Consider the following 55,706-nt stretch of genomic DNA (forward strand, 5'->3'; position numbering starts at 1 on the left):
CACCTCGAAGCGGGAGGCCATGACGAACGCCTGAGCGCCTGGCGGAGCGGGGTTCGGGGTGACCCAAGGGAGTGTGGGCATCGCACTTCTCGCCTTCATGGATAGGCAGTGACACTATCCATATTAGAGAGTGACACTCTCCAATAGCCAGACGAGAGTGAGAACAGGTGCGAATTTCCGAGCTGAGCCGCCGCAGCGGGGTGCCGATCACGACGATCAAGCACTACCTCCGGGAGGGACTGCTGCCTCCCGGACGGGCGACAGCCGCGACCCAGGCCGAGTACGAGGAGTCGCACATACGCCGCCTCCGGCTGATCCGCGCCCTCATCGGAGTACGAGGGCTGTCGGTCAACGCCACCAGGGAGCTGCTGACTGCCGTGTCCGAGCACGAAGCCGACACCCACCAGGTGCTCGGCCTCGTCCTCGGCGCCAGGCCGGTCACCGGGACGGAGCCCGGGACCGGCAAGGAGGACGACCGGCCCGGCAGCGCCGACGCGGATGCGCTGCTGACGGAAATGGGCTGGCAGGTCTCGGAACACGCCCCGGCCAAGGGCGTCATCACCGACACCCTGGAGACCTTGCGATCACTCGGCGTCGACTACGACTGGCGGTCCCTTGTGCCCTACGCGACTCTCGCCGAGCACACCGCCGCCCACGATCTCGATCAACTGGACGACACCACCGACCCCCTGGAACGGGCCGAACGAGCCCTGCTGCTGACCGTGTTGCTGGAGCCCGCCCTCCTGGCACTGCGACGCCTCGCACAGGAGGACGAGTCGGCCAAGAGATACGGCGGCTGACAACGGGCCGAGCGGGTGCCCCCGGCTCCCGAGGAGCCCGCCACCTCACGTTCGATCCAGCGGCGGATCCCCACCACATAGGCGCGCTCCGCGCGGCTCAGATCCCGCGCCTTGGGAACGCCGGGTCAGATCCCGCTGCGGAGACGTCAATGGCACCGCTCATGCCAGAAGCCCCTCGGGATGATCCCGAGGGGCTTCTGAACTGTGTGCACTCGGCAGGATTCGAACCTGCAACCTTCTGATCCGTAGGCGGGTGCACCGTGCCTCGATCTGCCCTCCACACGAACGCACGACATGGCGGACATGCTCGGGACATGGAGTTGAGTGCGCCGTCGTACGCAGACGTACGTCCCTGTTGATGTCAGCGACTGATGTCAGGGGAGCGGTCCGCCGACGGATCGAAGGAGGGCCTGGGGGCAGAGCGCGACACATGGGCCGGCAGCCACCGGCCGGCGCCGACCGCACCCGGAGCGCAGCTTCAACCACCCGTACGAACACGTAGACAGCTCCGCAGCCACGTGACACCCTCTTAGGCGAACGCTTGTTCGATTACGCGGATCTTGGAATCTTTTCTGGAATATTTGACGGGCCTTCTGCAACCTGCCATGCTTCTCGCGTGGCAAACGCATCGCCCATGGATAGGGCTTCGTGTGTGCGGCTGCTCCAGCCTTTTCAGAACAAGTTCGACCAGTGCTTTCGCGACGCGTGGGACCGCTGGCAGGACTGGCTGAAGAAGCTGGAGGGCTCACCTGCTGACGTGTCGTCTCGCTCGCGAGCGAATATGCTCTACGACTTCATCACCGCTGAGGCCGTTAAGCAGTTCATCGGGGTCGAGCATGTGCGGGTTCGGAAAGAGCGCGGATTCCTGGTGATTTACATCCAGAATCGTGTCGTAGTCCGCTTCAAGAAGTTCCGAGGCCGCAAACTCAGGACCAGTGGAATACCCACTGGTCAGGCACTGGCTTTCCAGGGGCAGACTCTGGAATTTTCCAGTGAGGTTGAACCGATGACGCACTTAGTCGCCGGCTACCTCTTGGACAACTTCGAGCTTGACCTGGCGAAGCTCGCGATTACCTGCTCGCTTGACGGCGAGCACCTGTGGGCGCCGATCGAAATCATCCCGGATGCGGGCCAGGGCGGAATCACGATTCCCATGCCTGCGGCTCCCGGAGACGGGCCAAGGCCAGTCATTCGCAGCACGCGGAAGACGCCGGCGGAGGAGACAAGCGAGACGAAATGACCATCAATCCGCGCATGCTTATTCTGGCGCGGGAGGCGCAGGGTCTTACACAACAAGATCTTGCTAAGGCTACTGGGTTGGCGCAGTCTACTCTCAGCAAGGCTGAGAATGGGCTGCGCCCCTTGCCTGAGGCCGACGTGCCTCAAGTCGCAAAGGTGTTGAAAGTGACACCGGAGCTGCTGACTTGGCAAGAGGAAATTTACGGTTTCGGAAGTGCCAGCTTCTTTCACCGTAAGCAGCAGAGTCTTTCACAACGGACTCTGCGTAAGATCCAAGCCCATGTGAACCTACTTCGCATGAGGCTAGTACGTCTGAGTGACGGAATTGCAGTAGATACCTCACTCACCATCCCGCGAATTGATATTGACGACGTTGGCACGGCGACCGAAGCGGCTCGCCGTGTTCGTGCTGCCTGGCGCCTGCCCATGGGGCCCGTTCCCAACCTGGTCAACATCGTGGAAGCGGCCGGCGGAACTGTACTGCTACGCGACTTCGAGACGCATCGAATTAACGCAATCAGCGTATGGCACCCCGGAGCTGGACCACTATTCGTGCTCAATAGTGAGCTAAGTCCAGAGAGGCAACGCTTTGTACTCGCACACGAAATCGGGCATATGGTTATGCACGAGGGTGAGCCACCACGCGAAACCGCAGAGAAGGAAGCGGATTCATTCGCTGAAGAGTTGTTGATGCCAGCCGCCGAGATCACAAAAGATCTGGGCGGCATTGATGTTCGTAAGGCAGCAGCGCTAAAGCCTTATTGGCGCGTGCCTATGCAGTCCCTCATCATCAGGGCCGAACATCTAGACATCATCTCGCAAGCTCGCTCACGTAGCCTTCATGCTTACATGAACAAGGCTGGATACCTAGCAAGCGAGCCTGCCCCCCTTCAGCGTGAACAGCCTCAGATTTATCGGGAGATGCTCCGAATTCATATCGAAGAGCACGACTATTCGATTCAAGAGCTATCCCAAGTCATGGGAATGACAGACGAAGACCTGGAAATGGAAATTATGGGACCTGGCCGTCGCAGCCTGCGTCTCGTTCGATAGATACCCTAGTGAGGGCCAGCAGCAATAAGGCCCTGACAGAACTAGGCCCTAGGCGAGCCCGCCTCATGCCCTGCGGCCGACATACATAAGCCCGGCCCCGGCTCCGCGTTCGGAGTCGGGGCTTTATGTTATGCGGTAGGTATTGGGGCAGGCGTTTCGTCTTTGAAACCATGATTGGCTGGACGGGCAGCGCGCTGGGCAAGCCAACCTGAAACCCGAGGCCCACCATTCACCGCGACACCTTCGAGGACAGTCCGAACGTACTCAAACCCTTGGCGCAGGTAATACGCCTGCAGCTCTTGGTTGGTCGTCCATGCGTCCAGGCGGAGCCACTTGGCTTCTGACCTGTAGGCGCGGTCTCCAGCCCAATCGAGCAGGCGCCCGCCGAGGCTCTGGCCAGCGTGACTGCGCGCCACCGTGAGCTTGTTGATGAACAGGGAAGGTTCCCCGAGTTCCTGGCCCGTCCAGAGCCCTGCCTCTGCTTCGGGAGTCAGGGTGATGGTCGCCGCCGTCGCACCGCCGTCCAAGACCATGAAGACTGTTCCCGCCTCGATGGCCTCCAGCAGCTTCTCGGCAGGGTAGGGGCGCTGCCACTGGTCAGTACCGAGCCGGGCCAGCCAAGCTGCGGCCTCCTCGCGGAAGGTCAGCAGCTTGTCCACGTCGTCCGAACAGGCAACGATTATTCTCACTGAGGCTCGTTCTCGCTCCGGGCGGACAGGTCGCCGATCTCGTAGTTCATCCGGTTCAGATCGCCCCGGAACGTCGTGACGGTGCAGCGAATGGGCCGCTCTGACGAGTAACCCGTCCGCATCCACAGGAGCACCGGCACCCCCGCACCGATCTCCAACAAGCGCGCTTCATCTGGGGTGGGCATGCGGGTTGAGATCTCATCGAAGTAGCCGATCTGCTCGGTCCCGCGGGCAGCCAGGTAGCGCGTCGTACCCTCATCGATGTCGCCGGGCTCGGCCAGGCGGGGGGCTTCATCGGCGAGCCACGCCGGGTAGTACGTGGCCTGCGTCGACCACGGCATGTCATCCACGTAGCGATGGCAGAAGCGCAGGACGGTACGAGACCCACGGTCCACCTTCAGCCGTTCCGCCACGTCGTCCAGCGCTGGCAGGATCTCAACTCTGAACGTCTGGTGAGGCCGACGACCAGCGGCAGTGACATCCGTGCTGTAGGCGTCGCCGTTCTGCGGAAAGCTCAGATTCTCGAAGCGAGAGGCGTTCAGCTCGAAGACCTCGTGTTTGGCCACCTCGTATCCGAGACCTTGACTGGACGTCACCAGTCCCTGTGTGACCAGCAAGCCAAGCCCGGATCGCACGGTGTTCCGCGACGCGTCAAAGCGCGCTGACAGTTCGCTCTCCGACGGAAGCCGGGACCCCGGCGGGTAGGTCCCGTTGTCGATCTCGCGGCGCAGCGCATCCGCGACCTGCCGGTATTTCGGCTGCTTGCTCATGGTCCCATCATGACGCACTCGCGCAACTTGTTGGTACATGCCGGCTCCAAAGCCTTGACGACTCACTGTCCGTGGGTGCAGCATCACTGCATCAGCTTGTACCAACAAGTTGAGCAGGTGGTGCAGCACCATTAAGCATTCCTGCATGCACGGATATTCCCGCTTCGGGACTGCTGGCATCAGCGGTTCTGGAGTGCACGGCCAGGAGCCCCGCAGCGGTCGGGGGGAGGGTCCCGGGTCCCTTGTCAGTCCCGGAGGGCTTAAGACCGAAAGGTCACGTCCCCATACGCCTTCGCCAGGCATGGCCGCTCTACCTCGCACGGGAGCGGCAGACCTGAAGGGGACATTCGCGCTGCTCAACCCACCGCAGCGTTCGTTGCTGCGGCCGGTTGCCTCCCCTGCCCGTCCGGCGCGTTTGCGCTGTACGGGCGGGGCTGAGGGGAGCCGGATGGCTTGCTTGTCCCTCTCAACCTGGGAGTTTTCGCATGGACGCTGCTCTCTTCGCTGCGGTCTTCATCGCGTTATGGGTCGGGCATTCGGTGGGCGACCACTGGGTGCAGACCTCGCACCAGTCGTGCACGAAGGGTCTGCCGGGATGGCCTGGCAGCCTCGCCGCCGCACGGCACGTCGCCACCCTCACCATCACGAAAGCCCTGCTGCTGGTCCCGGCAGCGTGGCTGCTCGGGCTGGAACTGTCGATGGCCGGGCTAGTCGCCGGCCTCACTGTGGACGCGCTGTCGCACGGCTGGGCCGATCGCCGCAGCACGCTCGCCCGCCTCGCTCAGGCGACCGGTAAGAGCGAGTTCTACCGGCTGGGCACGCCGCGTGCCGGCCGGGACGACAACCCGCACATCGGCACCGGCGCTTATGCGCTGGACCTTCTCTGCACTAACTCGGGCGGCGCGACCGCATGATTCCGTCAGCTATCGACTGTGCCATGTGGTATTGCCACGAGGCCCAATTCCTTGCGGGTCGCAACGAGGAATGCCTTCTGGGCCGACCACAGCCTCTCGAAAGCCTCGGGGGGAAGAGTCGCCTCGGAGCATGTCGCTCGTGCGGCGGCGATCTGCCGAACGCTCCTGACGACCTCCCCGGCGGCGTTCAGCGCGTCGGGGGATTCCGACACGAGACGAACAGCCGTGGAGGCTCCCTCAAGCCCTTCCTTGTAGGGGCGCCCTTCCTGGTCGAAGTAGGGCATCAGTTCGCCCGGAATCCGCGGATGCGGGACAGCAGTGATGTTGGCGGTCGGCTCAAGTGCGAACGCCACGTACTGACGGTAGGCGGCCACGAAGTCTTTGTACGCAGCCAGACGAATGTCCCTCCACTGACGTGCGTGATCGCGCTGCCACAAACGGTCCTGGTTGCGTATGGACAACCACCCGCCCAGAACCGCACCAAGCAGCGCAACTACCCCCGTGATCGCAGTACTCGCAACGTTCACCTGTTCCCCCTCCCGGCCTCGGTGGAGCCTGCCCAGTTTCCAGCAGGGGGTGTTCACGAGCGAGGGTGCGGATCCATCGGGAGTCCGACACATCGCCGCCAAGTCGAGCCGATCACCGAGTCGGTGCAGTCAACTAACCAGTCCTTCCACCACCTGTGGCTGCTGATCGCCGCTCTGATCATCGCCACCGTCTGAGCCTTCTTTCGCCCCCACGGCGCGCGCCCCCGGAGTTGCTGCTCCGGGGGCGCTGTCGAGCCGTAGAACCTGCTAGGGAGACCACGACTCATGAAACACATCGCTGCTGTTCAGGCGGTTGTTACCACCCACGGATTCGACCGCGAGCCCACGGCCGCGGAGCTGAACGCAATCGAGCACGAGATGCCGCTCATCACAGCGGAAGTCGAACTGCTGGACGCGCAGATCATGACCATCGACCGGCCAGCCGACGAGCTGGACCTGCGGCGTATCCGGCGGGCCCGCCGCCGGGTGCTGGCCGTACGGCGGGAGCTGGCCAACCGGGGCGCGGGTTCGCCGGAGGTGGCCTGATGGGGGGCACGTTCACGGCGCAGCTCGCGAACCGCGGAGGGCGGTGGTGCCTCTTCGTGGTGCTGCTCGGGGTGCCTGCGTCGCAGTGGCCCGAGCGCGACTTCGGCAGTGCTGTGGTGCCGACCGTTCAGGAGCGTTCGCGGGTGCTGAACGCGCTCGGCTACGTGTTCACGGACGGCGCGGACTGGGAGTGGATCGAGGACAGCGAAACGTTTGACGACCCGTCTTCACCGGTGCTGCTGATCGCCTCTGCCACGGTGCGGGAGGCGACGTGATGAACAGTGATCAGATCCGTTCAGCCGAGCGTGCCCTATCGGTCGGGACGTGGCTGATCGTGGCGGGGGCGATGCTCTTCTCGATCCTCACCGTGACCCCGCTGATGGCCGCGCACACGGCCGATGACTGGGACTGGACGGCGCCGATCCTTCCGTTGGTGGTGGATGCCGCGGTCGTCATCGTGGTCCGCCTCGACTCCGTGCTGGCCCGCCTCGGTGGGCATGGCGGCCGGTGGCCGATCGCGCTGCGGTGGATGACCGGCTGCATGACCCTGGCCCTGAACGTCGCCGACTCCGCGCTGAAGAAAGACCTGGTGGGCGTGGCCGTGCACGCAGTCGCCCCCATGCTGCTGATCGTCACGGCGGAAACCGGGCTCGCCTACCGGCGGGCCATCGCCGCCGCCGTCGCCGCCCTGGAGGCCCAGCAGCGGGCCGAGCGGGCCGAGCGGGAGAAGGCCGCCACTCAGCGGGCTGAGGCGGCCGAGCGACGTGCCCGCGAAGAGCGCGAGCACACGGCGACGTTGGCGCGTGAACAGCGTGATCACGAAGCCCGGTTGGCGCAGCAGCAGGCCGAGCGGGAAGCGGCCGTACGGCGGGAGGAACGCGAGCAGACCGAGGTCCGGGATCGGGCCGAGCGGGAGGCTCGTGAACGCCGTGAACGCGAGCGTGAACAGCAGCAGCGTGAGCGTGAACGCCGTGAACGCGAGGCGGCCGAACGCCGCGAGCGGGAGTCCCGGGACAGGAAAGACGCCGCGCGTCGTGAACGTGCCGCACTCCTCGCTGCCGAGCCCGCCACGGAGAAGCTGCCCGAGGACCACGCTCGCAAGGTCGTGCACGCCGCCTTCGGCGAGGGTCTGCCCGTGCGGGCTGCTGCTGATCTGTGCGGCTGGTCGGTCGGCTGGGTCTCCAGCCGCTACCAGGAACTGAGGGAGCCCGCGCAGCGTGCTGAGGCAGTGGCCTGATGGCCACCACCCGCAGTGCCTGTTTCGACCCCACCGGCCAGGTTCACGGGATACCGACCTATCCATGGCGGCTTGCCCCGGACGGGTACGCCACGCGTCGGCAACTGCGGGCCCTCGGTCTGAGCCCGGGCGGGCAGCCGATCGCGGCTCAGGTGCTGCGGCCGCGTAGGCGGCGCGAGCCGCTGGTGGCCTTCCTCTACCGGCTCGACCGTGCCCGGCCGGTGCGGCCGATGACGACGGCTATGTGGGCCGCGCACGCCAAGGCGATGGCGGCCCGCCGTATCTGTCCCAAGTGCCGTACCGATGCGGGCTACTGCATCCCCACATCGCTGGGGATGTGCGTGTCCTGCGCCTATCCCGCCGCTCAGCAAGCCGCCTGAACTCGACTCGTCGTCAAGGAGATCCGCTGTGAGTACGGCCGCCACGACCACGACCTTCCACTACGTCATGACCGTCCATGCGAGTGGCGATGCACGGCGCTTCGCCACCTTCAGCGGCACGGCCGACCTGCCCACCGGACCGCAGGGCAGCACTCGGGCCAAGGCGTTTGAGCAGATCCGCGCCGTAGTCGCGCGGGAGATGGGCCTGAGCATCGACCAGCTCGCGGTGCAGTTCTTCGAGATCGCACCCAACCAGCTCTGACCTCACATGACTCCCGAAGACCAGCGCGCCGCTTGACCCGTCCCGATAACCGAGGCCCGGCCGCTTCCTTCGACAGTCCCGGCCGGGCCTCTTCTCCCAAAGGAGTGCTCTCAGCATGACTGATGTCAGTACGGAGCCGGTAGCGGTCGAACCGGCCGCCACCGCACCCCCGCCCGAACGCCAACCCGACACACCCTCACCGGCTGCCGCGGAGTTGGACCACACGCCGGGCGGCTGGCCCGTCGTCCCGCTGGCAACGACCGGAGCCAACAGCACCATCGGAATGGTCGCCACAGCAGCCCTGGCCGGTGGGCCGGTCGCCGCGGCGATCGCCATGACCGGTGCAGTCGTCCTCGGCACGGCAGCCGCCGCCCGCACGAAGCGTCGCGACAAACCGCGTGCAGCACGCAAGACGGCGGCCCGAACAGGGGCGCGCTCTGCGTCGACCGCGAACGGAGCGCGTTCGCAGCGCCGTGGCGGGGTGCCGTCGCAGTCCCGTAGCGGGAACGCCGGCACCACTAGGGGCCGCGGCCGGAGCAAGCCCCGCACCGGCACGGGCGCGCCTGCCGGTGCCTCTACCAGCGGCGGTAGGCACCGGCAGGCCGCACAAGCCGCCCGCACCGCCAAGCACCACGGGACCGCCCGCCCCGGCAGCACGGGCCGGGTGGGTCAGGTGCGGGCGCTGCGCGCCGACCAGCGCCAGGCCGCGTCGATGCGGGCTGCACACCGGGCGCAGACCACCGAGGCCCGCCGCGGTGTCGCCGATGCCCGCCGGGCAGCGAAAGCCGCCGCCCGCAACACCCACGCACCCACAAAGGGCCGCGTGGGCCGTGCCCTTGCCAAAGGTGCGGGCAAGGTGGCGTCGGGCCGCAACGCGCTGGTCGCCAAGGCGCGCAGGGCGCGTGATGAGCGCACCGGGCAGGACGTCGCCGCCAAGCGGTCGACGGTGCGCAAGGCACCCGCCCGTAAGCGGGCCCGGCGGGCGCTGTGGCGCTCGGCAGCCCGGATGCAGGGCCGACGCCTGGTGGCCGCGCTGCTGGGCGGGGCACTGGGCATCGTCGGCCTGTTCACCACACCTGTGGGTCGCAAGCTCGGCATTCGCTGGCTCCAGTACCCAGGCCGTCGCCTCTACCGGCGCCTTCTCGGTCAGGCCCGGCTGGAGCGAGCCGAGCGCGACGCGGCGATCCGGCAGACCCGGGACGCCGAAGAGGCCGCCGCGGACGCGGCAGCCGAGAGCGACCCGGACGAGATCAAGGACCAGGTGGAGCGGCCCGCGCACCTGCTCCCCGCTACTCCCGCTTCACCCACGTTCGCTGAGGAGGCGACGCACGTGTCTGGGTTCAACTTCGAAGAGACCGCAGCGGAGATGGAGTCCGCGGCCCACTCCTACGAGCCGGACGGCTGCATGGAGATCCTGGCCATGGTCGAGGGCCTGCCCGCCGCCCTGCTGAGCGTCGCCCGCACGATGCAGATCCTCGCGGAGCGCTCCGACTCCGAGTTCCCGATGGAGAAGGAAGTCGCGGGCGGTCTGACCGACATCTACAACGCCCTGATGTACGCCGTGTCCGCCGCCGAAGACCTGGGCCCGCTGTTTAGGCAGGTGCACGAGCAGGACATCGCACGGCACGAAGACCCCCGCAACGGTCCCGAGGCAGAGAAGGGCTGGAACGTCTGAGATGAGCGCCAACACCAAGGCCGCCACCAGCGGCCCGGTGTGGGACTGGAGCGCCGGTCACGGACCCGTGACCGGCGCCCTGTCCGCCACCACCGGAGCATTCGCCCTGGCCACCACCGGAGCAGCCACCTCCATGCCCCCCGGCTGGGCACTCGCCGCAGGAACCGCCGGCGCCGTGGGCCACGCGATCGCCGGACTGCGCAACCGCAACGCCGGCCGCACCATCGCCACCCGCGCCGCCTCCTGGCTCGTGGGCTCGGGCTGGACCACCTGGGCCATGAGCACCGGCCCGCTGACCTGGGCCGCCCTCGGCTCACTCGCCACCATCGGCATCGGCATCGGCGCCGCCGCACACTCCATGAGCCTGTATGAGGAGGCGCGAGAAGAGGAGGCCATCGCCGCAGCCGAACGCCACGTCGCCGCCGAACTCTCCGCGGAGCGACGGGCGATCGCCGCGGAGTGGGTCGACCGCATCCAGCGGGTGTGCGGCATCACGCTGCGCGTGCTCGCAGTCGAGATGTGGCCCACCGGCACCGGCTTCACCATCGACGCCGAACTCCCGCCCGGCGGAGCCACCTACGACAGGATCGCGAAAGAGTCCGGACGGCTCTCGGCCGATGCGCGCCTTCCACACGGCTGCACCGCCGCCGCCGGCCCCGGCATCCACCAGGGCCGGGTACTGATCGACGTGACCACCGCCAACGTCCTGGTCACCGAGACGCCCTACCCGAGCGACTACGGGCCACTGTCCATCCACACCGGCCTGCCGTGGGGCTACCGCACCAACGCGGAAGAGATCCTGACCTACCTGCGCGAACAGTGCGCGCTGGTCGTCGGCCCGACCGGCTCGGGCAAAACCAACATGGTCCACGTCATCCTCGCCGGATTCGCCCGCGCCGAGGACGTCCTCACGTGGGTGATCGACCTCAACGCCGGATCGGCCGGCCTCCCCTGGGTCCTGCCCGCCCTCAACCAACAGCGTGTAGAAGGACAGGCCCCGTTGCGTCCAGGGGTGGACTGGCTGGCCGCCTCCTACGAGGAGGCACTCCTGATGCTCGACACGGCAGTCAGGGTCGCGAAGCACCGAAAGATGGCCTACCAGGATCTCATGTCCCGCGCGAACACCGACCTGCTGCCGATCAGCGCGAAGATTCCGCAGATCATGCTCGTCATCGACGAAGGCGCGGAGATCCTCACCAGCAACGACAAGAACATGCGGGAGCTGGCCAGGAAGATCCTGGAAGTCATCCGCATCGCCCGCGCCATGGGCGTACGCACCGTCCTCACCGCGCTCGGAGCAACCGGCTCCGTGCTCGGGAACCTGATGATCCGCCGCGAAGCCAAAGTGCGCGTCGCGCTCACCGGCGGGGAGACCGAGGGCATGGACCTGGGCAAGATGTTCACCGGCAGCCGCGGACTCAAGACCGACCAAGCCCCCTACAAAGGCGCCGGGTTCATGGGCACCCCGGAATCCCCGGTGGCGCTGTTCAAGAACTGGCGAATCCTGCCCAACCAGATCCGCGACATCGTCGCAGCCACCTCCGACCGCCACCCCGCACTCGACCAGCCCTCCGCAACCGCCGCCGGACCGGCCTACGCACGCCGCTGGTACAGCGACCGCATCGCCTGGATGCAAGACACCCCCAGCAGCGACGACGCCGGAACCGAGTCCACGCCACCGGCCAAGGCCGGCGGGGGGCTGAACCTGTCGGCCCTCCGCAGCGAGAGCGCCGAGCCGGACGAGGACGCTCTGGCAGCACAGTTCATGGCAGAGATCGACGAACAATTCGGCACCATCGCTGAGCCCACCGCGGCGACCGAGGAGAAGCCGCCCGCGGCACCCGCGCAGGGGCTGAACCTGTCCGCGCTGCGCGGGGACAAGGACAGCGACGCAGGCCCGGCATGGCTGGCGGAAGCGATCGACGCCATCGAGTCCGCGGGCCCCACGGGCATGAAGCCCTCCGCCGTCGCGGAGCTCGTGGGCCGTGATCGCAAGACCGTCCGCGACGCGCTCAAGGCGGCTGCGGACCGCGGTGAGTTGATCTACCGGGACAACGGACCGCACTCCGTCTACGTCCATCCCGGCCACTTCTGAGGGCTCACGCACAGCTACTGGCTAGTGGGTACTGGGGTCCACCCCACTACCCACTAGAACACCCCAGTAGGCCCCACTAGTCGCCACAACATTGGCTTTCTACTGGGGTCCCCACTAGCCACTACCCACTAGACCCACCCCACTACGGTCACACCACGTGACCTTCGGGCCGGTTTCCACACCCTGTGGAGACCGGCCCGCCCCGTTCCCGCACCACACACCGCGAGATGAACGGAGGCACCACCATGGCCCACCACACGCTCGGACCCGAGCCGGGAAGCATCGCCCCGCACCTCCCCGCCCACCTCTACCGGCAGGCCGAACGAGAGGGACGGCCGATCATCGTCGTCCTCCAGGCCGCCCCAACCGCGCGGCCCGCGCGCACCTACCTGGTGCCGCTCGGCATCGGACTCGCCACCGCAATCGGAGTAGCGGGCACGGTCGCCGCGATCCTCGCGCTCTTCGAGTTCGCCATCCACACCGCAACCCTCATCGCCGGGGCCGCCGGACCCATCGGAGTCGGCGGTCTCACGTTCAAGCTCACCCGCCCTAAGCAATGACGCCCAGGGCGGCCCCCACTCACGCCAATGACTTGGGGCCGCCCCGGCAATCCAGCACATCCGTAGAGAACTGGAGACATCCAGCATGACCCATGACGCCCGAACCGCGCTGCTCCGTGCAGCACTGGACGCCGCCGAACGCGGCCGGCACGTCTTCCCGCTCCGTCCCGGCACCAAGCGCCCCGCCCTGCACGGGGAAGCGTCCTGCCCTCACACCGGAACGTGCGAGGCAAGCCACCGAAAGTGGGAGCAGCGAGCCACGACCGACCCGGACCGCATCCGCGCCACCTGGTCGCGCGGCCCGTTCAACGTCGGCATTGCCACCGGCCCGTCCGGGCTGCTTGTCGTCGACCTCGACGTGCCCAAGCCTGACAGCAGTGCGGACACGCCTTGCGGCGTGGCGACCTTCACGGCGCTCTGCGAGCGCACCGGCAATGCCGCCCCCGACACATGCCGGACGCGGACTGCGAGCGGTGGATGGCACCTGTACTTCACGGTGCCGGCGGGCGTGCGGCTGGCCAACACGGCGGGCACGATCGCCTCGTTGGTGGACACTCGTGCGTGGGGCGGCTACGTCGTCGCGGCGGGCAGTGTCATCACCGCCGGGCGCTACGAGGCGGTGGGCGGCTCTGTCGCGGCTCCGCTGCCCGCGTGGCTGCTGCAGCTGCTCCAACCAGCCCTGCCACGGCCTGCCGGACCGCTCAGGCTCCCGGCGGTCAGCGGCGACCGTGCGGCGCTGACCGCGCTGGAGCGGGAATGCGCCGTGGTTTCTGCGGCGCCGGACAAGCAGGGCAACATCACGCTCAACCGGTGCGCCTTCAAGGTGGGGCGCTTCGTCGCATGGGGCGACATCCCCCGGCACGTGGTGGAGAAGGCCTTCCAAGCGGCTGGGGAGGCGCGGGGACTCACCGCTGCGGAGTGCCGCGCCACGATCCGCAGCGCCCTGAACGGCTCCATCCGCAAAGCCCGGCCCCGGGATGCGGCATGACCACCCCACTGCATCCCCCCTTGGAAGGCCACGCCCGTGCGAACGGGCTGCACACCGCCCAACAGGCTCGCACTGAGGCGGCGTTAGGCGTCCCGGAGGTCGTCGCCGAAGGCGTCCGCAGTGTTGTTCGCCCTGACCCGCAGATTCGCACCCACCAGGAAGGGAGGGCCGCAGCATGACCGCAGAGACCCGCGCCCCGGCCGCCATCGACGGGGCCGCCCTGCTCGACGAGGTGGAAGCCTTCCACCGCCGCTTCAACGTCTTCCCCACCGAGGCCGCCTACGCCGCCGTCGCGCTGTGGGACGCGCACGCCCACCTGCTCGACTGCTTCGACTCCACCCCCCGTATCGCGTTCCTGTCCCCGGAACCGGGGTCGGGGAAGTCCCGGGCCCTGGAAGTCGTCGAAACCCTCGTACCGCGCCCCATGCTCGCGGTGAACGCCCGGGCAGCAGCCCTGTTCCGGTCAGTATCCGACCCTGCCGGACGGCCCACGATCCTCTTCGACGAGATCGACACCGTGTTCGGCCCCAAGGCCGGAGACAACGAGGAACTGCGCGGCTTCCTCAACGCGGGCCACCGCCGCTCCGGGGTCACCTACCGGTGCATCGGAGACGGCGGCAACCAGACCGTGCAGGAATTCCCCTCCTACACCGCCGTGGCGGTCGCTGGACTCGGCTCCCTGCCGGACACGATCCTGACCCGCTCCGTCATCGTCCGCATGCGCCGGCGGGCCAGGAACGAGAAGGTCGAGCCTTTCCGCGCCCGTCTGCACGAGCAGCAGGGCAACGCCCTGCGCGATCGGCTCGCGGCATGGGCCGAACAGGTCCGAGAGCGGGTCATGGGGGCGTGGCCGGAGATGCCTGAGGGCGTCACCGACCGGCCCGCCGACGTCTGGGAGCCGCTCCTCGCCGTCGCCGACGCGGTCGGCGGGGAGTGGCCCCGCCGGGCACGTGAAGCCTGCGTGATCCTGGTGAAAGCGGCTCAGGCCAACGACAAGGGCAGCTTGGGCGTGCGCCTGCTGACCGACCTGCGCGACCACGTCATGGTCGGCATCGACCGTCTCCCCACAGTCGCCGTCCTGGACCGGCTCAACGCCCTCGACGACGCCCCATGGGCGGACCTGCACGGCAAACCGGTCGACTCCCGCCGCCTCTCCCGGATGCTCGGGGAGTACGTGACGGCCGAGGGGGAGCCCATCGCCTCCCGCAACATCCGCACGGCCGGTGGAGTCCTCAAGGGCTACTACAGCACCGACCTCTACGACGCCTGGCAGCGCTACTGCGCACCCCCTCCGGAGGGTTCGCCCGTAGGTCCGCTACATGCGCTCCAGCCGCTACTGCCCAGCTCAGAGGGCACGGCCGCGTAGCGGAAGCCACCGATGTAGCGGCTACACACACGCCCGACCCGGGGCCGGGCAGCCTCGCGCGAGCCGGACCCGGAACGCGACGTAGCCGCTACACCCAACCATCCCGCTACACAAAACCCGCCGCCGACCTGCGACGTAGCGGCGAAGCGCATGTAGCGGACCTGCCAGGAAGGGGCCCGGTGGCCCCTGCCGTCCCATGCCGAGGAGGCATGTCCCTATGAGCATCACGCTGCCCAGCGCGTACGAGGCGCTGACAGTTCCTGAGGTCATGAGGGCGCTGCGATACAGCCGCAGCAAGGTTTACGACCTGCTCCGCTCGGGCGCCCTGCCGAGCTTCACCGAGGGGCGTTCCCGCCGCATCCCCTCCGACTCACTCCGCGCGTACATGCAGAACAAGCTTGAGGAGGCTGCCTGATGGCCAAGAGGCGCGCCAACGGAGAAGGCACCATCACGAAGCGCAAGGACGGTCGCTACCACGCAGCTGCATATGTCTACCGGCCCGACGGGACGCGGGTGCGTAAGTTCGTCTACGGCAAGACCCGCGACGAGGTGAGCAACAAGCTCATCGAGTTGCAGGAGAAGACTCGGCAGGGCATCCCTGCCGCCACCTCCGCCATGCCGTTCGCGGACTACCTCACCTACTGGCTGGCGGCCATCGCGCCGACTCGTCTCAAGCCCGCGACGCTCAACAGCTACGAAGGACTGTCCCGGCTCTACATCCGCCCCGCCCTCGGTAAGAAGAAGCTCAACCGGCTGTCCCCTGCGGACATCAGGCTGTTCCTCGCAGAGTTCAAGACGGGGTGCCTGTGCTGCCTGCGAGGTGTCGACGCGGCCCGTGACGAGGACGACCGGAACTGCTGCGCGGTACGTAGGTGCTGCAAGCGCCGGCCGTCGGCCCGCACCGTGCAGTACGTCCACGCCGTACTCCGCTCCGCTCTCCAGCAGGCCGTCCGCGAAGAGCTCATCGCCCGCAACGTCGCCCGGATCGTCGAGACACCCACCGTCGAACGTCAGGAGGTACACCCCTTGGACGCCGGAGAGGCAAAACTCCTCCTCAAGGCATCCCGCGCACACCGCCTCTACGCCCTGTGGCTTCTGCTGATCTCGACCGGCCTGCGCCGGGGCGAGGTGCTCGGCCTCACCTGGGCGGATGTTGACCTTGCCGCAGGACAGCTCAGGGTCCGGCGCAATCTCCAGCGCATCAAGCGTGAGCTGATCTTCGGCACCCCCAAGACGGCTCGCTCGATCCGCACGGTCTCGCTCCCCCAGCGGTGCGTGGCTGCGCTCATCGTCCACCATGCGGCGCAGGCCGAGGAGCGGAAGGTGGCTGGAGACAAGTGGAAGCCTCTGGCCCATCAGCCCCATGGTCTGGTCTTCACCACGGCGACCGGTCGAGCCACCGACCCACGGAGCCTGAACAGGATGCTCACCATCCTGTGCCGCAAGGCCAAGGTGCGCCGGGTTCGTGTGCACGACCTCCGGCACACATGCGCGTCGCTGCTACTCGCTCAGGGTGTGGACGCCCGCACGATCATGGAAACACTCGGGCACAGCACGATCACCATGACCCTGGACACCTACGCCCACGTGATGCAGACGACGCTCAGGGCAGCCGCCGACCGTATGGACGACGCGCTCGGACTGGACGACCCGAAAGAAGACGACGGAGACGATCCAAAGCCTCGGATAGTCGCCTGAGCGGCAACACGACACGTTGATGTCACCCGCTGATGTCAAAGGCCCCTTGGGATGATCCCAAGGGGCCTTTGAGCTGTGTGCACTCGGCAGGATTCGAACCTGCAACCTTCTGATCCGTAGTCAGATGCTCTATCCGTTAAGCTACGAGTGCTCGGCGTCCCGGGCTTTTCTGCCTGGTCGGCGTTGCGGGAACAACATTACATGACCCGCGCCGTCAGGTGAAATCCGTTAACCGCACCTACGCTGACCTGCGAAAACACCGCAGAAACGGCTACGGAACAACTGCTGGAACGACCGAAGCCCCGACCATAGGACGGGGCTTCGGTGATCAACTGCGGAGGCGGAGGGATTTGAACCCTCGATGGGCTTTAAGACCCAAACCGCATTAGCAGTGCGGCGCCATAGACCGGACTAGGCGACGCCTCCAGCACACCCGCGCGGGCGCGAGTGGTGCGTGCAGATGATGACACAGCCCGGTGGGGTGTCACCAATCGCTGCCCACGGTACTAGGGACGCGGCCCACAGGGCAAAGTCCGGCCGGCCCGGCAGCTCGGCGGGTCCGGCGGTGCGGCCGGTGCGGCGGTGCGGCGGTGCGGCGGTGCGGCCGGTCCGGCCGGTCCGGGAGACGTCGCCCGAACAGCGCAGTCCGGTTGCGCAACGCCCGGACGCAGCGAGCGTTAGAGAGTGCGGGGCCTCTCGGCCCCGGCCGGAACCGTGACTCTCCAGCTCCAGGAGCTCCCATGCTGCGCCACCTCGTCCTCACCGCAACCGCGTCACTCGCCGTGCTTGGCGCCGCCATCCCCGCCGCCGGCGCGGCGCCCCTTCCGCTGCTGACGGCTCCGGACAAGCTCACCGTGATCGTCTCCGAGACCGGGAACACGCGGACCGACGGACGGTACGAGCTGGAGTGCGGGCCCGCCGGCGGGACACACCCCTCGGCTCAGGCCGCCTGCGACCGGCTGGACCAGCTGGGGCGGAAGGGGCAGGATCCCTTCGCGCCGGTGCCCGCGGACCAGATGTGCACCGAGCAGATGGGCGGGCCGGCCACGGCACGCATTACCGGAACCTGGCAGGGGCGGTCCGTCGACGCCACCTTCAGCCGGGCCAACGGCTGCGAAATCTCGCGGTGGCAGACGATGGAACCAGTACTGCCGAACACCAGGTCATAGACCCGAGGCGTGCGCCCTGTGCACATAACCTTGGTGAGAGCTCCCCCTCATCCGCCGTCGCGCCCGCATCCTCTGCCTTTAGACTCCCTCCAGTGACAGGCTGAAGTCCGAGGAGCAAGATGGGACAGGCCCGTCCGCAATATGCAGTAAGTCAGGGAGGAAGCGTCGTCGTGAGCAGCAGGCCATCCCGAGGCGCTGCTCGCCTCGCAGCCATACTCGACGCCCTTCCTGATGGGCTCGTGCTCGTCAACTGCAATGGCACCGTCGTCAATGCCAACACCATCGCCCTCGAACTCTTCGAGACCCCCGGCACCGCCCTCGTCGGACGCGGCCTGCTCGATCTGCTGCCCTCCTTCGACTCCCGGCTGATTCCCGGCTCCATGCGCCGGCCCGAGGCCGCGGACGAGCGGGGCCGCACCAAGCCGGCCCGGATGGTCGCGCGGCGCACGGACGGCAGTGAGTTCCCGGTCGAGGTGACCAGCGCGAGCCTTGAGGACGGGCAGGACGCCTATGCCTCGTCCGCCGGATACACCGGCGACGAGCTGCTGATGCTCGTCGTGCGGGATCTGTCGGGCACCGTGGACACCGAAGCGGAGCTGGCGCGTTCGCAGCGCCAGACCGAGATGATCCTGCGGGCGGCGTCCGAGGGCGTCGTCGGTACGGACACCGACGGGCGGGTCGTCCTGGTCAATCCGGCCGCCGCGCAGATCCTCGGCTTCCGGGCGAGCGACCTGGGCGGCCAGGAGCTTCACCCGCTGATCCTGCACTCGCGCGCGGACGGCGAGCCGTTCGCCTACGAGGAATCGCCGCTCGCGGACACGCTCAAGTCCGGCCGCAAACATCGCGTGCGCGGGCAGGTCCTGTGGGCGAAGAACGGCTCGAAGGTGGCTGTCGATCTGACGACCGCGCCGGTACGGGACGGGGACCAGCTCGTCGGCGCGGTGATGACGTTCACCGACCGGCGTCCGTACGAGGAGCTGGAACAGCAGCACGCGGCGGAACTCGCGGAGACCACCGAACGGTTCACGGACGAGATCGCGGAGACGACCGAGCGGCTCACGGCCGAGCTGGCGGACAAGTCGGAGCGCTACTCCGCCGAGATCGAGGGGCGCGCCGAGCGGTACGAGGAGCTGGCCGCCCGGCATGCCCAGCTGACCGCCGTGCTCGGCGAGTCGCTGCGCGGGCCGCTGGAGGAACTGCGCGCCGAACTGGGCACGCTGGCCGCCGACCCGGCCGGGCAGCTGTGGCCCGAGGCGAACCAGATCCTGCACCATCTTGCTGCCGGTTATGCCCGGATGACGACGCTTGTCGACAATGTGCTCGGCTATCAGCGGCTCGACACGGGCGCGGAAGAGCTGAACAAGGCGAACGTGCTGCTCGACGCGGTGGTCGCGGCCGGGGTGGAGGGCGCGATCGATCTGATCGGGCCCGGACGGGCGCAGTTCGCGGTGCACGCGCCGCGGATAGAGGCCGAGGTGGACGGGGCCCGGCTGGCGACAGCCCTCGCGCATCTGGTCGCGGACGTGGCCGGGGTCGACTCGACCGGCAAGGCCCGGGTGGTCCCGGGCGGCGGGTACGTGGACTCGACGGTCGTGGTGGCGGCGGCGCAGCGCGGTGAGGTCGTACGGATCGAGGTGCGGGGGCCGTTCGCCGGGGGAGACCCGGTGCACGAGCCGATCGTGCGCGGGATCGTACGGGCACACGGAGGCGTGCTGCAGACGCACGAGGTGCCGGGCATGAGCGGCAGCGCGTACGTCCTGGAGGTGCCGCTCGGCGAGGGCGCGGGGACCGTGACGGCGCCGCAGGAGGCGGGTCCGGAGGCCGGTGCGCTCGCGCTGCCGGAGCAGCCGACGGGATCCGCGCCGGGTACATCCGGCGGGGGCGGGCGACGGCGGGCGCGGCGAGCCTCTACGGACGCGTTCCTGGAGAGTCCCGTGGCCATGGAGGACCCCGTGGCGGCGCAGCCGACCGGGCGGCGCCGGGGCCATGCGGAGGAGCCTCAGCAGGAACTGATCCCGGCCCAGGACTCCGGTTCGCGTTCGGGTCCGGGTCCGGGTCCCGGGAGTGGTTCCGGGAACGGCTCGGGCAGTGGCGGAACCGGGCGGCGGCGTGGGCGGCCGAGCCCGGCCGAACAGACCGCGACGCCTGCCGCTGTTGCCGCGGGGACTCTTGAGCCGGCCGCGGGTTCGGTGGTGACGGCCGCGGAGGGCGCGGCCTCGACCGGACGCGCGGCGCTCGGCCAGACTGTGCCGCCGCAGGGCGTGCCCGTCGACGCACAGGGTTCGGGCCCGTCGGGGCGGCGCGCGCGGCGTGGTGGCGAGGGCGGGCTGCCCGAGCTGTCTGCCGCGCCAGTTGCCGCTTCCGCGACTCCGGCCGAAGCACGGCCGGCCGGGCGGCGGGCCAGGCGGGCACTGGCGGCCGCTCCGGCCGAGGTGCAGAACGGCCGCAGCGCGTTCGCTCTCCCGCCGGCCGAGGCGGACCGGGTCCAGCCGGTTCCGCCGACGGCCCGTGAGGCGGATGCCTCGCTGCCGGGCCGGCACGATGCTGTACGCACCGAGCCGGGCACCGACCACCACACGCCGCCGCAGCAGCACCCCGAACCGACGGGTCGCCGTCGGGCCCGCACGGAGGAGGCTCAGCAGTTGCCGGCCCGGGCGTCCGAAGGCCTTCAGGCCCCCGGACCGGCCGGGCAGATGCCCGCCGCCGCGCAGCCGGAATGGGCGGAGAACGGCTCATCGGGCACCGGCCTCGCCGCGATCACCTCGGGCGGCCGGCAGACGACCGCCGCGGACGACTCGGTCGGTCGGCACTCGGCCGCGGACGACGAAGCCGCTGGGGAGAGCGCGAAGGAGACCGTCCAGGACACCGGTTCCGTATCCCTGCCGCTGCCACTGCCGCTGCCTGCCGAAGCGCCCGCGCCGCCGGCTCCCGCGCGCGCCGCGCAGCCCCTGCCCGCCGAGGCCCCGGTCTCGGCCGACTCGACGCAGGGCCGTGCGTTCAGCGTGCGCACGCTCGGTCAGGGCGTTCCGTTCTCGCAGCAGATCGTTCAGCAGCAGAACCAGACGCTCGGCGCCGGCCGCCGCCGCAAGCTGGCCACGCCGCCGGACGGTGAGCGGCCCGAAGCCGCCGCGCGTCCGCAGGCGCAGGCTCCCGCGCAGAACGGGTCGCGGCTGCCCACCGCGCAGGCCGAAGGCCGGGCATACGCGATCGGCGCGCCCGACGAGGGCGCGGAGGGCCCCGAGCCGCTGGACGGCCCGGGTGGCGCGATCGAGGTGGCCAACCGGCCCCAGCCGCAGCCCGTCGACGACGAACTGCCCCCGGAGCCGCTGGACAACCCGCGCCGGCTGCTGGTCTGGCCCGCGCCCGACGTCTCCACGCAGCAGGCGTTGAGCGACCGCGGCTACCGTCCGGTGGTCGTGCATTCACGCGAGGAGGTCGACGCGCAGATCGCGGCCTTCCCGGCGGCGCTCTTCGTCGACCCGCTGACCGGACCGATCACGCGCACCGCGCTCCAGTCCCTGCGCCAGGCCGCGGTGGCCGCGGAGGTGCCGGTGCTCGTGACGGCGGGCCTCGGGCAGGCGACGCGGGAGGCCGCGTACGGCGCGGATCCTGCCGTACTGCTCAAGGCCCTGGCTCCGCGCGACAGCGAACAGCACCCCCCGCGCGTGCTGTTGATCGAGGAGCACGAGGAGATCGCGCTCGCGCTGACGGCCACGCTGGAGCGGCGCGGCATGCAGGTCGCCCGGGCGGGCGCGGACACGGACGCGGTCACGCTCGCGTCCCAGATGCGGCCGAACCTGGTGGTGATGGACCTGATGCAGGTACGCCGTCGGCGTGCGGGGATCATCGACTGGCTGCGCGCGAACGGCCAGCTGAACCGCACCCCGCTGGTCGTCTACACCTCGGCGGGCCTCGACCAGGCGGAACTGCCACGACTCTCGTCCGGCGAGACAGTGCTCTTCCTCGCGGAACGCTCCACGAGCAGCGAGGTCCAGGCCCGTATCGTGGACCTGCTGGCAAAAATCGGCACAAACTGACAGAAGCCATTCCGACAGGCATCAAGTGACGCAGAAGGGGCGGCAGTCATGACTGCCGCCCCTTCTGCGCTCTTCGATCGGCTAGAGCTGAGTGACGTCCAGCTCGCCGTCCGCGTACTGCCTGCGGATCACCTTCTTGTCGAACTTGCCGACGCTCGTCTTCGGCACCGCGGGCACGGTCGCCCAGCGCTCCGGCAGCTGCCACTTGGCGAGCTTCTCGGAAAGGAAGGCCTTCAGCGTCCCGTAGTCGGCGCTCGAGCCTTCCTTCAGCACCACCGTCGCCAGCGGCCGCTCACCCCACTTGTCGTCGGGGACCGCGACCACCGCGGCCTCCGCGACCTCCGGGTGTGCCATCAGCGCGTTCTCGAGCTCGACGCTCGAGATCCACTCGCCGCCGGACTTGATGACGTCCTTCGCACGGTCGGTCAGTGTCAGGAAGCCGTCGGGGCTGATGACGCCGACATCGCCGGTCTTCAGCCAGCCGTCCTCGCTGAACTTGTCCTCGGGCTTGAAGTCGTCACCGCCGGCGCCGCCGTAGTACGCGCCCGCGATCCAGGTCCCGCGCACCTCCAGCTCACCGGCCGACTGCCCGTCCCATGGCAGGAACTCGCCGTCGGGGCCGACCAGCCTGGCCTCGACGCCCGCCGGGAAACGGCCCTGGGTGATGCGGTACGGCCACTCCTCCTCCGCGCTCAGACCCGCCGGCGGGTGGGCCATCGTGCCGAGCGGGGAGGTCTCCGTCATGCCCCAGGCGTGGCAGACCCGCACACCGAGCTTGTCGTACGCCTCCATCAGCGCCGGCGGGCAGGCCGCGCCGCCGATGGTGACCTGCTTCATGGAGCTCAGGTCCCGGGGGTTCGCGGTGACTTCGGCCAGCAGGCCCTGCCAGATGGTGGGGACGGCCGCGGCGTGCGAGGGCTTCTCGCGCTCGATCATCTCGGCGAGCGGCGCGGGCTGCAGGAAGCGGTCGGGCATCAACATGTTGATGCCGGTCATGAACGTGGCGTGGGGCAGGCCCCATGCGTTGACATGGAACTGCGGGACCACCACGAGCGTCGTGTCACGATCGGTCAGCCCCATCGACTCGGTCATGTTGACCTGCATGGAGTGCAGGTACAGGGAGCGGTGGGAGTAGACGACACCCTTGGGGTCGCCGGTGGTGCCCGAGGTGTAACACATGGCGGCCGCGGCGCGCTCGTCCAGCTCCGGCCATTCGAAGGTGGTCGGCCGGCCGGCGATCAGTTCCTCGTACTCGTGCACCTGCGCCGATGCGCCGGCGAGCAGTGCGCGGTCGCCGGGCCCGGTGACAACAATGTGCTCGATCGTCGGCATCTGCGGCAGCAGCGGCGCGAGCAGCGGCAGCAGCGAGCCGTTGACGATGACCGCGCGGTCGGCGGCGTGATTGACGATCCACACCAGCTGCTCCGCGGGCAGGCGGAGGTTGAGGGTGTGCAGCACGGCTCCCATGGAGGGAATCGCGAAGTACGCCTCGACGTGCTCGGCGTTGTTCCACATGAGCGTCGCGACGCGCTGGTCGCCGACGATTCCGAGTCCGTCACGCAGGGCATTGGCCAGCCGGGTCGCCCGCTCGCCAATCTCCGCGAAACTGCGGCGCTGCGGCTCGGCCTCCCCCGTCCAGGTGGTGACCTGCGACTTTCCGTGGATCGTCATCCCATGCTGAAGGATGCGGGTCACAGTCAGCGGTACGTCCTGCATGGTGCTCAGCACGGCGTCCTCCCGATGGGCGCTTGCGCTACGTGGCAGTAAGGGCTGTGCAGATTCTGCTCACATACCGCGCGGTATGTCACTACCCAGGGGTAAGGAATCGCGACACATGACCAGCTCACGTGGGCACGCGGGCAGCGCACGACCGGCGTAGAAGCTGGGTGGAGGCGGGGTAGCGCGTGGTGACGTCAGCGCACGGGCAGCAGCTCCGGGTCCTCTCGGAGCTTGCCGAGCGCCCGCGACACCGCGCTCTTGACCGTGCCGACCGACACTCCGAGCACCTCGGCCGTCTGGGCCTCACTGAGATCCTCGTAGTACCGCAGCACGACCATCGCGCGCTGCCGGTCCGGCAGCTTCATCACGGCACGCCACATCGCGTCGTGCAGCGCCTGCTGCTCGGCGGGATCGGGCGTGGGTACGGTCTCCGGCTCGGGCAGCTCGTCGCAGGCGAACTCGTCGACCTTGCGCTTGCGCCACTGCGACGTGCGGGTGTTGACCAGGGCACGGCGGACATAGCCGTCGAGCGCCCGGTGGTCCTCGATCCGCTCCCACGCGACATACGTCTTGGCGAGCGCGGTCTGCAGCAGGTCCTCGGCGTCGCTCGGGTTCGCGGTGAGCGAGCGGGCGGTACGCAGCAGTACGGGCCCCCGCGCCCGTACGTACGACGAAAACGATGAGTAGGGCGCATACGACGGCACCGGCGCGGCGGCCCTCGAAGCGCTTGTGCAGACTGGCGTGGTCATAGGTCCACGCTAGGAGCGGGCACTACTGTCGCGGATCGGCCCCAGGTCCCGAAGCGGTGTCCGCCTCAGGTTGTACTACTGGTGGTGCCCTCACCTCCTGAAGGTGGAGGAGACCCTCAGAGATGGCACTCGGGCTACGGGAGCTTCCGCCATATTCCGGTCGGCCTCAGCCGTCCGCGCCCAGGATCAACCCGGACGTAGGAACGCCGCTGCCCGCCGTGACCAGGATCCTGGCCGCGCCCGGTATCTGGTTCACCGAGGTGCCGCGCAGCTGCCTGACCGCCTCCGCGATGCCGTTCATCCCGTGCAGGTACGCCTCGCCGAGCTGACCGCCGTGTGTGTTCAGCGGCAGGACGTCCGCGGCCACGAACTCCGCCGCCTCGCCCGGCTTGCAGAACCCGAACTCCTCCAACTGCATCAGGACGAATGGGGTGAAGTGGTCGTAGATGATGCCCACGTCCATGTCGCCGGGGGCCAGCCCGGAGGTCTGCCAGAGCTGACGGGCGACCACGCCCGTCTCCGGCAGGCCGGTGAGGTCGTCGCGGTAGAAACTGGTCATCTGCTCCTGAGCCCGGGCAGCGCCCTGCGCGGCGGCGACGATCACCGCGGGCGGCTGCGGCAGATCCCGCGCACGCTCGGCGCTGGTGACGACGATCGCCTGGCCGCCGTCGGTCTCCTGGCAGCAGTCAAGGAGACGCAGCGGCTCGACGATCCAGCGCGAGTCGGCATGGTCGGCGAGGGTGATCGGCTTCTCGTAGAAGTACGCGGCGGGGTTGTTCGCGGCATGGCGGCGGTCGGTGACGGCGACATGGCCGAACGCCTCGGGCGTCAGCCCGTACGTGTGGAGATATCGCTGGGCGGCCATGGCGACCCAGGAGGCGGGTGTCAGGAGCCCGAAGGGCAGGTTCCAGCCGAGCGCAGCGCCCTCGGCGGACGGCTCCCGGTGCTGCACGCCGGAGCCGAAGCGCCGACCGGAACGCTCATTGAACGCCCGGTAGCAGACGACGACCTCGGCGACGCCCGCGGCGACCGCGAGTGCGGCCTGCTGCACGGTGGCGCAGGCCGCGCCGCCGCCGTAGTGGATGCGGGAGAAGAAGGACAGCTCGCCGATGCCGGCCGCCTGCGCGACGGTGATCTCGGGGCTGATGTCCATGGTGAAGGTGACCAGGCCGTCGACATCGGCGGGGGACAGGCCCGCGTCGTCGAGGGCGGTGTGCACCGCTTCGACGGCCAGCTTGAGCTCGCTGCGGCCCGAGTCCTTCGAGAACTCGGTCGCCCCGATTCCGGCGATGGCCGCCCGGCCGCCGAGCGCGTCCCGGCTGCTGATGCTCATGCGTCACCCTCCGGAAGGGTCGCAGGCACAGTCACTGTCACCGTGCCGGTGACGTGGTTGCCGATGCCGTTGGCCCCTATGACCCGCACAAGCGCCGTACCGCCGTCGACTGAGGTGACGGATCCGCTCAACACCATTGTGTCTCCGGGGTAGTTGGGTGCCCCCAGCCGGATGGCGACCTTGCGGAGCACCGCATGCTCGCCGAAGCAGTCGGTGATGTACCGGCCGACGAGGCCGTTGGTGGTCAGGATGTTCATGAAGATGTCCGGGGAGCCCTTCTCCTTCGCGAGCTCCGCATCGTGGTGCACATCCTGGTAGTCGCGGGAGGCGACAGCTCCTGCGACGATCAGGGTGCGGGTGATGGGGATGGTGAGCGGCGGAAGTTCGTCACCGGCTTTCACACGATGGCTCCTTTGCGATCAACCTGCCCAGTTCGGCAAGGAGTTGGGAACCGCATCCGAGGTAGGCGTCCAGCTGGCGCCCCCACAGGAAGTGCCGGTGGACGGGGTGGTCCAGGTCGGCACCCGTCCCGCCGTGCAGATGCTGCCCGGCGTGGACGACCCGCTTGCCGGCCTCGGAGGCCCACCATGCGGCGGTCAGCACCTCGGCGGCCGCGTCCAGGCCTTCGTCCTGCCGCCAGGCGGCTTCGTAGGCCGTGACCCGTATCGCTTCGGTGTCCATGTACGCGTCGGCAGCCCGCAGCAGCACCCCTTGGTTGGTGGAGAGGGCGCGTCCGAACTGCTCACGGGTCGAGGTGTAGGCGACGGCCCGGGTGAGCGAGCCCGCGCACACTCCGGCCTGCAGCCCCGCGAAGGCAGTACGTCCCAGGGCCAGTACGGACTCGTACGCATCCGTCCCGCCCAGCCGCTCGGCCGCCGTACCGGACAGGACGAGCCGCCCGGCAGCCCAGGGCGCGGTGGTCTCCACCTCCGTGACCTCCGCTTCGGCGGTCCGTACGATCCACAGCCCCCGGTGTGCGTCGGGGACCAGGACATGGGAGGCGTCCCGCAGCCACGGTACGAACGGCAGCGAGCCGCTCAACCGCCCCGGCGCCACGGCCCGTACATCACCGCCGGCCGGGAACGCCCCGGTCGCCACCGCCGTACCGTCGCGAAGAGCGGGCAGCAGCCGGGCCCGCTGCTCGTCCGTGCCGTGCGCGGACACCGCCAGCACTCCGTACACACAGGTCGCCGCGAAGGGCACCTGCGCGGTGGTCCGCCCCTGCTCCTCCAACACGAGCACCAGCCCGAGCAGGCCTATGTCCTCGACGGCCCCCGGCAGCCCCGCCGCACACAGCGCCTTCCACAACTCCGTGTCCGTACCTGTCCCGGCGGCCAGCCGCTCATGTGTGGAGAGATCGCCGAATATCTGCGCCGCCAGCTCCTGCGCGGCGGTCTGCTCCTCCGTGGGCGTGAAGTCCATCAGCCCGCACTCCCGTCCCGGACCCGGAAGACGGGCAGCTCCAACCCGTGGTCCACCCGCAGGAATTCGAGCTGCACAGGCATCCCGATCCGCACCTCGTCATGCGGCGCGCCGACCACATTGCTGACCATGCGGACACCTTCCACGAGCTCGATCAGCCCCACCGCGTACGGCGGATCGAAGGCCGGGAACGGCGGATGGTGCATCACCACGTACGAGTAGACGGTCCCCGCGCCGTTCGCATCGACCGTGTCCCACGCGGGCGACCCACAGGAACCGCATCCGGGCAGCCACGGGAACCGCAGTGTCCCGCACCCCTCGCAGCGCTGGATCAGCAGCCGGTGCTCCGCCACCCCCTCCCAGAATCCGGCGTTGTCCCGGTTGATCACCGGCCGCGGACGCTCGTCCACCGCCTTCGGTTTCCGCCGCGCCGGCGCGTACTTGAGGATCCGGAAACGGTGCGTACCCGCCGGCTTCCCGTCCGCCCGGACGTCCATCCGCGTAGTGACGAAGTGACCCGCTCCCAGCTTCGTCGTCTTGAGCTCCGAAACCGACTCGATCACCGCGTCGAACGTGATCCGGTCCCCGGGCCGCAGCGTCCGCAGATACTCCTGCTCACAGTCGGTCGCGACCACCGAGGTGTACCCCGCCCCGTCCAGCAGAGCGAACAACTCGTCCTGCGCCGCGGACCGGTCCGTGTGCCCCGACAGACCGCCCATCGTCCACACCTGCAGCATCGTCGGCGGCGCTGTGGCATCCGGCCCGGCGTACGCGGGGTTGGCGTCCCCCATCGCCTCGCACCAGTGCCTGATCATCGGCTCGTTGACCAGGTCCTTGCCCACGCCCGAGATGGCGGCCGACCGCCCCTCGTACGCCTTCAGCCGTGCATACAACCTGTCCGTCACCTCGTCCCCCGTGGTCACCTCTTCCCCCTCTTCATGCCGAGCCGCATCGTCGCGACGATCTCCCGCTGCACCTCGCTCACCCCGCCCCCGAAGGTGTTGATCTGCGCCGCTCTGTTCATCCGTTCCAGCTCCCCGTCCCCCAGCGAGCCGATGTCGAGCGAGCCCGGTGAACCGGCCCGGATCAGCCCCGCCTCCCCCGTGATTTCCTGGCACATTCGATACACCTCCACGGCGGATTCGGTTCCCGCGAATTTCACGCCGCTCGCCGCGCCGGGCGCCGGCCGGCCCGCCCCCACATCCCCCACCAAACGCCAGTTGAGCAGGCGCGTTGCCGACAGCCTGGCGTGCACCTCGGCCGCCCTGAATTGCACCCACGACTCGTCAATCCGACGCTCACCCGTCACTGGATCGGGTGTGCGTGCCCGTTGCAGCGCCGCCTCGTAGAAGTCCTCCGCCTGCATCCCGATCGCCGCCAGCGCCACCCGCTCATGGTTGAGCTGGTTGGTGATCAGTCCCCAGCCGCCGTTCTCCTCGCCGACCAGATTCGCGGCGGGCACCCGAATCCCGTCGTAATACGTCGAGGTCGTGGTCAGGCCGCCCACCGTCTCGATCGGTGTCCAGGCGAAACCCGGTGCGTCGGTCGGCACGAGGATGATCGAGATGCCCTTGTGTTTGGGGGCCTGAGGGTCCGTACGGCATGCGAGCCAGATCCAGTCCGCGTTCTGGCCGTTGCTCGTGAAGATCTTCTGTCCGTCGACGACCCAGGAATCGGCGTCAGGGGTGTGCTCCCGCACGGCTCGTGTACGCAGCGAGGCGAGATCGGTCCCGGCATCCGGCTCGCTGTAGCCGATCGCGAAGACGAGGTCGCCGCTGAGGATGCGCGGCAGGAAGAACGACTTCTGCTCGGCGGTGCCGTACTTCATCAGGGTCGGTCCGACGGTGTTCAGAGTCACCATGGAGACGGGCGCGCCGGCCCGGTACGCCTCGTCGAAGAAGACGAACTGCTCGTCGGGGCCGCGCCCCTGCCCCCCGTACTCGACGGGCCAGCCGAGCCCGAGCATGGCGTCCGCTCCGATCCGCCGCAGCAGCCGGCGCTGCTCCGCTCCGTCGTGGGCGGGCGGCGGTCCGTCCGGCATCACTTCGCGGAAGTAGGAACGAAGTTCGGCGCGCAGCTGCTGCTGCCGCTCCGTCGGGGCGAGGTGCACGGCGGCCGCCTCCCGGGCGTACGGATCAGGTTTCCTGACTGTCCGTCAGGTCTGTGTCCGCTGTCAAGGTCACCGCCACCAGGACCACCACCCCCCACCCGCACAACGGCCTGCGCGACGGCACCGAAGTACCGTCGCGCAGGCAGTCGTTCACCCCTTGCTGCAACCCCCCATCGGGCCGGCCGTCACCAGAGATTCGTGAAGTGCACTACGGCGTTCGACTGATCGATGAATGTGAAGCCTGAGCCGTTCACACTCGCGGTGTTGTTCTGGTTGGACGCGCCTGCGCCGCTCGCCACCTGTTGGGTGGTGGTCGAGTTGCCATTGTTGTTTCCGCCGACACCGCTGCCGACGATCGAGGCCACCGTCGCATTCGATCCGTCGTCCGCGAAGGCGCCGTTGTCGGCCTGGGCGATGCCCGAGAAAAGGGCGGCCGTGAGGGGCAGCGCGGCGACAGCGGCGAGGACGCGGGCGGTACGGATGCTTGCCATGTCTTTTCCTCCAGGAACCGGAACTGCAGAAGTACGGCTTTTTCCAAGGCAGTTGGCCTACCGCCCCGGATCATGGTCACGACGTCGCGAGATCAGAATTGCCCACCGGATCTCAGGCGAACCACCCCGCAGGCCCCAATTCCCCCTCAAGCGTGATGACATGTCGATAAACCCCCTTCGCGCCCGCAGAATCCCTAATCAGGGCAGAACGCGACCCGGACTGGAGCCGGAGTGAACCAGGGGCGGAGCCGGGAGAGACCGCTACGGAACGCGCAGACCCGGGCGCCGCAACAGATGAACCGTTCCGGCAGGGTTTCGGGCAACCTTCCCCCCTTCCCTTATTCGAACACTCGTACGAACATAGATGTATGGCCACCACCGCCCGGCAGTCCGCCACACTGGCCCTCGCCCACGCTCTCTCCGCCGCCGAGCGCGGGCTCCCCGTCATACCCCTGTCCCCCACCAAGCTCCCCGCCCTGCGCTCTCCCCACCGTGGCGACCCCGAGCCGGTCCTGTGCCGTGGCGAATGCGGACTCCCGGGCCATGGCGTCCATGACGCCACCAGCGACCCCGCGGGCGTACGCGCCCTCTTCGCCGCCGCTCCCTGGGCCACCGGCTACGGCATCGCCTGCGGCCGGCCCCCGCACCATCTGATCGGCATCGACCTCGACACCAAGTCAGCCACGTCCTCCGCCGACTCCGTGTCCGCGCTCCAGCACCTGGCCCTGCGGCATCTGTTCACGATCCCGGAGACGGTCACGGTCCTCACCCCCAGCGGCGGCCGCCATCTCTGGCTGACCGGACCGCCGGACGTCATCGTCCCGAACTCCGCGAGCCGGCTCGCCCCCGGCATCGACGTCCGCGGTGCCGGCGGCTATCTCGTGGGCCCCGGCTCGGTCTCCGCCCACGGCGCGTACCGCCTCGCTCCCGGTACCGCCGAGCTGTCACCCGCGCCCTGCCCCCGCGCACTCCTCCGCCTCGTCGCACCCCCCGCACGCCCCGGCCACACCACCCACACCGCAGCGTTGCGGCCGCCCCGGGGCCAGGGCCTGGTCCATTTCGTGCTCTCGGCGCACGAGGGCCAGCGCAACACCCGACTCTTCTGGGCGGCTTGCCGCGCGTACGAGAACGACCTCGGCGAGGAGCTCGCGGACGCCCTCACCGATGCGGCGGTCCGCGCGGGGCTCACCGAACGCGAAGCCCGGGCGACGATCGCCTCGGCCGACCGACTGACCTCGGTCCACCGCCACTGACGGGGCGCCCCGGCGCGGGCACCCGTACCGGCCCCTGCTCCAGGTTCTGCAGGCTCGTGCCGCGGCCGGGGCCTGCTCCCGCGCTGGCCCACCCGCCCGGACGGGCCCACCCTGGATGCAGGGGCACGATCCCGCCCGCGGGGGACTCACGGAGACCCGCCATGAGCGTTCATAAGGTCGGAAAAGACATCACCGTACTCAGCGACTGCCTGGAAGTGCCCGGGATCGGCTTCCTCCCGGTCAACGCCTTCGTCCTGCACGCCACCCAGCCCGTCGTCGTCGACACCGGCCTCGGTCTCCCCGACAGGAACTTCCTCGAGACGCTCAGCTCGGCCATCGACCCCGCCGACGTACGGTGGATCTGGCTCACCCACCCCGACCGGGACCACACCGGCGGACTGTTCGATCTGCTCGCCGCCGCGCCCCACGCGCGCGTGGTGACCACGTTCATCGGCGCCGGGCTCATGTCCACCGAGCGGCCGCTGCCGATCGACCGCATCCGCCTGGTCAACCCCGGCCAGACCCTGGACGCCGGCGACCGCGCACTCATGGCCTTCCGGCCTCCGCTGTTCGACAACCCCGCCACCGTCGGCTTCTACGACGAGCGATCGGCGGCCTGCTTCACCTCCGACTGCTTCGGCGCGCCCATGCCCAGCGCCGAACTCGCCCTCACCGACGACGTCGGCTCCTTCCCCGCCGAGCAGTTGCGCAACGCGCAACTGCTGTGGGCCACGGTCGACAGCCCCTGGGTCCACGCCGTCGACATCGGTAAGTACCTCGCCACGATCCAGCAGCTGCGGATCATGGACCCCGAGGTCGTCCTCTGCGCCCATCTGCCGCCCGCGGTCGGCATCGCTCCACAGATGACCGACACGCTCGCCGCGGCGCCCGACGCGGATCCGTTCGTCGGGCCGGACCAGCAGGCACTCGAGAAGATGCTCGCCGGCTTCGAACCGGGCGGCGGCACTTGACGGCACGTGCACACACCGGCACGCCACACGGCGAACGCAGAAGGGTGGCCGGTCACAACCTTCCCAGGTCTCGGTCGCGGCGGTGCAGGGGTCGACGTGCGCGGCGCGGGCCACGGAACGTGTCGAGGCCGAGCTGTTCACGGTCGCGCCAGATTTTGTCCAGTAAGCGACAATTGTGATATTAGCCGGTACACGGATGACCCAGAGTCGGCGCTCGGGTTCCCGCCGCTGGCGGCTTATCAGGGGTCATAACCGAACCGGCCATCCGTCAGGAGAGGTCGATATGAGCACCCTGCAAGCACATCAGGACGGCACAGCGGACGTCGTCAAGGATCCGACCATCAATATGAGCCTCGAGGTCATCGTCATCCCGGTGGCTGACGTCGACCGTGCCCTGCGCTTCTACAGGAGCCTGGGCTGGCGGCTCGACGCGGACTACGAAGCCGGCCCGGAGTTCCGGATCGTGCAGGTGACGCCGCCGGGGTCCGTGGGCTCGGTCATCTTCGGCCGCGGGGTCACCTCCGTGACACCGGGCTCCGCCCAGGGTCTCTACCTCGTGGTCTTCGACATCGACCGAGCCCGTGCCGACCTGGTCGGCAGGGGCGTTGAAGTGAGCGAGGTCTTCCACAATGTCTACGACAGCGGCGTTCAGGAGCCGGTGGACGGCCCCGATCCAGAGCGTCGCAGCTACGCCTCATACGCCTCGTTCAGTGACCCGGACGGCAATGGGTGGTTGCTGCAAGAGGTCCAGGTGCGACTGGCCGGACGGTGACTCCCACACGACGGAGGAAGTTTCGCCATGAACGTCACCGCGTTGGCAGAACTCTTGCATGAGACCGCGGAGCACCACGGTCCGTACGAGGCGACGGCCCCGGAGCACAACTGGTGGGACTGGTACGCCGCGTACATGGTCGCCCGTGAGAACGGCCGGACTCCCGACGAGGCCGCCGGCGACGCCGCGCGCCACATGGAACCGCTGCTCCGATGAAGGCCGACTGCGACATCGTCGTCATCGGTGCGGGGCCACCGGGCGACTTGCCTGCGGTACGCGATCGGACAAGGGCGGCCGGCGAGTCTTCCCCTCGATCGCGTGGACTGGACGCCCCCGGAGACTGAGGACGAGATCGACTTCCGGTTCGTGCCCGGTCCCGGACTCGCCCGGAAACTGGGGGCCGTGGGTGAGCAAGGCGTACGCGGGCACCACCTGAAGGCATTCTTCGGCTGCCTCTACTACGCGGCCAACTGCCCCGGCGAGGCGGCGAACCTCCGTGAGGCCGACTTCGCCCTTCCCGAGGAGGGCTGGGGTGACCGTGACCGTGCCGGGATCCGCGTCCGAGCTGTACTTCTTCCATGAGCTCTTGGTCCACGCCTGGTCCACACACGCTGGTCAGCAACGGGACACGGGCGGATCAAGGTGGGACAGCCTGAACGCCGAAGGGGTGCCTCTCATCGAGAGGCACCCCTTCTGACCAGCTCATACGCTGATCTGCGCGGTGGGTGTGGGATTTGAACCCACGGTGACATCGCTGCCACGACGGTTTTCAAGACCTCTTACTCAAGATCCGCCCTCGGGGCATACGAGCTGGTCAGAGCGACTACGTCGCCTTGTCGTCATCGGATGAGTCACCATCGTGCCCGTTGCGTGCCCCTCGGTCGTGATCGTGCCCCTCGATCCAGTCGTCAGACGCCATGGCCACCTCAGCGTCACGACCGGCGACAGGCCGGGCGTAGTGCCGAGTCGTCACGCTCGCGTTGGAGTGCCCGAGCCGGTGAGCCGCAGTCATCACGCCGTACCGGTCCGCAACCCAGGTCCCGTGAGAGGCCCGCAGGTCGTGAGGGGTCACATCGGTGAGTCCGGCCGCAATGACCGACGGATTGAATTCCGCCTTGCGCCATTGGTTGTAGCGCAACGGCCGGCCGAAGCTGTTCGTGAACAGCAGGGCGTCGTCACCCCCGGGCAGCTCATCGAGGTACTTGGCCAGACGCTTCACGAGGGATGGAGCAAGCGACAAGGTCCGCTTCTGATGCGACTTAGGCGTGTCGAAGACGAGCGCCCCGTTCGCTTCGGCGAGGTTCTCATCCACGTGCAGCAGGCAGCCCGCTACGTCGACGTCCATACGTCGCAATGCGAAGGCTTCCCCGATGCGCAGTCCGGCGAAGGCGAGGAGCGCTATCAGCAGGTCATGCGGCTTGTTGGCACTCCGCACGATCCGTGAGGCTTCCAGCGGAGTCAGGATGTGCGGCTCGGTCTGGGGCATCCGGGGGAGGCGCACTCCACGGCACGGAGTCTGAGCGATCAGCCCGTTCTCGACGGCAGACGCCATGATCTGTGACAGCACTCGGTAGGCGTTGCGGATGCGGGACGAGCTAAGCCCCTCGGTCTTCATCTGCGCGACCCACTCGGTAACGGTGATCGGCCGCAGACTGGACAGCTCTCGGTCTCCGAGTACCGGATTGATCCTCGAATTGATGAGTGACTGGTACGTCGCCTGCGTCTTGTGCTTGAGCTGTGGAGCGACAGCGGCTAGCCATCGAGCAGCCCAGACCCGCACCGAGGTCTGACCCTCCGCAGGATCAAGCCACCGGCCGTCTTCAATCTCGACCCTCTTCTTGGCAAGCCAGAGATCAGCGTCGGTCGTAGTGCCGAATGTCCGATCCGCAGGCCGGAGCACTCCATCCGGACCGGGGTACCGAGCCTGGTAGCGGCCGGAGGGCAGTTCGCGCACTCGGCCGAATCCTCGGCGTGCCTTGCGCCGTCGTGCCATCAGGCGACCCTCCTCAATGCCGCTCGATGCACAGAGACCGGTTCAACAGTGTGTGCCGCTACGAAGTCGACGAGAGCACTTTCGGGGATGCGGACATGCCTCCCGACCTTCACGAACGTGATCCGGCGTTCCTCGATAAGACGACGGGGGAAGCGCACGGTGGTGCCGAGCAGTTCTGCAACTTGGTGCACGGTCAGCAGACGATCCATCGTCACCACTCCCCGCGGTCGTCGAGGTCTGCGAGTGCTTCGCGGGCGGTGTCGCGGTTGAGCTTGAGATCATGGGCGATGGACGCAGCGAGCCAGGATTCGCCAGGGGTGTGTCCCTGTCCGGCGTACTCCCAGTGCGCGAGCACCAGCGTGGTGTCCTCGGTGGTGTCGTCGTCCTGGTCGAGGTCTGGCAGTCCTCGTTCCCGGCGTTCTTGCCGAGCTCGCCAGTCGGCCCGTGCGCCGCGCAGGGCTCCGAGGGTGGTGGAGTAGCGAGGCGACTTGGTGGAGAAGTGGCCCCGGAAGCCGAGCATGTGGGACCAGTGCGCGAGCAGCCGTTCCGGATAGGCCGCGTCCAGGTCCCAGCAGGCTTCGATCAGTCGCCGGGTGTGGTCGGGCAGCTCGGGATGGAGTTCCAGTTCCCGCAGTTCGCCGATGCGGCGGTCAAGGGTGCCTGTCGTCTCGGCCGCTTTGGTGGCGTACTTGGCGACGTACGCGCCGACAGCTTGTTCGGTGATGTCGTCCTGGTCGTCGAGTGCGCCGATGGGCTGCACATCGAGCTGCGTTCCCCACCGAAGCGTCCGGGCGGGGAAGGGCCCGGCGGCACGGACAGGAACCGAGGCGCGTAACGCGGCAGCCCGGATCGCATCATCGAGGAGCTGCACCGTGGCCCAGGCCGGGGCCGGAGAGTCGGGCCCGTCCGGTCCGTCGATGCGGATGATGGCGTGGAAGTGGATCGCTCCGCGCTTCTGGAACTCTGCGACCTTCCCGAACGAGACCCGGGCCGTTTCCTTCAGAGCAGCCTGAGTCAGTCCGGCGCGGGCAGCGACCTCACGGCGCAGGTAGATGGTGAAGCGCTGCCACAGAGCTCCCGCGTGGTTGTTCCACAACACGGCCCCGGGGTAGTCGTACGTCTCGGGATCGAGCGCCGTGCCCAGTGCGTGATCGTCCTCCTCGTGGGCAAGGCCGCAGCGGCAGCGGCCGGACGCGGGCCGGTTGTGGACCGGGCCGAAGGACGGAGCCGTCAGGGTCGCGAAGACACGGGGACGTTCGGCAACCGTCGCCGGGACGCCCTTGCCGCCGACCAGGCCAGCCATTATCAGGTGGTATGTGTCCCCCGCGTAGGTCCAGGCGCAGGAAGGGCAGCGCGAGGCGCGCCGGTTGCCGCAGGCGATCCGCAGACGCCCACCCGGTTCGCTGCTGGTGGAGTACTCGAAGAACTCCCCCGTCTGCCTGTCCACGGTCCGGACATGGCCGCTCAGGTGGATCGGGTTGGCACAACCTCCGGTCCGGCGGACCTGTTCCTGCCAGCGCTCGAAACCAGGCGAGTTCGCCACCCGCAGCATGTCGACCAGGGTCATGGGGTCAACGCCAACGGCAGCCGCAGTATCAGCCACGGCCGCCGAAGACAGAACAGACTTGGTCACGCAGTCACCGCCTCAGCGGCCATAGCGACCAGATGGCGGCGGACTGTGGCCAACTGCCGCTGCGGGAACGAGCAGTGAATGATCCGGTAGTTGTCGAACCGGTCCTCGTGCGCCGCCCAGACCTCCGCCGTGGCGGTGTCGCTGGCGCAGTGGCTCCAGAAGGCCACCAGGTCGCAGGTCCGAACGATGATCTCGTGCAGGCCCCAGCGGCTCGCGCCGTCGACCATGAACGCGGCAGCCTTCGCCAGGTCCGGCCGACGCTCGTTCACCCAGTCCGAGGCGTACAGCGCGAGGATCAACGACACGTCAGGCAGTTCAGCCACTGCGGCAGGGGACAGGGCAGCGTGCTTAGCGGTCATCGTTGCGGGCATGATGGAAGCTCCCTTCGAGGGAGCCGGGGGCGACGATTCTGCTTGGCGGTAGGCCGTCGCCCCCGGCGAACGTGTACTAGCTCACGTCCAGATATACGTGCACTAGTACGCGATGGCAAGGGCTTTGCGGGGTACTCTTCTCTGTGTGCTAGTAGACGAGCTCGAAGGAGGAGAAATGACACCGCGAGTCCAACGGGCCGCGCCGCCGTTCATGCAGATCGCGGATCACTTCCGACAGCAGATCGTCGACGGTGCCCTGCCACAGGACACCAAGCTGCCGTCCATCGCTGAGATCGCCGAAGAGTGGGGCGTAGCCACCGCCACGGCAGCGAAGGGCGTGAAGCAGCTCCAGGCCGAGGGATACGTGCGGTCCTCGACGCAGGGCACATTCGTGGACCTCGGACGGAAGCTGACGAGTGGCTCGGACCGCCTCCAGCTCCAGCGGGCGACGGGTAGCGGCTTCCGCCCCGGCGAGCGCGTTGAGATCGTGAGCGCTGGTCTGGTTCCCGCGCCGGCCAATGTCGCCGAGGCTCTCGGGCTGGACGAGGGCGCACAGGTCGTCCGTCGCCAGCGGCGATACCTGGACGACGAGGGTGTGATCACCCTGTCCACGTCGTGGCTGCCGGGTGAACTGGCCGAGAGCGCCCCCGAGCTGGCCGTGCCGGAGAAGCTGCCGAAGATGACGTTCGGTCTGATCGAGGACCGGACCGGGCGGCGTGCCGTGCGGAGGCGTGACGTGGTGTGCGTGCAGCCTGTGCCCGAAGACGCAGCCGCCCTGCTCGATGTCGAGGCGGGCACTCTTGCCCTGACCATGAGCAACTACTACTGGGACCAGCACGGTTCTGTGACGGAGTACGCCACCGACTTCATGGGGGCGGGACGCCAGCTCACGGCGGAGTACGACCTGAACTAGCCAGTTCCAGAGGGACTGTTACAGGTTTCTCTACCTCATCCAGAGGGACTGTTACAGGTTTCTCTACCTCATCAAGTGCTCGCTGCGCTCGCTGCCCGACCGGCGTTCGGGCAGCGAGCCGGATCACTGCCAGCCCAGCCGCCGTCACGCAGCACAGCCACCACGGGCCAGGCTCCATCCCCATGCCCGCCATGAGCCCGAGTGGCCCCAGAAAGCTTCAAAAGACACCAGGGCACCAGCACATCGGAACAGCGGCGGAAGCTCGAGAGAACACCACAGTTGACGCTTGAGGCGTCTGCATTCCCGGCCTCCTGAACAGCGATGCTGTCTGACACGAGGTCAGAGGTGCCGCACGGAGTGCGGCGGCGCCGGCCGGACGCCGCCGCGCTTGCCCCTCCATGTCTACGCCACCGGGGCCGCACGTCGTCGCCCGCCCGCGCCCACAAGGGGGGCGAAAAGAACCAGGCCGGGGGTGGGGACGGACGGCTCCACGGCTTTACCCACACTCCCCGGTTCGGGTCCCGCGTCGAGCAAGACCAGGGGGCCACTCGGACACATTGCGGGCAGGGGTGAAACCTGCCCGAGTAGCCGGCAAGCGTACGGCCCCCTGATCATGCACGACCCCAAACCGGGCAGGACACCGGCCAAAGCCGTTCCGCCGACCTCAGCTCTGCAGGTGCGGCCAGACGAACCGAGGTCGCGCGCGGCCTGCACTGGCGCTGGGCCTAACAGTCGAGCTGCTCCTCAATCACTCCGCTAAGCCATCGCGCCACGAAATCGGCGATCGAAGAGGCTACCCACCTGCGGCTATCGGTCTCATGAGCCCAGATGAACACTTGTTCAAATTGCCCCGGTACAAGAACTATCCCGAACAAATCACCATTGCCAGGGATGTCCGAGAAGAAGAGCAGTTGATCGAAGGCCATGTACAGCTCAGAGAAGGAGCTCCGAAGCTCCAGGTTCCTCTGGACGATCGTTTCGAGCGGCGAAACCAGGTGATAGCCGTACTCGCCAACGACGCCGTTGCTCTCCCGCAGCACCGAGGCCAGCTCGTCCGGCAGCGGGTGCCCAAGGGCTTTCGCAGCCTCGCTCAACGCGTCATCCGTGGCCGGAGCGGTGAACTCGACCTCACCCCCTGCGGCGTGCCGCGTGATCAACTCTTTCCACATTCGGCGATGATCGTACCGACCCTTAGAAAAGGCAACCACGAGCTAACCACCGCTGCGTGCCCACGACGTGCCCGACGAAGCGGCGACTCAAAAGGTGACCGTGCCCTTCGCGTGCCCGTTCGGTCGGGAAACAGCGGGGAACAGCGGTCGCTAGCGGACAACGCTCACGAGAACGGCCCCTGACCGAGTTACCTGGTCAGGGGCCGTTCACCTGCGGTGGGTGTGGGATTTGAACCCACGGTGACATCGCTGCCACGACGGTTTTCAAGACCGTTCCCTTAGGCCGCTCGGGCAACCCACCCACGCCCCGGCCGCCTGCGGCGGAGCGGGCTACAGACTACCGGGCCCGCGTCACGCGTCGCAGCATCGTTCTTCGGCACGGGCGGAGCGGACAGCAGTACGGGCACCCGGAGCCGGCGGGCCGGGCGTCAGCTGTCGCCCTTGCGTTCGCCCAGAACGAGGTCCGCCGTCCTCTCCTTGCCGTCGCGCTGGAACGTGAGCGTCACCTTGTCGCCCGGCTTGTGGTTCCAGATCTCGCTGATCAGGGTCGGGCCACTGTCGATCGGCTTGCCGTTGAACTTGGTGATGATGTCGCCCGCCTTGAGGCCGGCCTTCGCCGCAGGTCCGTTCGAGATCACCGCGGCCGTGCCGCCCGCACCTTCGGAGGCGATCTTGGCGCCCGAGTCCTTGACCGTCATGTCGACCGTGGCGCCGATCACCGGGTACACCGGCTTGCCCGTCCTGATCAGCTGCTCGGCGACGTTCTTCGCCTGGTTGATCGGGATGGCGAAGCCGAGGCCGATCGAACCGGCCTGCGTCTGGCCTGGGCCGCTTCCCGCCGACTGGATCGCGGAGTTGATGCCGATCACCGCGCCGCCCGCGTCCAGCAGCGGTCCGCCGGAGTTGCCGGGGTTGATCGACGCGTCGGTCTGCAGCGCGCTCATGTATGAGTTCTTGCCGCTGGAGCCGTCACCCGAGGCGACAGGCCGGTTCTTCGCGCTGATGATGCCGGTGGTGACGGTGTTCGACAGCCCGAAGGGCGCTCCGATCGCGATGGTCGAGTCGCCGACCGCGACCCTCTCGGAGTTGCCGAGGGCCAGCGGGGCCAGTCCGGAGGGGGCGTTCTTCAGTTTCAGTACGGCGACGTCGTAACCCTGGGCCCGGCCCACCACCTCGGCGTCGTACTTCTTGCCGTTGGAGAAGATCGCGGACAGCGTGCCGCCGTCGGCCGCCGTGGCCACCACGTGATTGTTGGTGAGGATGTGGCCTTCCTTGTCGTAGACGAAGCCGGTACCCGTACCGCCTTCGCTCTCGCCACTGGCACCCGTACCGCCGCCGCCCGACTTCGCCTCGATCGTGACCACGCTCGGCAGCGCCTTGCCCGCGACCGCGGCGACCGTGCCGGGCTCCCGCTTGAAGTCCTTGGGGGCCTCGGCCGCGGCGACCGTGGTCGAGCCTGTCGCGTCGTCGTTGTGCTCGGCGGCCCAGTAGCCGATGCCGCCACCGACCCCGCCCGCGACGAGTGCGGCGACGAGCACCGCGGCGAACAGTCCGCCGGAACGTTTGCGCCCAGGCTCCGGCACCTGGGCCGGCGCTCCCCAGACGGGCCCACCGTGGCCGCCGCCCCCGTAGGAGGGGAGGGCGGGCGGGGGCGGCCATCCGGCTCCCGGCTGCCGCGCACCGGCAGGCGCATCTCCGGGCGCCTCCGCCGACGCGGCAGCAGGTACGGGTCCGGGCAGCGGCGCGGTGGCAGGCTCGGGCTGGGGGGAGTGCCCGGGCCGCTCTGCCGCTGCCGCTGCCCGCTCATGGGCCTCACCGTGTGAGGCGTGGGCGGGGCGCTCGCCGTATGCACCGTGTGTCTCGGTTCCCGGAGCGGACGCAGGCGTGCCCTCGGGAGCGACGGCCGGCACAGGAGGTACGGACGGGGCGGCCGGAACCCCAGTGCCCTCGTTGCCCTCGTTCTCGGTGCTCACAGCTCTTTCTCCTCAGGTTCCACGTCAGTCTTGGGCATGCATTCCGCTGTGCAGGTGTCTGCAGTCAGCTTTTCCCAGAGCGCGTCAGGCCACTGTAAGCAGGACCTGTGCGTATGCCCGCAATCCTTTACGTCCGACAAAACGGACGCATCTTCAGGCTCGCCGGACGTGCTCGTCGAGCGGGGGCCGCGACCGGCCCACCGCACGGCAGTTGCCGGACGGACATCGGCTCCCCGCACGCACCTACCCCACCACGGTGACACCATGACGCGGTGACTCAAGCACGACAGCACAACATCCAGGTCGTCGCCCACCGAGGCGCCTCCGAAGACGCCCCCGAGCACACGCTGGCCGCGTACAGAAAGGCGATCGAGGACGGCGCCGACGCCCTCGAGTGCGATGTACGCCTCACCGCCGACGGCCACCTCGTCTGCGTCCACGACCGCCGCGTCAACCGGACCTCCAACGGCCGCGGGGCCGTATCGGCCCTGGAGCTCGCGGATCTCGCCGCCCTCGACTTCGGCACCTGGAAGGGCCACGAGGACGCCGCGGAGAGCCCGGACTGGGGAGACCCCTCACTCACCTCCGTACTCACCCTCGAGCGGCTGCTCGAGCTGGTGGCCGATTCCGGCCGCCGTATCGAACTGGCCATCGAGACAAAACACCCGACCCGCTGGGCGGGCCAGGTGGAGGAGCGGCTGCTCCACCTGCTCGGGCGGTTCGGCCTGGCGGAGCCCTCGACGGCGGATGATTCGCCCGTACGGATCATGAGCTTCTCGGCCCGCTCCCTGCACCGGGTAGCCGCGGCCTCGCCGAACATCCCCACCGTCTATCTGATGCAATTCGTGTCACCGCGGCTGCGCGACGGACGGCTGCCCGCCGGCGCGCGGATCGCGGGACCCGGCATCCGGATCGTCCGCAGCCATCCCGGCTACATCGCCCGGCTGCACCGGGCGGGCCACCGCGTCCACGTCTGGACGGTCAACGAGCCGGAGGATGTAGAGCTATGTGCCCGCCTCGGCGTGGAGGCAATCATCACCAATCGCCCCAAACAGGTGCTGTCCCAGCTGGGCCGCCTGTAGCCGCGATTACAGGGAGTGCACCGGCGCGTTCGGTCCGCATTCGATCGTTACGAGTGCGTCACTGGTCCCGTCTTGGCCGGTTTCCGGTCCAGTCCATTGGGGCATTCACACCGTGGCGTGGGGCAAAGGAGGTCTCGGGGGTGGCGTTTGTGGTGGCACAGGAGGTGCCCACGTCGTCGAGCATGGCCGTACCCCATGGTCCTGCGGGCGTGGGTGAGGCACGACACCGGATGCGCGAGCAGTTGAGCCGCAGCGGGGTGTCGGAGACGGTCCTCGACGATGCAGTATTGATCCTTTCCGAATTGCTCAGCAATGCCTGCCGGCACGGCAGGCCACTGGGGCACGCGGAGGTGGGCGACGGTGATGTCCGCGCCGCGTGGCGCATGGACAGAGCAGGCCGGCTGACGGTCGAAGTGACGGACGGAGGCGGTCCGACCCGACCGGTTCCGGCCACGCCCTCGGTCACCGCCCGCGGCGGCCGTGGGCTCAACATCATCAGTGCGCTGGCTCAGGACTGGGGTGTCCGCGACAGCACGACCGGTGAGGTCACCGTGTGGGTGATTGTCACCGAAGGTCACCGGCGCGAGGATTTCGCTACGCGCGTCGCAGGCCCTAGCTTCGACTTCGGGGAGTCGTACGACGATCTCGACTGAAACGGGACCGACCGCCATGGGGCCGCCGCACCCCTGGGAAGGCGACGGACGGCTAGGCTCGCGCCCGAGACAGCACCACCGCAGTCGGGAGAGAGCCACACCATGGCCAAGAAGCGCCCCCAGACCAAGGCCGCCAGGCCCCAGGTGACCAACGGCGAGGTTCCGGTCGTCGGGGCCCGTGAGCCCTGCCCATGCGGATCGGGCCGCCGCTACAAGGCCTGTCACGGCCGGGCCGCCGCGCACGCCGTGACCGAGCTGGTCCAGCGCCCCTTCGGCGGTCTGGCCGGAGAGTGCGACTGGGTGGCTCTGCGGGAGCTGGTGCCCGCCGCGACCGCCACACTGACCCTCAAGGGCGGACTGCCCGAGGGCGTGCCGTCGGTGACCCTGGCGACCGTACTGCCGATGGCGTGGCCGGCACTGCGCCGCGACGACGGCTCCGTACTGCTCGGCCTGCAGAACGACACCTCGTCCGGCGACCTCAGCCGCCATCTCGCCGACACCCTGCAGCGGGCGCTGACCGCCGAGCCCGGCACCCCGGTCGCCGCGCAGCGCGTGGCCGCCGAAGGACCGCGGCTGCAGGATCTCCTCGACGAGAGTGCCGGCTTCGAACCGACCGTCCACTCCGGCTTCGAGTTCTGGGTCCCGGACTCCGCGGAGAGCGCGTCCCCGGAGGTGGCCGCCTCCCTGGAGCGCGCCAACGCCGCGGCGATCCCGACCGTGAAGCTCACCGGTGTGGACGCGGCGTACTGGTGCGAGACTCCGGAGAAGAACCACCTCCGCTGGGTCATGCCGCACCCCGAGGAGCAGCTCCTCGACGCGCTCGCCCGGCTGCACACCGCCGGTACGTCCTCGCTCGGCGATGACACCCGGCTGGTCGGCTCCTTCCGCGCACACGGGCTGATGGTCCCGGTCTGGGACCTGCCGACCGGGATGAGCGCCGAGGAGTGCGAGAAGCCCGCGGCGGAGTTCGCGGAGCGGCTCACAAAGGCTCTCGCGACCGACGCTCCGCTGACCGCGGAGGAGCGCCGGTCGCGTGGCGGGCTCACCAACCGCCAGGTCACCCTGAGCTGAGAGTGATGGTTTCTGTCGACCGATAGGTGACTCCAGTCACAACTCGCCCTATGGGCAGGTAAATCCCTGTCCGAATACCCGAGATCGAATTTGCGAACTGCCGATCTCTTGTTACGGTTCTAGAAGCCCGGTCGCTGGTGCATCCCCCGTCGCCAGCGACCGGGCGCTTCCATTTCCGCGGAACGGTTCGTTCCGTCAACGACTCGCGGGAACACCGGAGTTGCTCCCGGACCGCGGCAGCGAGGGCTCTTCTCCCGTACCGTCCGCAGTTGCGAACTCCGCGACTGCGGAAATAGCCCTCGACAGGGCCGTGAGAGGCCTCACGGGACATCTCGCAGGCATCCGGCGCGCCATCCGCCCCGATCGCGCAGTTCGGTCTGCTGCGTGCGCCCGCCGGAGCCCCGCCGGGCTGAGTACGGAACTCAATTCCAGGTCCGGGCGCATTGCGGTAGCAGGTATGTGCCCAGGTGTCGCGCCCCTCGGTCGGCACGCAGGTCGGCGCCTCGGCCCCGTCCTGGGAGACGAGTTCCGGCCCACATCCCCCGGGCCCTGCCCGGCGGAGTCGCCCCGGTCGCACCGGACACCTCGGCAATGGACAGCAGCGTCGGCCAGGGCGCTGTTTTCGGCCCCGTCCGCGGCCCGGTCCAGGCCCCGTCTCCGGCCCCCTCTTCGGTCTCGTCCTGCGCTTTGCGCCGTCCGCGAGCGAGGTGCCGATTCCCGGCCGGCGGCCGTCGGTCTGTCCCGCGGACGCGGCCGGCGGCGCAACGCAGTGAACACCAGGACGGGACGGGCCCGGTCATGCGGAGATTCCCGCCGATTGCGCGGGAATTCCCGGCACCGGGCCGAAAATATCGACGGAATACGGGCGCGCGGGTAGCCGCGCGCCCAATTCCGGTACAACTCGGTCCAGCTCTTACCCGTACGTGTGGCAGCGCAGGACCGTGAGCACTCGAGCCCTCGCTCGAGCTCAGTAGGCGAGCCGGCTGCCGCCGTCCGGTGCACTGGTGCTCGCCTCGACCAGCGCGTCCACCACCGCCTCCACATCCGGCAGCCAGGGAGCCGCGGATCCCGGCAGCGGCGCCCGCTCCCAGCGCACCTGCCCCGTCCCCGTCACCGAGGGCGGCAGCACCAGATAGCCGCCCTCACCGTGGAAGCGCAGCGAACTGGGCACGCAGTCCTTGACGAAGAGCAGTTCGCCGAGCTGTTCAAGGGTGTACGGGGCGACCAGCAGCGACCAGCGGGTCGGCGTCGCGACAACTGGTCCCAGCCGCATGCCCATCCGGTCGAGCGCCGAGAGCGCGAGCGCCCCGGCGACGGCCGGCAGGCTCACCGCGCACGGCGCGAGGCCGCCCGTGGCCAGCATGATCGGGGCGGTGGGCCGGTTGGTCCACCACCAGCGCACCATCCGCTCGTCGGTCGTCGCGGCCAGGATTCCTGGGTCGAAGGGGTGCGCGCCGGGTACGACGCACTCGGGGTCGGGGCAGGCGCAGCCGCGCCCGCGGTCACCGCGGATACCGCCCGCTTTCAGTCCCACACCAGGGAGTACGGGCCATTGCCAGTCGGCGGCGCAGGTGAGCGCCGCTTCGAGCTGTACAGGCCCCCTCTTGCGCCGGAACCGGAGCCTGCGTCGCCTTCCGAGGATCTCGCGCATGAGCGCTCGTTCCTTTCCGTTGAACGCCGAGGTCCACACCACACCATGTGTGCAGCTCTTCACTGTGCGTATAAGACGGCGCATCACCGCCCCTTGCCGGTGGCATGGGCGACCCCCCGCTTCGCCTGCGGCAGGATCGCCGCCCGGGGGCCGAACGTGGGCTGTAGTCCATTAAACGCGTGGCGAGGGGTGGCGCGCGCCTGGCGCTTGTAGTCCCGCTGTAACTTTTCCCCGCCACTCGGGGATGGGGCGCGGCCTACGGGCGTTAGGACGCCCGGGCCCGCCGCCAGGTTCCGGGGCGGTCCCAACTGCCCCTGGCCATCACCGTTTACGTACCCATCACGCTTGGAATGACGCTCTGCCGAACGACCTCAGTCGACCCCAATAGACCGCCATCGGGTGCATTTTTCAGCCAAGTTAACGGTCTCGTAGACACCACCAATCCCACTGGTGCAATGCTGGACATCCCCTTACTTGTGCGTGTACATGTGGATGCATTGATAGCGGCGCAGAATGACATGGGGGTTTGCGATGCTATTGAGCGAAACGCACCAGTCGGAAAGCCGGCTGCCATGAGCGCCCCTCACCTGCCGAAAGTGGCTGGAATCGATTCAGCGGTTCCCGCACCGGCGCACACTGCTTCGCCGCTGCCCGCCCTCCCGCCGGCACCGGCTCCTCCCGGAGCGGTGATTCAGGACCGGCTGGCCGGCTGGGTCTCCGATCTGACCACCCTCCACGAACTGACCGAGCGCCTGGCCAGGACCGGTTCGCTCGACGATGCCCTCCATGAACTGCTGCGCGCCGGGGCCGCCCTGGTCGGCGCCCGCCGCGGCTTGATCGTCCTGGAACCGTCGCACCCGGCCTCACGGGCCGAATGTTTCGAGTCGGAAAGCAGCCCCGCCCTTACCAAGGGCCTCGGGTTCACCCATGCCGAGCTCGGCCATCTCGAGACAGTGCCGCGTGGCGTCACCGCATACGGCCGGATCCTGGACGGCAGACCCCCCGGCGGCCATCCAGGGCCCGCGGGGCCGCCGGAGGCCGTAGCCAACGCCGACCTCCTCGGCGACGAGACACTCGACCCCCGGCACCGTGAGGTCGCCGTCCGCCTCGGATATGCCGCCAGCTACACCGTGCCACTCGCCTCCCGGGCGGCCGGGACGCTCGGCGCGGCCGTCTGGATGTACGACGAGCCGGCCGCCCCGGTGGAGCGCCAGTGCCATCTCGTCGGCCTCTACATGCGGTACGCCACGGAGCATCTGGACCGTCTCCTCGAGCTGGAGCACGCCCGCGCCACGGTGGAGACCGTTGCCGAGGAGCTGCTTCCCAGCCGGCTGCCCCGGGTGCCCGGCGTCCAGCTCGCCGCCCGGCACCGCACAGGACCGCACGGCGGCGGCGACTGGTACGACGCGCTGCCGCTGCCCGAGGGCGCGCTGGGGCTGGCCGTCGGATCGGTCAGTGGCTCGGGGCCGAGTGCGCTGGCGGCGATGGGGCGGCTGCGCGCCTCCCTGCGGGCGTACGCCGTGATGGAGGGCGAGGATCCCGTCGCCGTGCTCTCCGATCTGGAACTGCTGCTGCGGCTGACCGAACCTGCGCGCACCGCCACCGCACTCTTCGCCTACGCCGAGCCTGCCCGCGGAAAGATCGTGCTGGCCGGGGCCGGGCACACCCCGCCCCTGGTGGTCGGCGAGCGGCGCACCGAGTTCGTCGAGACATCCCTGTCGGCGCCACTGGGGATGCTCGCCTGCTGGGAGGCTCCGAGCGTGGAGCTCGCGCCCGAGCCCGGAGAAACGGTGCTGCTGTACACGGACGGGCTGCTGCGGCATACCGGAGATCCCATGGACCGGGCGTTCGCGCGGCTGCACGCGGCGGCCGTGAGCGTGCCGAAGTCCGCCCGCGACGATCCGGGGGCGATCGCCGATCATGTGCTGCGCACGGTGCTGCCCGACGGGCTCGACGAGGCCGAGATCGGTGAGGACGTGGTAGTGCTCGCCGCCCGTTTTGACTGATTTCTCGCACGTTTTCCACAGGGCTCAGGGCCGTCTTCCCGTCGCACATACGATGGAGGGCGGTCCAGTGTCGTATCGAGGAGGCAGACGTGGCCGAGGAGCTCATCCCGGAGACCCCGGAAGAAGAAGAGCAGCCGATCAAGCAGCGCAAGAACGGCCTGTACCCGGGCGTGTCCGACGAGCTCGCCGAGAACATGACGACCGGCTGGGCCGACACCGAGCTGCGCGATTTGGAGCCCATCGCGCAGGCCTCGCACACCGCCGCCCGCCGTGCCGCGCTCTCGGCGCGCTTCCCCGGCGAGCGCCTGGTGATCCCCGCGGGCAATCTGAAGACCCGCTCCAATGACACCGAGTACGCCTTCCGCGCCTCCACGGAGTACGCCTACCTCACCGGCGACCAGTCCGAGGACGGCGTCCTGGTGCTCGAGCCGAAGGCCGACGGGCACCGGGCGACCATTTATCTGCTGCCTCGCTCCAACCGCGAGAACGGCGAGTTCTGGCTCTCCGGCCAGGGTGAGCTGTGGGTCGGCCGCCGCCACTCCCTCGCCGAGGCCGAGCAGCTGCTGGGCATCCCGGCCAAGGATGTGCGCGAGCTCCCCGAGCAGTTGCGCCAGGCCACCGGCCCGGTCCGCGCCGTACGCGGGCACGACGCCGGCATCGAGGAGGCGCTGACCGACAAGGTCACCGCGGAGCGCGACGAAGAGCTGCGCGTCTGTCTCTCCGAGGCGCGTGCCGTGAAGGACGAGTTCGAGATCGGCGAGCTGCAGAAGGCGTGCGACTCCACCGCTCGCGGATTCGAGGACGTCGTCAAGGTCCTGGACAAGGCCGAGGCGACCAGCGAGCGCTATATCGAGGGCACCTTCTTCCTGCGCGCCCGCGTCGAGGGCAACGACATCGGCTACGGCTCGATCTGCGCGGCGGGCCCGCACGCCACCACCCTGCACTGGGTGCGCAACGACGGCCCGGTCCGCTCCGGCGAGCTGCTGCTGCTGGACGCCGGCGTGGAGACCCACACCCTCTACACCGCCGACATCACGCGCACCCTGCCGATCAACGGCCGTTTCGACGAACTGCAGCGCAAGATCTACGACGCGGTGTACGAGTCGCAGGAGGCCGGCATCGCGGCGGTGAAGCCGGGCGCAAAGTACCGCGACTTCCACGACGCCTCCCAGCGTGTGCTCGCCGAGAAGCTCGTCGAGTGGGGTCTGGTCGAGGGCCCGGTGGAGCGGGTGCTCGAGCTGGGTCTGCAGCGCCGCTGGACGCTGCACGGCACCGGCCACATGCTCGGCATGGACGTCCACGACTGCGCCGCCGCGCGCACCGAGGCGTACGTCGACGGGACACTGGAGCCCGGCATGTGCCTCACGGTGGAGCCCGGTCTCTACTTCCAGGCGGACGATCTGACGGTGCCGGAGGAGTACCGCGGCATCGGCGTCCGGATCGAGGACGACATCCTGGTCACCGAGGACGGCAACCGGAACCTGTCGGCGGCGCTCCCGCGGCAGGCCGACGAGGTCGAGGCCTGGATGGCCTCGCTCAAGGGCTGACCAACGGCGGATTCCTCGGAGGGCGCGCGGCTCAGGACACCTTGAGCAGCGCGTCCTCCCGCCATTTGAGGATCTTGTCGAAGCTGACCACCGCGCCCCGGCCCGGGCGATTGCGGAAGTGGACATGGTCGGCGAGCTGCTCGATCAGACAGAGCCCGCGGCCGCTCTCGGCGGTCGGCGAGGCCGGCGACACGGCGTATGTGCACTGCCCGCCGCGCCGCGTCGGAAAGCCCGGACCCGAATCGGCCACTTCGATACGGCAGGTCTCGCCGTCCAGATAGGCGGTCACCCGGTACGCCGCCGAGGCCTCGCCGGCCCCCTGGCCACCGCCGTGCTCGACGGCGTTGGCACAGGCTTCGCTCAGCGCAACTGATAGATCGTACGAAATGTCAGGATCAACCCCCGCGGTCTCCATCGTGCCGAGCAGCAGGCGACGGGCGAGCGGAACGCTCGCAGCTTCACGCCTCAAGTGGAGAGACCACCAGATGCTCATGCTCCAGCCTCCTGGCTGTGCCTCGACATACCGATACGTATTGCCGCGAGAAGCGGTCCGTAAGCACACAGTTGACGTGATTCCGCTCATTCGGCGGATGCGCCCTCCGAGCGCGCCGGTGTATGTCAGCAAAGGGGATCTTCCGGACCTGCCGTATGGGCCATCCCACCGCAGTGCGATGATGGCCCGGCCATGTCGCCCATCCCCGTCGCACGCGCCGGAGCCGGTCTACGGCTGCTGAGGGCCGCGGTGTTCACCGCGGTCTGTGTTGTGCTGTCCGCGACGGGACATGCGCTGGCCTCCTGCACGGCCCTCCCCTGGTGGACCCTGGCGCTCGGCTTCATGGCGGTGTTCGCGCTGGTCGCGCCGTTCGCCGGACGGACGCGCGCACTACCGTCCATCGCCGTCGCACTGACCGTCGGACAGCTCGCTCTGCACACCCTGTTCGGTCTCGGGCAGCAGCATCGGCTGCGGCTGGCACCGACGGCCGACGACGCGCTGATCAGGATGGCCGCGAAGCTGATGTGCGGGGCGGGCGCATCGTCCCTGAGCCCCACCGACGCCCGCCGGATCGTCACCAATGCGGGCATCGCCCCGGCGGGGCACAGCGCCCACGTCCACATGGCGCAGACCACCGCCGCATCGCCCGAGTTGCTGCCGACCCTCCCCATGATCCTGGGGCATCTGCTGGCCGCGCTCGCGACCGGCTGGCTGCTGCGGCGCGGAGATCTGGCGCTGCTGCGGCTGATCAAACTCTCTGCCGACTCGGCGCATGAGCTCGCTCAGGCGGCGTGGCTCCGTTCACTGCGTGCCGCGCTCGTTCTCCTGCGGGCGCTGCGTGCCGGCCTCCAGGAGACGCCCGCGGCGGATCCGCGTGCTCCCCGGCCGTCGTCAGGACCGCCTCCGCGACCCGCCGACGAGGCACTCCAGCACACGGTGATCAGGCGCGGGCCTCCCCCCCGCCTCGCTCTCGCAGCCTGACGCGGCCCACTCGACGCGAGTGGTGTCGCGGTTGCCCGCGCACCCGTTTGCGCCTCACTCACTCGCCTCTCCTGATCCGGAGTGTCTTCTGCCATGAACGTTTCCCGTATCGCGCTCGCGACCGGCGTCGCCGCCTCCTCCGTCCTGCTGCTCTCCGGCACGGCCTTCGCGCACGTCAGCGTGCAGCCGCAGGGCGAGGCCGCCAAGGGCGGCTACGCGACGGTCAACTTCAAGGTCCCCAACGAGCGCGACAACGCCTCGACCGTCAAGCTCGAGGTCAGCCTCCCCACCGAGCACCCGCTGTCGTCCGTGATGCCGCAGCCTGTGCCCGGCTGGAAGGTCGAGGTCACCAAGTCCAAGCTGGCCAAGCCGCTCCAGGTGCACGGCAAGCAGATCACCGAGGCTGTCTCCAAGGTCACCTGGACCGCGGACGGCTCCAAGATCGCGCCCGGCCAGTTCCAGCAGTTCCCGCTCTCTCTCGGCAAGCTTCCCGAGGACGCCGACCAGTTGGTGTTCAAGGCCCTCCAGACGTACGACAACAAGGAGGTCGTGCGGTGGATCGAGGAGACGAAGGAGGGTGCCGCGGAGCCCGAGTCGCCCGCGCCCGTCCTGAAGCTGTCGGCCGCCACCGGGGACGAGCACGGCGGCGGGGCGAAGGACGCGTCCGCGAAGGACGGCAAGAACGCCGGTCATGACGAGGACGCGAAGTCCGAGGAGGCGTCGGACAGCAGCAGCGACACCACTGCCCGCATCCTGGGCATCGTCGGCATCCTCGTCGGTGTCGCGGGTGTTGCCTTCGGCGTCCTGGCCGGACGCCGCCGCACTTCCTGATGCGCCGCCCGACGCTTCGTCCATCACATTTGGGACACTTCTCCATGCGTAAGAAGACTGTGCTCGCGGCCACGCTCGTCGTGGCCGCCGGGCTCACCCTGTCCGCCTGCGGAGGCGGAGACGGCTCCGCCAACAGCCCCGTCGCCGATGTCTCCGCCGAGGCGAACCGCCCCGCGACCCTGCTCGACCAGCCCTACACCAAGCCGAACCTCGTCCTGACGGACACCCACGGCAAGAAATACGACCTGCGCGAGCAGACCAAGGGCAAGCCGACGCTGATCTACTTCGGCTACACACACTGCCCCGACGTCTGCCCCCTGACGATGAGCAATATCGCCATCGCCAGGAAGAAGCTGACCAAGGCCGACCAGGAAAGGCTCCAGGTCGTCTTTGTCACCACCGATCCGGAGCGCGACACCCCGGCCGAGCTCGCCAAGTGGCTGCCGAGCGCGGGCGATCCGTCCTTCACCGGTCTCACCGGCGACTTCCCGACCATCCAGGCGGGCGCGCGCCAGATCGGCATCGGCATCGACCCGCCGAAGAAGGAGAAGGACGGCACGGTCGTCTCCATGCACGGCGCGCAGGTCATCGCGTTCTCCCCGAAGACCGACGCGGGCTACGTCCTGTACAGCCAGGACACCACGGCGGACGAATACGCCAAGGATCTGCCGAAGATCATCCGTGGAGAGAACCCGTGAGCCGCCGTTCGGCCCTCGCCGCTGTCATAGCCCTGAGCGCGGGGCTGGCACTCGCGGGCTGCTCGTCCGACAGCGAGCCCGAGTTGAAGGTCAAGGGCGCCTTCATGCCGCAGCCCGTCGACGACGACATGGCGGCCGGGTTTCTGACGGTGCGCAACAGCGGGGGCACGGCCGACAAGCTCACCTCCGTCACCAGCGACCTCTCCGACGACATCACGATCCATGAGTCGAAGAACCAGAGGATGCAGGAGGTGAAGGCCTTCGACATACCGGCGGACGGCGAACTCGATCTCGAACGCGGTGGGAACCACATCATGTTCATGAAGCTCAAGCAGAAGCCGAAACAAGGCGAGAAGGTCACCGTGGAACTGCGCTTCGAAAAGTCCGGCCCGATCGAGGTCGAACTTCCCGTGAAGGAGCCCACCTACAACCCGACGAGCACTGAGCACTGAGGGACTGATCACGCCATGACAGCCACCGCCCCGCGCTTCGGCCCTTCACCGGTCCGGCTGCTGCTCGCCGCGACTGTGCTCATCGGCGCGCTCCTGGCCGGCGCGAACCCCGCGTCGGCCCACGCCGCGCTGACCGGGAGCAACCCGAAGGACGGGGCGGTGGTCGCCACCGCCCCCAGCAATGTCACGCTCACCTTCTCCGAGCAGATCGCCATGGGGAACGACTCGATCCGGGTCCTCGAACCCAGCGGCAAACGCGCCGACCAGGCCAAAATCCGCGACCTGGGCACCGGCGGCAAGGTCATGTACGGCGTCGATCTGCTGCCCGGACTGCCCAAGGGCACATACACCGTGGCCTGGCAGGCCGTCTCCGCCGACAGCCATCCGGTCTCCGGGGCCTTCACCTTCTCCATCGGAGCGCCCTCCGAGACCACCGCCGCCGTGCCCGACCAGGAGGCCGGCGGAGGTGTTGTCGGAGTCCTCTACGACATCGCGCGCTACGCCTCGTACGCCGGTTTCGTGCTGCTCACCGGCGGCGCGGCCTTCGTCCTCATCTGCTGGCGGCGCGGTGCTTCGGTGAGGCCGCTGCAGCGCCTGGTCGTCCAGGGATGGGTGACGCTCACCGCGGCTACCCTCGCGCTGCTCCTGCTGCGCAACCCCTACACGAGCTCCGGCAAACTGGCGGACACCTTCGACCTCGGCGGGCTGCGGGACGTCCTTCAGACCAAGACCGGGGCCGCGCTCAGCTCCCGGCTGATGCTGCTCGGGGCCGCCGCGCTGTTCATCGCCGTGCTCTTCGGCGCGTACGCGAAGCGGGAGGACGAGACCGAGAAGAAGGATCTGAGCTTCGGTCTCGCCATCGGCGGCACGGTCGTGGCGGCCGGGATCGCCGGAACCTGGGCGCTGTCGGAGCACGCGTCGACCGGTATCCAGCCGGGGCTCGCGATGCCCGTGGACGTACTGCATCTGCTGGCCGTGGCGACCTGGCTCGGCGGCCTCGCGGCACTGCTGACCGCCCTCTACCGGGCGCCGTCGATCGAGCGCGCGGCCGTACGGAACTTCTCGAAAGTCGCGTTCGGCAGCGTCATGGTGCTCACCGCGACCGGGATCTACCAGTCCTGGCGGCAGGTCGGCTCCTGGTCGGCGCTGACCGGGACGGCGTACGGGCAACTGCTGCTGGCCAAGGTGGCGCTGGTCGTTGTCATGGTCGCCGTCGCGTGGATCTCACGGCGGTGGACGGCGCAGCTCAGCGAGGCGCCGATGGCCGAAGCGGAGGCCGACGAGGCCGAGCCGGAGCCGGCGACCGTCCCCGAGGGCGCGGACGCCGAGGAAGCGGAGGAAGCAGAGGGCCCGGACGTCTCGGTGGTCTCGGAAACCTCGAAGGTCTCCGCCGACCCTGAGCGGGCGGCTCAACTCGCCCGTCAGAAGGCGGCGGTGGCGACGGCGGAGAAGAAGCGGAACAGGGACGCCGATCACGAGCGCTCCGGACTGCGCCGTTCCGTACTGGCCGAGGCAGGCATCGCGGTGATCCTGCTGGCCGTGACCACCGTGCTGACGAGCACCGAACCGGGCCGTACGGAAGAGGAGGCGGCCAAGGGCGGCAGCGCTCAGGCGGCCGCCACGCCCCAGGAGCCGACCGAGATCAAGATGCCCTTCGACACCGGTGGCCAGAACGGCAAGGGCACGGTACGGCTCACCTTCGATCCGTCCACCTCCGGCGCCAACGAGATGCATGTCTGGATCGCCCGGCCGGACGGAAAGCCGCTGGACGTGCCCGAGGTGAAGGTCGCCTTCAACCTCAAGGCCAAGCGGATCGGTCCACTGCCGATCACCCCCGACCGCATCACTCCCGGACACTGGAGCACGGCCGCGGTCCAGATCCCGATGCCCGGCGACTGGCAGGTCCAGGTGACCGTACGGAGCTCCGACATCGACCAGACGACCATCGACAAGAACATCAAGATCGGCTGACGTACCCGTGAGTGACCCAGTGCGCGACAACGACATCTCCAGACGGCGACTCCTCGGCACCGTGGGCGCGGCCGGTGCCACCGGTCTTGTGCTGGGCGCCGCGGGTGGCGCCGCCACGTACGCCGGCGCGTCCGGCGACACCCCGACCGCGCTGACCAGCGTCGGCGCGACCGGTATCGCCTTCCACGGCGAGCATCAGGCGGGTATCACCACGCCCCTGCAGGCGTGCGGCCATCTGATCGCCTTCGACCTGGCGCCGGGCGCGGGCCGCAAGGAGGCGGCGGCACTGATGCGCCGCTGGTCCGCGCTCGCGAGCGAGCTGATGGGGGGCAGGGCGACCGGCGACGGCGACACCGGCGTCGCGCTGGACGCGGGGCCCTCTTCGCTGACCGTGACGTTCGGCTTCGGTCGCACCTTCTTCGACCGTGCGGCGCTGGTGGCGCAACGGCCGCCGGAACTGGATCCGCTGCCCGCCTTCTCCTCCGACCAGTTGGACGCCAAGCGGTCCAACGGCGATCTGTGGGTGCAGATCGGCGCGAACGACGCGCTGGTCGCCTTCCACGCACTGCGCGCGATCCAGAAGGCGGCCGGGGACGCGGCCCGGGTGCGCTGGCAGATGAACGGCTTCAACCGCTCGCCGGGCGCGACCGGGAAGCCGATGACCGCACGCAATCTGATGGGCCAGCTCGACGGAACGCGTAATCCGAAACCCTCCGAGGCCGACTTCGACAAGCGGATCTTCGTGCCGTCCGAGACGTCCGGGACAAAGTACGACTGGCTGGCGGGAGGCTCGTACGCCGTCGTACGACGCATCCGGATGCTGCTGGACGACTGGGAGCAGCTCTCGCTGAAGAAACAGGAGCTGGTCATCGGACGGCGCAAGTCCGATGGCGCCCCTCTGACCGGCGGAACCGAAACGACCGAGCTCGCGCTCGAGAAGACGCGACCCGACGGGAAGCTGGTCATTCCGGACAACGCCCACGCACGGATCTCGGCTCCGGAGCAGAACGGCGGTGCGGCGATGCTGCGTCGGCCCTTCTCCTTCCACGACGGCATCGGCGCGGACGGGACGCCGGACGCGGGGCTGCTCTTCATCTGCTGGCAGGCCGATCCGCTGCGCGGCTTCGTACCGGTGCAGCGCAAGCTCGACCGGGGCGACGCGCTGTCGGCGTTCATCCGGCACGAGGCGAGCGGGCTGTTCGCGGTGCCCGGCGGTGCACGGGCCGGCGAGTACGTGGGCCAGCGGCTTCTGGAGTCGTAAGGATCGCGGGCCCTTCGGATCGCGAGCCCATTAGGGTGACTGTATGTCGGCCATGCGCTACACGTATCTCGGTCCCGAGGGCACCTTCACCGAAGCCGCCCTGCGCACGCTTCCCGAGGCAGCCACCCGCGA

Annotated in this window: 56 protein-coding genes and 3 tRNA genes (2 of these 59 only partly in view); 36 read left to right on the forward strand and 23 right to left on the reverse strand. The window is 68.8% G+C overall.

The genetic code is table 11. The annotated features are described in order from the left end of the window. Positions 1-81: the 5' portion of a DUF3291 domain-containing protein gene (locus tag ACWDZ6_RS03760; RefSeq protein WP_451501538.1), read on the reverse strand. 327 nt of this gene lie to the left of the window's left edge; 81 of the gene's 408 nt are visible here — the first part of the coding sequence; it begins with the start codon at positions 79-81; its stop codon lies off the left edge, out of view. 86 nt (positions 82-167) lie between these two features. Here ACWDZ6_RS03760 and ACWDZ6_RS03765 point away from each other — a divergent pair, with 86 nt between their 5' ends. The 3 genes from ACWDZ6_RS03765 to ACWDZ6_RS03775 all read left to right on the forward strand — a co-directional run bounded on the left by ACWDZ6_RS03765 (position 168) and on the right by ACWDZ6_RS03775 (position 3,092). Beyond that, on the forward strand, positions 168-800 hold the full coding sequence (locus ACWDZ6_RS03765; RefSeq protein ID WP_451501539.1) for a MerR family transcriptional regulator: 633 nt from the start codon (positions 168-170) through the stop codon (positions 798-800). A 652-nt stretch (positions 801-1,452) separates the two neighbouring features. Further along, positions 1,453-2,040 carry a hypothetical protein gene (locus tag ACWDZ6_RS03770; RefSeq protein ID WP_451501540.1) on the forward strand — a complete coding sequence of 196 codons (588 nt, stop codon included), beginning with the start codon at positions 1,453-1,455 and terminating at the stop codon, positions 2,038-2,040. Beyond that, positions 2,037-3,092 (forward strand): ImmA/IrrE family metallo-endopeptidase, encoded by a 1,056-nt coding sequence (locus tag ACWDZ6_RS03775; RefSeq protein ID WP_451501541.1) that lies wholly within the window; start codon positions 2,037-2,039, stop codon positions 3,090-3,092. Before ACWDZ6_RS03770 ends, ACWDZ6_RS03775 begins: the two co-directional genes overlap by 4 nt. 128 nt (positions 3,093-3,220) lie before the next feature. On the opposite strand, the gene ACWDZ6_RS03780 is transcribed toward ACWDZ6_RS03775, so the two are convergent. After that, positions 3,221-3,751 carry a GNAT family N-acetyltransferase gene (locus tag ACWDZ6_RS03780; RefSeq protein ID WP_451501542.1) on the reverse strand — a complete coding sequence of 177 codons (531 nt, stop codon included), beginning with the start codon at positions 3,749-3,751 and terminating at the stop codon, positions 3,221-3,223. 26 nt (positions 3,752-3,777) lie between these two features. Next, positions 3,778-4,551: a GntR family transcriptional regulator gene (locus ACWDZ6_RS03785; protein WP_451501543.1), complete on the reverse strand. Its 774-nt coding sequence runs from the start codon at positions 4,549-4,551 to the stop codon at positions 3,778-3,780. 485 nt (positions 4,552-5,036) lie between these two features. Here ACWDZ6_RS03785 and ACWDZ6_RS03790 point away from each other — a divergent pair, with 485 nt between their 5' ends. Further along, positions 5,037-5,465, forward strand: coding sequence for a transcriptional regulator (locus tag ACWDZ6_RS03790; protein WP_451501544.1), 429 nt, complete (start codon positions 5,037-5,039; stop codon positions 5,463-5,465). 5 nt (positions 5,466-5,470) lie between these two features. On the opposite strand, the gene ACWDZ6_RS03795 is transcribed toward ACWDZ6_RS03790, so the two are convergent. Further along, positions 5,471-5,839, reverse strand: coding sequence for a hypothetical protein (locus tag ACWDZ6_RS03795; protein ID WP_451501545.1), 369 nt, complete (start codon positions 5,837-5,839; stop codon positions 5,471-5,473). A 438-nt stretch (positions 5,840-6,277) separates the two neighbouring features. On the opposite strand from ACWDZ6_RS03795, the gene ACWDZ6_RS03800 reads away from it, so the two are divergent. From ACWDZ6_RS03800 to ACWDZ6_RS03855, 12 genes are all read left to right on the forward strand, one after another. Continuing rightward, positions 6,278-6,538, forward strand: a complete 261-nt coding sequence (locus tag ACWDZ6_RS03800) for a DUF6284 family protein (RefSeq protein WP_451501546.1) — start codon at positions 6,278-6,280, stop codon at positions 6,536-6,538. Then, a complete protein-coding gene (locus ACWDZ6_RS03805; protein ID WP_451501547.1) occupies positions 6,538-6,813 on the forward strand; it encodes a DUF6303 family protein in 276 nt (91 codons plus the stop codon). Before ACWDZ6_RS03800 ends, ACWDZ6_RS03805 begins: the two co-directional genes overlap by 1 nt. After that, a complete protein-coding gene (locus ACWDZ6_RS03810) occupies positions 6,813-7,775 on the forward strand; it encodes a DUF2637 domain-containing protein (protein WP_451501548.1) in 963 nt (320 codons plus the stop codon). Before ACWDZ6_RS03805 ends, ACWDZ6_RS03810 begins: the two co-directional genes overlap by 1 nt. After that, the gene (locus ACWDZ6_RS03815; protein WP_451501549.1) at positions 7,775-8,155 is read left to right on the forward strand and encodes an RRQRL motif-containing zinc-binding protein; all 381 of its coding nucleotides are present in this window, start codon (positions 7,775-7,777) and stop codon (positions 8,153-8,155) included. The genes ACWDZ6_RS03810 and ACWDZ6_RS03815 overlap by 1 nt, the downstream gene beginning before the upstream one ends. Before the next feature lie 28 nt (positions 8,156-8,183). After that, positions 8,184-8,417, forward strand: coding sequence for a hypothetical protein (locus ACWDZ6_RS03820; RefSeq protein ID WP_451501550.1), 234 nt, complete (start codon positions 8,184-8,186; stop codon positions 8,415-8,417). 115 nt (positions 8,418-8,532) lie between these two features. Next, the gene (locus ACWDZ6_RS03825) at positions 8,533-10,092 is read left to right on the forward strand and encodes a hypothetical protein (protein ID WP_451501551.1); all 1,560 of its coding nucleotides are present in this window, start codon (positions 8,533-8,535) and stop codon (positions 10,090-10,092) included. Position 10,093: 1 nt separating this feature from the next. After that, complete coding sequence (locus ACWDZ6_RS03830) at positions 10,094-12,187, forward strand: hypothetical protein (protein ID WP_451501552.1); 2,094 nt, start codon at positions 10,094-10,096, stop codon at positions 12,185-12,187. Positions 12,188-12,414: 227 nt separating this feature from the next. Continuing rightward, positions 12,415-12,747, forward strand: coding sequence for a hypothetical protein (locus ACWDZ6_RS03835; RefSeq protein WP_451501553.1), 333 nt, complete (start codon positions 12,415-12,417; stop codon positions 12,745-12,747). Positions 12,748-12,832: 85 nt separating this feature from the next. Then, positions 12,833-13,735: a bifunctional DNA primase/polymerase gene (locus tag ACWDZ6_RS03840; RefSeq protein ID WP_451501554.1), complete on the forward strand. Its 903-nt coding sequence runs from the start codon at positions 12,833-12,835 to the stop codon at positions 13,733-13,735. A 175-nt stretch (positions 13,736-13,910) separates the two neighbouring features. Continuing rightward, entirely contained in the window at positions 13,911-15,101 is a 1,191-nt protein-coding gene (locus ACWDZ6_RS03845) for a DUF3631 domain-containing protein (protein WP_451501555.1), read from the forward strand. A gap of 217 nt (positions 15,102-15,318) precedes the next feature. Then, the gene (locus ACWDZ6_RS03850; protein ID WP_451501556.1) at positions 15,319-15,516 is read left to right on the forward strand and encodes a helix-turn-helix domain-containing protein; all 198 of its coding nucleotides are present in this window, start codon (positions 15,319-15,321) and stop codon (positions 15,514-15,516) included. Continuing rightward, on the forward strand, positions 15,516-16,799 hold the full coding sequence (locus ACWDZ6_RS03855; protein ID WP_451501557.1) for a tyrosine-type recombinase/integrase: 1,284 nt from the start codon (positions 15,516-15,518) through the stop codon (positions 16,797-16,799). The genes ACWDZ6_RS03850 and ACWDZ6_RS03855 overlap by 1 nt, the downstream gene beginning before the upstream one ends. 78 nt (positions 16,800-16,877) lie before the next feature. Here the strand turns inward: ACWDZ6_RS03855 and ACWDZ6_RS03860 are convergent. Next, positions 16,878-16,950, reverse strand: a tRNA-Arg gene (locus ACWDZ6_RS03860). A 184-nt stretch (positions 16,951-17,134) separates the two neighbouring features. After that, a tRNA-Ser gene (locus ACWDZ6_RS03865) sits at positions 17,135-17,225 on the reverse strand. 314 nt (positions 17,226-17,539) lie between these two features. Here ACWDZ6_RS03865 and ACWDZ6_RS03870 point away from each other — a divergent pair. Continuing rightward, positions 17,540-17,968, forward strand: coding sequence for an SSI family serine proteinase inhibitor (locus ACWDZ6_RS03870; protein ID WP_451501558.1), 429 nt, complete (start codon positions 17,540-17,542; stop codon positions 17,966-17,968). A gap of 170 nt (positions 17,969-18,138) precedes the next feature. After that, on the forward strand, positions 18,139-22,005 hold the full coding sequence (locus tag ACWDZ6_RS03875; protein ID WP_451501559.1) for a PAS domain-containing protein: 3,867 nt from the start codon (positions 18,139-18,141) through the stop codon (positions 22,003-22,005). An 81-nt stretch (positions 22,006-22,086) separates the two neighbouring features. On the opposite strand, the gene ACWDZ6_RS03880 is transcribed toward ACWDZ6_RS03875, so the two are convergent. The 8 genes from ACWDZ6_RS03880 to ACWDZ6_RS03915 form a co-directional block, all read right to left on the reverse strand. Then, positions 22,087-23,733, reverse strand: coding sequence for a long-chain fatty acid--CoA ligase (locus ACWDZ6_RS03880; RefSeq protein WP_451501560.1), 1,647 nt, complete (start codon positions 23,731-23,733; stop codon positions 22,087-22,089). Between the two features lie 185 nt (positions 23,734-23,918). Further along, positions 23,919-24,473, reverse strand: coding sequence for a SigE family RNA polymerase sigma factor (locus ACWDZ6_RS03885; protein WP_366735006.1), 555 nt, complete (start codon positions 24,471-24,473; stop codon positions 23,919-23,921). Positions 24,474-24,639: 166 nt separating this feature from the next. Beyond that, the gene (locus tag ACWDZ6_RS03890; RefSeq protein WP_451501561.1) at positions 24,640-25,806 is read right to left on the reverse strand and encodes a lipid-transfer protein; all 1,167 of its coding nucleotides are present in this window, start codon (positions 25,804-25,806) and stop codon (positions 24,640-24,642) included. Next, positions 25,803-26,207, reverse strand: coding sequence for a MaoC family dehydratase (locus tag ACWDZ6_RS03895; RefSeq protein ID WP_326651034.1), 405 nt, complete (start codon positions 26,205-26,207; stop codon positions 25,803-25,805). The genes ACWDZ6_RS03890 and ACWDZ6_RS03895 overlap by 4 nt, the downstream gene beginning before the upstream one ends. Then, positions 26,194-27,228, reverse strand: a complete 1,035-nt coding sequence (locus ACWDZ6_RS03900; RefSeq protein ID WP_451501562.1) for an acyl-CoA dehydrogenase family protein — start codon at positions 27,226-27,228, stop codon at positions 26,194-26,196. Before ACWDZ6_RS03900 ends, ACWDZ6_RS03895 begins: the two co-directional genes overlap by 14 nt. Beyond that, positions 27,228-28,151, reverse strand: coding sequence for a bifunctional MaoC family dehydratase N-terminal/OB-fold nucleic acid binding domain-containing protein (locus ACWDZ6_RS03905; RefSeq protein ID WP_451501563.1), 924 nt, complete (start codon positions 28,149-28,151; stop codon positions 27,228-27,230). The genes ACWDZ6_RS03900 and ACWDZ6_RS03905 overlap by 1 nt, the downstream gene beginning before the upstream one ends. Next, positions 28,148-29,338 carry an acyl-CoA dehydrogenase family protein gene (locus ACWDZ6_RS03910; protein ID WP_451501564.1) on the reverse strand — a complete coding sequence of 397 codons (1,191 nt, stop codon included), beginning with the start codon at positions 29,336-29,338 and terminating at the stop codon, positions 28,148-28,150. The genes ACWDZ6_RS03905 and ACWDZ6_RS03910 overlap by 4 nt, the downstream gene beginning before the upstream one ends. Positions 29,339-29,523: 185 nt before the next feature. Next, entirely contained in the window at positions 29,524-29,829 is a 306-nt protein-coding gene (locus ACWDZ6_RS03915) for a hypothetical protein (RefSeq protein ID WP_326651039.1), read from the reverse strand. Between the two features lie 368 nt (positions 29,830-30,197). Between ACWDZ6_RS03915 and ACWDZ6_RS03920 the strand changes: the two genes are divergently transcribed. The 5 genes from ACWDZ6_RS03920 to ACWDZ6_RS03940 all read left to right on the forward strand — a co-directional run bounded on the left by ACWDZ6_RS03920 (position 30,198) and on the right by ACWDZ6_RS03940 (position 33,407). Then, a complete protein-coding gene (locus ACWDZ6_RS03920; protein ID WP_451501565.1) occupies positions 30,198-31,082 on the forward strand; it encodes a bifunctional DNA primase/polymerase in 885 nt (294 codons plus the stop codon). 161 nt (positions 31,083-31,243) lie between these two features. Continuing rightward, the gene (locus ACWDZ6_RS03925) at positions 31,244-32,053 is read left to right on the forward strand and encodes an MBL fold metallo-hydrolase (RefSeq protein WP_451501566.1); all 810 of its coding nucleotides are present in this window, start codon (positions 31,244-31,246) and stop codon (positions 32,051-32,053) included. A 283-nt stretch (positions 32,054-32,336) separates the two neighbouring features. Continuing rightward, positions 32,337-32,825, forward strand: a complete 489-nt coding sequence (locus ACWDZ6_RS03930) for a VOC family protein (RefSeq protein WP_451501567.1) — start codon at positions 32,337-32,339, stop codon at positions 32,823-32,825. Between the two features lie 27 nt (positions 32,826-32,852). Continuing rightward, entirely contained in the window at positions 32,853-33,041 is a 189-nt protein-coding gene (locus ACWDZ6_RS03935) for a bleomycin resistance protein (RefSeq protein ID WP_451501568.1), read from the forward strand. Between the two features lie 102 nt (positions 33,042-33,143). Then, complete coding sequence (locus ACWDZ6_RS03940; protein WP_451501569.1) at positions 33,144-33,407, forward strand: hypothetical protein; 264 nt, start codon at positions 33,144-33,146, stop codon at positions 33,405-33,407. A gap of 241 nt (positions 33,408-33,648) precedes the next feature. Here the strand turns inward: ACWDZ6_RS03940 and ACWDZ6_RS03945 are convergent, their stop codons facing one another. Genes ACWDZ6_RS03945 through ACWDZ6_RS03960 form a run of 4 tightly spaced genes read right to left on the reverse strand, consistent with a single transcriptional unit; the run spans position 33,649 to position 36,774 of the window. Further along, the gene (locus tag ACWDZ6_RS03945) at positions 33,649-34,818 is read right to left on the reverse strand and encodes a tyrosine-type recombinase/integrase (protein WP_451501570.1); all 1,170 of its coding nucleotides are present in this window, start codon (positions 34,816-34,818) and stop codon (positions 33,649-33,651) included. Then, positions 34,818-35,027: an excisionase family DNA-binding protein gene (locus ACWDZ6_RS03950; RefSeq protein ID WP_451501571.1), complete on the reverse strand. Its 210-nt coding sequence runs from the start codon at positions 35,025-35,027 to the stop codon at positions 34,818-34,820. The genes ACWDZ6_RS03945 and ACWDZ6_RS03950 overlap by 1 nt, the downstream gene beginning before the upstream one ends. 2 nt (positions 35,028-35,029) lie before the next feature. Beyond that, positions 35,030-36,421 carry a replication initiator protein RepSA gene (gene repSA / locus ACWDZ6_RS03955; protein WP_451501905.1) on the reverse strand — a complete coding sequence of 464 codons (1,392 nt, stop codon included), beginning with the start codon at positions 36,419-36,421 and terminating at the stop codon, positions 35,030-35,032. 26 nt (positions 36,422-36,447) lie between these two features. Further along, positions 36,448-36,774: a hypothetical protein gene (locus tag ACWDZ6_RS03960; RefSeq protein ID WP_451501572.1), complete on the reverse strand. Its 327-nt coding sequence runs from the start codon at positions 36,772-36,774 to the stop codon at positions 36,448-36,450. 223 nt (positions 36,775-36,997) lie between these two features. On the opposite strand from ACWDZ6_RS03960, the gene ACWDZ6_RS03965 reads away from it, so the two are divergent. Further along, positions 36,998-37,735, forward strand: a complete 738-nt coding sequence (locus tag ACWDZ6_RS03965; RefSeq protein ID WP_451501573.1) for a GntR family transcriptional regulator — start codon at positions 36,998-37,000, stop codon at positions 37,733-37,735. A 725-nt stretch (positions 37,736-38,460) separates the two neighbouring features. Here the strand turns inward: ACWDZ6_RS03965 and ACWDZ6_RS03970 are convergent. From ACWDZ6_RS03970 to ACWDZ6_RS03980, 3 genes are all read right to left on the reverse strand, one after another. Further along, the gene (locus ACWDZ6_RS03970; protein ID WP_451501574.1) at positions 38,461-38,904 is read right to left on the reverse strand and encodes an SMI1/KNR4 family protein; all 444 of its coding nucleotides are present in this window, start codon (positions 38,902-38,904) and stop codon (positions 38,461-38,463) included. A gap of 214 nt (positions 38,905-39,118) precedes the next feature. Next, positions 39,119-39,205 (reverse strand) — tRNA-Ser (locus ACWDZ6_RS03975). Positions 39,206-39,332: 127 nt separating this feature from the next. Continuing rightward, on the reverse strand, positions 39,333-40,877 hold the full coding sequence (locus ACWDZ6_RS03980) for a trypsin-like peptidase domain-containing protein (protein ID WP_451501575.1): 1,545 nt from the start codon (positions 40,875-40,877) through the stop codon (positions 39,333-39,335). A 272-nt stretch (positions 40,878-41,149) separates the two neighbouring features. On the opposite strand from ACWDZ6_RS03980, the gene ACWDZ6_RS03985 reads away from it, so the two are divergent. From ACWDZ6_RS03985 to ACWDZ6_RS03995, 3 genes are all read left to right on the forward strand, one after another. Then, a complete protein-coding gene (locus tag ACWDZ6_RS03985) occupies positions 41,150-41,959 on the forward strand; it encodes a glycerophosphodiester phosphodiesterase (RefSeq protein WP_326651049.1) in 810 nt (269 codons plus the stop codon). Between the two features lie 53 nt (positions 41,960-42,012). Next, the gene (locus tag ACWDZ6_RS03990; RefSeq protein WP_451501576.1) at positions 42,013-42,612 is read left to right on the forward strand and encodes an ATP-binding protein; all 600 of its coding nucleotides are present in this window, start codon (positions 42,013-42,015) and stop codon (positions 42,610-42,612) included. Positions 42,613-42,714: 102 nt separating this feature from the next. Continuing rightward, a complete protein-coding gene (locus ACWDZ6_RS03995) occupies positions 42,715-43,683 on the forward strand; it encodes a DUF5926 family protein (protein WP_389179849.1) in 969 nt (322 codons plus the stop codon). Between the two features lie 967 nt (positions 43,684-44,650). Here ACWDZ6_RS03995 and ACWDZ6_RS04000 read toward each other — a convergent pair. After that, positions 44,651-45,334, reverse strand: coding sequence for a bifunctional DNA primase/polymerase (locus ACWDZ6_RS04000; protein WP_326651053.1), 684 nt, complete (start codon positions 45,332-45,334; stop codon positions 44,651-44,653). A 455-nt stretch (positions 45,335-45,789) separates the two neighbouring features. On the opposite strand from ACWDZ6_RS04000, the gene ACWDZ6_RS04005 reads away from it, so the two are divergent. Further along, positions 45,790-47,340 carry a PP2C family protein-serine/threonine phosphatase gene (locus ACWDZ6_RS04005; RefSeq protein ID WP_451501577.1) on the forward strand — a complete coding sequence of 517 codons (1,551 nt, stop codon included), beginning with the start codon at positions 45,790-45,792 and terminating at the stop codon, positions 47,338-47,340. An 89-nt stretch (positions 47,341-47,429) separates the two neighbouring features. Beyond that, entirely contained in the window at positions 47,430-48,887 is a 1,458-nt protein-coding gene (locus ACWDZ6_RS04010) for an aminopeptidase P family protein (protein ID WP_451501578.1), read from the forward strand. A gap of 31 nt (positions 48,888-48,918) precedes the next feature. Here ACWDZ6_RS04010 and ACWDZ6_RS04015 read toward each other — a convergent pair whose 3' ends face one another. After that, entirely contained in the window at positions 48,919-49,380 is a 462-nt protein-coding gene (locus ACWDZ6_RS04015) for an ATP-binding protein (RefSeq protein WP_326651057.1), read from the reverse strand. A gap of 192 nt (positions 49,381-49,572) precedes the next feature. On the opposite strand from ACWDZ6_RS04015, the gene ACWDZ6_RS04020 reads away from it, so the two are divergent. From ACWDZ6_RS04020 to pheA, 7 genes are all read left to right on the forward strand, one after another. After that, positions 49,573-50,361 (forward strand): hypothetical protein, encoded by a 789-nt coding sequence (locus ACWDZ6_RS04020; protein ID WP_451501579.1) that lies wholly within the window; start codon positions 49,573-49,575, stop codon positions 50,359-50,361. 93 nt (positions 50,362-50,454) lie between these two features. Continuing rightward, the gene (locus tag ACWDZ6_RS04025; RefSeq protein ID WP_451501580.1) at positions 50,455-51,192 is read left to right on the forward strand and encodes a YcnI family copper-binding membrane protein; all 738 of its coding nucleotides are present in this window, start codon (positions 50,455-50,457) and stop codon (positions 51,190-51,192) included. 44 nt (positions 51,193-51,236) lie between these two features. Continuing rightward, positions 51,237-51,890, forward strand: coding sequence for an SCO family protein (locus tag ACWDZ6_RS04030; RefSeq protein WP_451501581.1), 654 nt, complete (start codon positions 51,237-51,239; stop codon positions 51,888-51,890). After that, positions 51,887-52,342, forward strand: a complete 456-nt coding sequence (locus ACWDZ6_RS04035) for a copper chaperone PCu(A)C (RefSeq protein WP_351454108.1) — start codon at positions 51,887-51,889, stop codon at positions 52,340-52,342. Before ACWDZ6_RS04030 ends, ACWDZ6_RS04035 begins: the two co-directional genes overlap by 4 nt. Positions 52,343-52,357: 15 nt before the next feature. After that, positions 52,358-54,313, forward strand: coding sequence for a copper resistance CopC/CopD family protein (locus tag ACWDZ6_RS04040; RefSeq protein ID WP_451501582.1), 1,956 nt, complete (start codon positions 52,358-52,360; stop codon positions 54,311-54,313). Positions 54,314-54,332: 19 nt separating this feature from the next. Continuing rightward, positions 54,333-55,574: an iron uptake transporter deferrochelatase/peroxidase subunit gene (gene efeB, locus ACWDZ6_RS04045; RefSeq protein WP_451501906.1), complete on the forward strand. Its 1,242-nt coding sequence runs from the start codon at positions 54,333-54,335 to the stop codon at positions 55,572-55,574. Between the two features lie 43 nt (positions 55,575-55,617). Beyond that, positions 55,618-55,706, forward strand: the 5' end (the start) of a protein-coding gene (pheA, locus tag ACWDZ6_RS04050; RefSeq protein WP_366733010.1) for a prephenate dehydratase. The gene runs 847 nt beyond the window's last position; the window shows 89 of its 936 coding nt (coding positions 1-89); it begins with the start codon at positions 55,618-55,620; the stop codon falls past the right edge of the window.

Source organism: Streptomyces sp. NPDC002926 (assembly GCF_053591755.1).

What these genes read in the sequence shown, in the direction of transcription:
- ACWDZ6_RS03775 (WP_451501541.1), top strand. Translation starts at nt 2,037, where the DNA reads ATGACCATCAATCCGCGCATGCTTATTCTGGCGCGGGAGGCGCAGGGT.
- ACWDZ6_RS03785 (WP_451501543.1), bottom strand. Translation starts at nt 4,551, where the DNA reads ATGAGCAAGCAGCCGAAATACCGGCAGGTCGCGGATGCGCTGCGCCGC.
- ACWDZ6_RS03790 (WP_451501544.1), top strand. Translation starts at nt 5,037, where the DNA reads ATGGACGCTGCTCTCTTCGCTGCGGTCTTCATCGCGTTATGGGTCGGG.
- ACWDZ6_RS03800 (WP_451501546.1), top strand. Translation starts at nt 6,278, where the DNA reads ATGAAACACATCGCTGCTGTTCAGGCGGTTGTTACCACCCACGGATTC.
- ACWDZ6_RS03805 (WP_451501547.1), top strand. Translation starts at nt 6,538, where the DNA reads ATGGGGGGCACGTTCACGGCGCAGCTCGCGAACCGCGGAGGGCGGTGG.
- ACWDZ6_RS03810 (WP_451501548.1), top strand. Translation starts at nt 6,813, where the DNA reads ATGAACAGTGATCAGATCCGTTCAGCCGAGCGTGCCCTATCGGTCGGG.
- ACWDZ6_RS03815 (WP_451501549.1), top strand. Translation starts at nt 7,775, where the DNA reads ATGGCCACCACCCGCAGTGCCTGTTTCGACCCCACCGGCCAGGTTCAC.
- ACWDZ6_RS03825 (WP_451501551.1), top strand. Translation starts at nt 8,533, where the DNA reads ATGACTGATGTCAGTACGGAGCCGGTAGCGGTCGAACCGGCCGCCACC.
- ACWDZ6_RS03830 (WP_451501552.1), top strand. Translation starts at nt 10,094, where the DNA reads ATGAGCGCCAACACCAAGGCCGCCACCAGCGGCCCGGTGTGGGACTGG.
- ACWDZ6_RS03835 (WP_451501553.1), top strand. Translation starts at nt 12,415, where the DNA reads ATGAACGGAGGCACCACCATGGCCCACCACACGCTCGGACCCGAGCCG.
- ACWDZ6_RS03840 (WP_451501554.1), top strand. Translation starts at nt 12,833, where the DNA reads ATGACCCATGACGCCCGAACCGCGCTGCTCCGTGCAGCACTGGACGCC.
- ACWDZ6_RS03845 (WP_451501555.1), top strand. Translation starts at nt 13,911, where the DNA reads ATGACCGCAGAGACCCGCGCCCCGGCCGCCATCGACGGGGCCGCCCTG.
- ACWDZ6_RS03850 (WP_451501556.1), top strand. Translation starts at nt 15,319, where the DNA reads ATGAGCATCACGCTGCCCAGCGCGTACGAGGCGCTGACAGTTCCTGAG.
- ACWDZ6_RS03855 (WP_451501557.1), top strand. Translation starts at nt 15,516, where the DNA reads ATGGCCAAGAGGCGCGCCAACGGAGAAGGCACCATCACGAAGCGCAAG.
- ACWDZ6_RS03870 (WP_451501558.1), top strand. Translation starts at nt 17,540, where the DNA reads ATGCTGCGCCACCTCGTCCTCACCGCAACCGCGTCACTCGCCGTGCTT.
- ACWDZ6_RS03885 (WP_366735006.1), bottom strand. Translation starts at nt 24,473, where the DNA reads ATGACCACGCCAGTCTGCACAAGCGCTTCGAGGGCCGCCGCGCCGGTG.
- ACWDZ6_RS03890 (WP_451501561.1), bottom strand. Translation starts at nt 25,806, where the DNA reads ATGAGCATCAGCAGCCGGGACGCGCTCGGCGGCCGGGCGGCCATCGCC.
- ACWDZ6_RS03900 (WP_451501562.1), bottom strand. Translation starts at nt 27,228, where the DNA reads ATGGACTTCACGCCCACGGAGGAGCAGACCGCCGCGCAGGAGCTGGCG.
- ACWDZ6_RS03915 (WP_326651039.1), bottom strand. Translation starts at nt 29,829, where the DNA reads ATGGCAAGCATCCGTACCGCCCGCGTCCTCGCCGCTGTCGCCGCGCTG.
- ACWDZ6_RS03920 (WP_451501565.1), top strand. Translation starts at nt 30,198, where the DNA reads ATGGCCACCACCGCCCGGCAGTCCGCCACACTGGCCCTCGCCCACGCT.
- ACWDZ6_RS03925 (WP_451501566.1), top strand. Translation starts at nt 31,244, where the DNA reads ATGAGCGTTCATAAGGTCGGAAAAGACATCACCGTACTCAGCGACTGC.
- ACWDZ6_RS03930 (WP_451501567.1), top strand. Translation starts at nt 32,337, where the DNA reads ATGAGCACCCTGCAAGCACATCAGGACGGCACAGCGGACGTCGTCAAG.
- ACWDZ6_RS03935 (WP_451501568.1), top strand. Translation starts at nt 32,853, where the DNA reads ATGAACGTCACCGCGTTGGCAGAACTCTTGCATGAGACCGCGGAGCAC.
- ACWDZ6_RS03945 (WP_451501570.1), bottom strand. Translation starts at nt 34,818, where the DNA reads ATGGCACGACGGCGCAAGGCACGCCGAGGATTCGGCCGAGTGCGCGAA.
- ACWDZ6_RS03950 (WP_451501571.1), bottom strand. Translation starts at nt 35,027, where the DNA reads ATGGATCGTCTGCTGACCGTGCACCAAGTTGCAGAACTGCTCGGCACC.
- ACWDZ6_RS03965 (WP_451501573.1), top strand. Translation starts at nt 36,998, where the DNA reads ATGACACCGCGAGTCCAACGGGCCGCGCCGCCGTTCATGCAGATCGCG.
- ACWDZ6_RS03970 (WP_451501574.1), bottom strand. Translation starts at nt 38,904, where the DNA reads ATGTGGAAAGAGTTGATCACGCGGCACGCCGCAGGGGGTGAGGTCGAG.
- ACWDZ6_RS03995 (WP_389179849.1), top strand. Translation starts at nt 42,715, where the DNA reads ATGGCCAAGAAGCGCCCCCAGACCAAGGCCGCCAGGCCCCAGGTGACC.
- ACWDZ6_RS04000 (WP_326651053.1), bottom strand. Translation starts at nt 45,334, where the DNA reads ATGCGCGAGATCCTCGGAAGGCGACGCAGGCTCCGGTTCCGGCGCAAG.
- ACWDZ6_RS04005 (WP_451501577.1), top strand. Translation starts at nt 45,790, where the DNA reads ATGCTGGACATCCCCTTACTTGTGCGTGTACATGTGGATGCATTGATA.
- ACWDZ6_RS04015 (WP_326651057.1), bottom strand. Translation starts at nt 49,380, where the DNA reads ATGAGCATCTGGTGGTCTCTCCACTTGAGGCGTGAAGCTGCGAGCGTT.
- ACWDZ6_RS04020 (WP_451501579.1), top strand. Translation starts at nt 49,573, where the DNA reads ATGTCGCCCATCCCCGTCGCACGCGCCGGAGCCGGTCTACGGCTGCTG.
- ACWDZ6_RS04025 (WP_451501580.1), top strand. Translation starts at nt 50,455, where the DNA reads ATGAACGTTTCCCGTATCGCGCTCGCGACCGGCGTCGCCGCCTCCTCC.
- ACWDZ6_RS04030 (WP_451501581.1), top strand. Translation starts at nt 51,237, where the DNA reads ATGCGTAAGAAGACTGTGCTCGCGGCCACGCTCGTCGTGGCCGCCGGG.
- ACWDZ6_RS04040 (WP_451501582.1), top strand. Translation starts at nt 52,358, where the DNA reads ATGACAGCCACCGCCCCGCGCTTCGGCCCTTCACCGGTCCGGCTGCTG.